The sequence below is a fragment of the uncultured Brachybacterium sp. genome (assembly GCF_947500705.1).
Classification (GTDB): Bacteria; Actinomycetota; Actinomycetes; order Actinomycetales; family Dermabacteraceae; genus Brachybacterium.
The window spans coordinates 456,848-513,885 of record NZ_CANMSY010000002.1; the positions used below are offsets into that span (position 1 = coordinate 456,848).

Sequence of the window (57,038 nt, forward strand, 5' to 3'; positions counted from 1 at the left end):
GAATGCGGTCGACGTCCCGGTGCGGATCGGGATCATCCCCCAGCAGAGCGACGGCTGGATCGGCCGGCCCGGGCTCAGCGGCTCGCGCTCGGACGGCTCCGGCTGGGCACCCCGTCTGGTCACCGAGAGCGTCACCCTCGACGGTGCCCCGATGGCCGCCGCCCACGCCGAGACAGGAGCGGCCACGGCACGCTTCGCCCTGGCCGACGCGGCGCTCGGCCTCGCCCTCGGCCTCGAGGTCGAGCTGCTCCCCTCCGGACTGCTGCGGATGCGCGCCACCCTGACCAACACCGCGGAGTCCCCCTATGCGCTGGCCGAGCTGACGCTCACCGTCCCGGTCCCGGCCGAGGCCGAGGAGCTGCTGGACTTCGCCGGTCGCTGGGCGAAGGAGCGCACCCCGCAGCGCTCCGCCTTCACCGTCGGCACCCACCTGCGCGAGAACCGCCGCGGTCGCACCGGGGCGGACGCGGCGCACGTCCTGCACGCCGGTCGCCCCGGGCTCGGCTTCCGCCGCGGTGAGGTGTGGGGTGTGCACACCGCCTTCTCCGGCAACCATCGCCATCTCGCCGAGCAGATCAACACCGGCCGACGAGTCCTCGGAGGCGGCGAGCTGCTGCTGCCGGGCGAGCTGCAGCTCGCCTCCGGGGAGGAGTATGCGGGCCCCTGGCTCTATGCCACCTACGGTGAGGGGCTCGATGCCGTGGCCTCCCGCTTCCACCGCCATCTGCGTTCCCGCTCCCGGCACGTGGACACCCGCCGCCCGGTCACCCTCAACGTCTGGGAGGCGGTCTACTTCGATCATGACCTGACCCGGCTCACAGACCTCGCGGACCGCGCCGCAGCGCTCGGGGTGGAGCGCTTCGTGCTGGATGATGGCTGGTTCGGCTCCCGCCGTGACGACACCTCCGGGCTCGGCGACTGGGTGGTCTCCGACGAGGTGTGGCCGGAGGGCCTCGGCCCGCTGATCGACCATGTGCGAGGGCTGGGGATGGAGTTCGGCCTCTGGTTCGAGCCCGAGATGGTCAACGAGGACTCCGAGGTCGCCCGCGCCCATCCCGAGTGGATCATGGCCACCTCCCCCGAGCGGATGCCTCTGGAGTCACGGCACCAGCAGGTGCTGAACCTGTCGATCCCGTCCGCCCAGGCCCATGTCCGAGACCAGATGATGGCGATCCTGGACCGGTACGAGATCGGCTACCTCAAGTGGGACCACAATCGTGACCTGCTGGAGGCCGCGACCCGTGAGACCGGCCGGGCCGCCGTGCATGAGCAGACCCTGGCCACCTACGCCCTGATGGACGAGCTCAAGGCGGCCCACCCGGGTCTGGAGATCGAATCCTGCTCCTCGGGCGGAGCCCGCGTGGACCTCGAGGTGCTCGAGCACACCGACCGGGTGTGGGTCTCGGACTGCATCGATCCGCTGGACCGCCAGCAGATGAACCGTTGGACCTCCCAGCTGATCCCGCTCGAGCTGATGGGCAGCCACATCGCCTCCGGCCGCTCCCACACCACCGGACGCCTCCACACCCTCGCCTTCCGAGGGCTGTCCGCCCTGTTCGGGCACCTCGGCATCGAATGGGACCTGGCGCAGGCCACCGCGGCGGAGCTGGACGAGCTGCGGGAGTGGATCACGCTCTACAAGGAGCACCGTGAGCTGCTGTTCACCGGTGACCTGGTGCGCGCGGATCGCGGCAGCAGCCCGCTGTGGATGTACGGAGTGGTGGCCCCGGACCAGGCGGAGGCGCTGTTCGCCCTCACCGCCGTCGGGCGGTCCTCCGAGTCCCAGCACGAGCGGCTGCGCTTTTCCGGGCTCGATGCCCGCGCCCGCTACCGGATCCGTCCCCTGCTGACCGGCGAGCGCCCCACCGGCCTGGCCCTGCCGCCCTGGTGGCAGCGCGCCGAGGAAGAGGACGGGCTGCTCCTGCCCGGCGCGGTGCTGAGCACTTCGGGCCTCGCCGCTCCTCTGATCGATCCCGAGCAGGGCGTGCTGTTCTCCCTCACCCGTGAGCCCGTCACGTCGGACGCCGCCGCGGCAGACCGCTGACCACTCCCCCGTCGCGGCCCGGATCCTCCGGGCCTCCACCACCCCCAACAGGAAGAAGGAAGCCATGTCCACCGTGACGACGTCGACACGGTCGGCTCCCCCCGCACGCCGCCGGAAGGACGACACGAAGCTGGCGCTGATGTTCATCGCGCCCGCTTCCGTCGGCCTGCTGGTGTTCCTCGTGTGGCCGCTGCTGACCGGCATCTACTACTCCTTCACGGAGTACACCACCCTCACCCCGCCCGAGTGGGTGGGGCTGGCCAACTACCGTCAGCTGCTGACCGATCCGATCTTCTGGACCTCATTGAGGGTGACCGTGCTGTACGTCGCCATCAACATCGCGGTGCAGACCGCCGTGGCGCTGGTGATCGCGGTGCTCATGCAGCGCCTCACCCAGTCCACGATCCTGCGCTCGCTGGTCCTCGCCCCGTTCCTCGTCTCCAATGTCGTCGCCGCGATCGTGTTCCTGTGGATCCTGGACACCCAGCTCGGCATCTTCAACATCTTCCTGCAGTGGATCGGCTTCGACCCGGTCTCGTTCTGGGCCAGCGAGACCTGGGTGATCCCGACGGTCGCCCTGGTCAACGTGTGGCGGCACATGGGCTACACGGCGCTGCTGCTGTTCGCGGGCCTGCAGTCCATCCCGGCGAACCTCTATGAGGCCGCCCGCACCGACGGCGCCGGCGAGATCGCCATGTTCCGGCGGATCACCATCCCGCTGCTGCGGCCCATCCTCGCGCTGGTGCTGATCATGACGATCATCGGCTCGTTCCAGGTCTTCGACACCGTCTCGGTGACGACCCAGGGCGGTCCGGCCGATGCCTCCCGCGTGCTGCAGATGTACATCTACCAGAACGCCTTCGCCGAGTACGAGTTCGGCTACGCCTCGGCGCTGTCCGTCGCGCTGCTGTTGATCCTCATGATCGTCACCTTCACGCAGTACTGGATGAGCAATGCCGGCAAGTCGGACCTGGACTGAGGGGACTGAGACGATGACCACGACATCACGCACCGTCACCGACGGCGCCGGGCGCCGCACCGGCACCCCGGATCGACCCGCGCCCCGGCGCCCTCGGACACAGGTCCCCTGGGGGAAGATCGCGGCCTGGACCGCGATGGTGATCTTCCTGCTGATCACCCTGTTCCCCTTCTACTGGATGCTGCGCACCGCACTGTCCAGCAACAACGCTCTGGCCACCGATCCGTCCAGCCTGCTCCCGGTGGGTCTGAACGTCGGCGGCTTCGAGCGCGTCTTCGGCCTCCAGGACGTGGAGACGGCGATCTCCCAGGGCGGCAGCGGCGCCTCGATCAATTTCTGGCGCTACCTGCTGAACACCGTGATCGTCGCGACCGTGATCACCATCGTGCAGACCTTCTCCTGCGCGATGGCCGCCTATGCGTTCTCCCGGCTGCGCTGGCGCGGCCGCGAGACGGTGTTCCTGGTGTTCCTGGGCTCGCTGATGATCCCGCAGATCTTCACCCTGCTGCCGAACTTCATCCTGATCAAGAACCTGGGCCTGGTGGACACCCTGCTCGGCATCATGCTGCCCACGCTGTTCATCTCGAGCTTCGCGATCTTCTTCCTGCGCCAGTTCTTCAACAACGTCCCCCGCGAGATCGAGGAGGCCGCCCTGATCGACGGCGCGAGCAAGGTGCGGGTGTTCTTCACCCTCATCCTGCCGATGTCCAGCGCACCGTTGGCCACCCTCGCTCTGCTGACCTACATGACCGCGTGGAACGAGTACTTCTGGTCGCTGATGGTCTCCTACACCGACCAATCGCGGGTGCTCACGGTGGCGCTGGGTGTCTTCCGCGCCCAGGCACCCGGCACCGGCCCGGACTGGTCGGGGCTGATGGCGGCGACCCTGGTCGCAGCCGCGCCCATGCTGATCCTCTTCGCGCTGTTCGCGAAGAAGATCGTCAACTCCATCGGTTTCACCGGAATCAAGTGAGGTGCCCCAGATGAACTCCCGAAATCACCATGCCCGCACCGTGACGCGCACGGCCGTCGGCAGCACCCTGACCCGTCGTCGTCTGCTGCAGGGCTCGGCGGCTCTCGCCGCCGGCACCGTCGGCGTCGGCGCCCTGTCCGCCTGCGGCGGGGTCTCCGGACCGGCCGGCTCGACCGAGATCGACTACTGGCTCTGGGATGCGAACCAGCTCCCCGCCTACTCCGCGGCGATCGATCGGTTCATGGAGCAGAATCCCGATGTCTTCGTGCGGGTCACCCAGCTGGGCTGGGACGACTACTGGACGAAGCTGACGGCGAGCTTCGTGGCCGAGGCCGGCCCGGACGCCTTCGCGGACCATCTCGCTCGCTATCCGGAGTTCGTGAAGCTCGGGGTGATCGCGCCGCTGGACGGCCTGGCTCCGCTCGACGCGATCTCGGCCGGGCACTTCCAGGACGGCCTGCAGGAGCTGTGGACCGGTCAGGACGGCGCCCGATACGGCATCCCCAAGGACTACGACACCATCGCGGTGATGTACGACAAGGCGATGCTCACCGAGGAGGGTCTGACCCCCGAGGACCTCGAAGGGCTGGACTGGAACCCCGAGGACGGCGGCACCTTCGAGAAGATGCTCGCACGCCTCAGCGTCGATGCGAACGGCGTCCACGGCGACGAAGAGGGTTTCGATCCGACGAATGTGGCACGCTACGGCATGGCCGCCGACGCCGGGATCGACTACACGGGACAGACCAGCTGGTCGCCCTTCGCGCTCTCGACCGGATGGACCTTCACCGATGCGGAGACCTGGGGCACGCATTTCAACTATGACGACGAGCGCTTCGCCGCCACCATGGACTGGTACTTCGGCTTGGTCGACAAGGGCTTCTTCCCCCCGTTCGGCGTGTTCGGGGACTCCTCTCCCACCCAGACCCAGGTGCAATCCGGCAAGGCAGCGCTGGCGCTGACGGGGTCGTGGATGATCACGACGTTCAACAACATGGAGGGCATGGAGCTGGGGATCGCCCCGCTGCCGTCCGGGCCGGTGGGAACGCCGATATCGATGTTCAACGGCCTCGGTGACTCGATCTCCGAGCAGTCGCAGCACAAGGAGGAGGCGGCCCGTCTGATCGCCTTCCTCGTCTCCGACGAGGCGCAGCAGATCATCGGCGAGCGCGCCCCGTTCTTCCCGTCCACCGACGTGGGCACCGCCGCGGCCATTGCCAGCTATGCCGAATCGGGCCTGGACGTCACCCCGTTCACGAACCGGGTGGAGAACGGGGAGACCGGCCTGTACCCGCTGGTGGAGAACTCCGCCTCGATCGCGTCGATCATGCAGACCGCCATCGACCAGTGCTGGATGCGACAGATCGACGGCGCGGACTTCGCCTCGTTCAACGAGCGGGTCAACGCCCTGTTCGAATGACCCCGGGCGGCCGACGAAGCGACGTCGGGGTCGCGCCTCAGGGCTCGACCCCGACGAACGCCTGCACGGCGATGACGGCGACCCCTCGCGCCCATTCATCGAAGTCCCCGCTGAGGGTGCGGATCGCGAGCTCCTGCTGGGAGCCGGCGAGGCCCTGGCGCAGGGTCTCCTCGAAGGTGGGTGCGCCCGCCCGCAGCAGGTCCACGTTCTCCCCGCCGAGCACGATCGCTTCGGGATCCACCACCGCGACCAGGCCGACGGCTGCGACGGCCAGCGCGCGCGACATCTCCGTCGCGATCGAGAGCGCGCCGTCGTGTCCCCGCGCGAGCAGGGTGCGCAGGTCCTCGACACCCTCTCCCTCGGCGAGCACGCCCTGCTCGCGGGCGCGACGGAGCACGGCCTGCGTGCTGGCCACCTCACGGATCGCGACCGGGTCACCGTGCGGGCCGACGCCGATGGGCAGCCGTCCGGTCAGCCCCGCCATGTAGTGTCGGCCGCGCACGATCCGACCATCGACCACCGTCGCGATCCCCACCCCGGCACCGACGGTGAGCACGGCGAAGGAATCGTAGGACCGGCCCATCCCGAACCAGTGCAGGCCGCTGACCATGGCGATCAGGTCGTTCTCGACGACCACGGGAAGCTGGACCCGGGCCTCGAGGGCAGCGGCGAGCTCGACCGGCTCCCGCCAGCCCAGCAGGTGCGCGGAGACCACGGTGCGGCGCTCGGCGACCAGTCCTCCCAGGCCCACCCCGATCCCGACCACGTGGGGGTGCGCGGCGATCATCGCCTCCACGGCGAGGAGGATCGTCTCCTGGATCGACTGCGGTGCGGGATCCTCCAAGGGCAGCGTCAGCTCCTCGAGGACGTTCGCGCGCACCGTGGTGACCACGGCATGGACCTCGTCGGCGGTGACCTTGACCCCGATGAAGCGGGGGCCGCGGTTCTCCTCGATGTCGAGCGGCTCGTGAGGCCGGCCCTTGGCCTGCTGCACGATGTCGAGCGGATGCAGCAGATCCCGCTCGAGCAGATCTCGGCTCACGCGGGTGACGGTGGGTGCCGAGAGGCCGAGCCTCTGGGACAGCTCGCTGCGGGAACGGGGGCCGAACCGCAGCAGGTCCCGGTACACCGCGCGCGTGCTCTCGCCGCCGAGCTCCGCCACCGTGGCGGTGTCAGCACCGGCGCCTGTGGTTCCGTCCCCCTGCATGCTGCTGAGCTTATCGGGGTGGGCCGACGGTCCCGCGCATCACCGTGGTGCCCGGCAGGGTCACCGTGCGTGCCGGGCCGCCGGAGATGGCCTCGCTCAGCACCTCGACCGAGGCGCGGCCGAGCTCGGTGAAGGGGGCGGCGACGGTGGTCAGCCCCGGGGTCATGGTCCGGGCGAGCAGCACGTCATCGCAGCCGACGATGCTGCGGTCGGCCGGGACCCGCTCCCCCCGCTCGCTGAGGCCGGCGATCACGCCGGCGGCCATCAGGTCGTCGAAGGCGAAGACGGCGGTGGCATCGGCGTCGATGATCTGCTGCGCCGCGGCGCGGCCGTCCTCGAACTGCGCCTCGAAGGGGCCCAGCTCCACCAGCTCGACCCCGGCGCTCTCGGCCCATGACCGCACGGCACGGGCACGGCTGGTCGCAGCCCAGGACGCGCTGGGACCGCGCAGCAGCGCGAACCGGGAATGGCCGTGCCCACGCAGCTGCTGGGCCAGATCCTGGAGGGCGGCGGTGTTGTCGCACACCACCGCAGGAAGAGAGCGCACCGCACGGTTGACGATCACGGCCGGGACCCCCTGGAGCACGTCGTGCAGCTGCTTCGAGGGGAGGCGGGCGGAGGCGATGATCAGCCCGTCGACCTGCGGACGGATCCGGGCGACGAGCTCCTGCTCCGCGCTCGCGCTGAGCTCGGAGTCGATCAGCAGCAGCTCCGCGTCCTTCTCCCGCGCGGCATCCTGGACCGCGCGGATCAGCGGTGGGAAGAAGGGATTCTCGACGTCGGGGACCAGCATGCCGATCACACCGGTGCGCCCGGTCGCCAGCCCCCGCGCCGCACGGTTGGGGGTGTATCCGAGCTCGCGCGCGGTGTCGAGGATCTGCTCGCGCACGGACTGCTTGACCATCTCCGGGCGGGAGAAGGCACGCGAGACCGTCGAGGGCGAGACCCCCAGATTCTCCGCGATCGAGTAGATCGTCGCTCTGCGCATCGGCCACCTCCTGAGTGCCGGTCGCCGCTGTGCTGGTCACCACTCTGCGTGCTCCGGAGCCTCATTGTGCCGCACCGGATCCGGGGCAGGAGCTCCGGGCCCAGCGCCGCATCGCGGACGCTGACCCGCACCTCGCGCACCTGCACATCGCTCGAGCGGGCGTCCGCGGGGTCGACGGTCATCGATGCCCTTCGAACCGCGGTGACTTCGAACAGCGGTGACGGGTGCAGCTCAGCGTGCGCGCACCGGACCGGTGGACTGGCGCACCACCAGCTCGACGCCGAGATGGCGCTCGATCATGGCGGTGCCGTCCGCGTCGGCCGCTCCCCGCGTCCCACCGCGGCCCAGCGCGAGGTCCAGGGCGATCTTGCCCATCTCCCGCAGCGGCAGTCGCACGGTGGTCAGCGAGGGGGAGAGCTCGCGCGCCACGGCGATGTCGTTGAAGCCGGCGACGGAGACGTCCTCCGGCACGCTGCGTCCCTGGTCCCGCAGATAGGCGAGGGCTCCCATCGCCATCTGGTCGGCCGTGCCGAGCAGGGCGGTGAGCTCGGGATGCTCGCGCAGCAGCTCGCCGGCGGCGCGGTAGCCCTCGTCCCGATTCGACGGGCCGTGGTGGACGATCAGCCGGGCTCCGGCGTCGTCGAGGGCTTCTTTCATGCCCTCGTAGCGCTCCTAGCTGGAGATCAGGGCCTCGGGCCCCGAGATCAGCGCGATGTCGCGGTGGCCGAGCTCGGTGAGGTGGCGGCCGATGAGCCGGCCCCCCTCGCGGTTGTCCACCAGCACCCGGTCCATCTCGACCACCGGGGTGCCGATGCCCACGACGTGCCCGCCCGCAGCGCGGAAGGACGTCACCCGGGTCGCGATCCCCTGCCGGTACACCTCATCGGTCAGGCCCGAGCCGGCGACGATCACGGAATGCGCCCGATGCGACTGCAGCATCCGGAAGTAGCCCAGCTCGCGCTCCGGGTCACGCTCGGTATGGCAGATGGTGACCAGCACGTTCTCAGCGGTGGCCCGTTCATGGATGCCGTTGACGATCTCGGAGAAGTAGGGGTCGCCGACATCTCCCACCAGCACGCCGATGGTGCCGGTGTTGCCGCGCAGCAGTCCCTGCGCCTGGGCGTTGGGGACGTAGTCGAGTTCGAGGGCGACGGCCTTCACCCGCTCGCGGAGCTCCTCGACGACGGGATAGGTGCTCCCGGAGAGCACGCGGGACGCCGTCGGGACGGAGACTCCGGCACGCTGTGCCACATCTTTGAGGGTCACTGCCATGCTCGGAGGATACTCGCAGCAAACCCTCTCTCGACGGCCTCCCGGGCACTGCGAGATCCCGGGCACTGCGGGGAACCGGTGGAGCACCCGACGTGCATCTGACATGCTTTCGGTGACACTTCCTCCGGATGCCCTCCGTGTCCGGACCACGCCACCCAGGGGGACCTATGACCGAGACCAGCACGACCGACGAGCAGGTCACGATCTACACGGCCTACGAGATCGACTTCATGCTCGGGCTGCGCGACACCGAGAACGGACGTATCACCCGGGAGCAGATCGGGCTGCGCTCGGCGCCCGAGGCCGCCCAGGAGTTCGTCACCGCGGCCGTGACCTCGGGACTCCGTGCCCGGGGCAAGGTCGAACGCTCGGAGGACGGCCAGTGGCTGCTCGGGGAGGAGGGCCAGGTGGTCGCCACCGCGCTGACCGCCGCCGATCGCTGGCTGGGGATCGCGCTGGCAGAGGGCGAGGCGATGCGCATGGCCTTCATCATCAAGGCCAACGAGGCCATCCTCATGCTCACCCAGGACGAGCTGGACTCCTTCGTGGTCACCGCCCTTCCGAGCAGCGACCAGGTGCCCGCCTCGGTCTCCGACATCGTGCTGGCCTTCCTCGGGGAGGGCAACGAGCGCACCGTCTCCCTGCGCCGCACCGATCTCTCCGCCCCCCAGGATCCGATCCCGCTGATGTTCCATGTGGAGGCGGACAGCAGCTGGAAGATCGGGCATCTCCCACTGGATGACGAGGGCATCCTCCAGGTCTCCGATGTGGACGCAGGTGGCGTGGCCGAGGCGACGCAGGCCCTGTGGGAGGACGGCGTCAGCCAGGTTCCCGGCCCCGTCGCGTCCTGAACTCACCGGCTGAGCTCACAGCCTGAGCTCACAGCCCGTACTCATAGCCCGAGCACGACCTCCGGCGGCGTCGGCCCCCGGTCTCAGACCGCGGGGTCGGCGCCGTCGGCACGTCGCGCCCGGGCTGCCTGCAGCCGCTCCCGCAGCCCGCGGTAGGCGCGCCGGATCCGCACGATGGCGTAGATGCCGAGGCCGAGGAGCAGGAGGGCGAGCACGCCGGCGAGCGCCGGCAGCAGGATCGTGAGCAGTCCCATCACCACCGCTGCGACGTCCTCGCCGGTGGAGACCAGGGCGTTGGAGACCGGCTCGGGCGAGACGTTCACGGCAGCGCGCGCGGTCGCCTTGGCGGCGTGGGACCCGAAGGCGGTGGCGGCACCGAGCACCGCCATCACCACGGCGCTGGTGGTGTCCGTCTCGCCTCCGAGCAGGAATCCGATCGCTCCACCGGCGATCGGGCGGATCACGACGTGCAGCTGGTCCCAGAAGGAGTCGAGGAAGGCGATCTTGTCCGCCGCGAGATCCACCAGCAGCAGGATCGCAGTGATCACGAGCAGATCGGTGCGCTGCAGCACCTCGGGGACCTGTTCGAGGCCCAGCAGCCTGCCCGACAGGCCCAGCAGGAAGACCATGAAATAGGGCCGGACCCCGCTGACCCAGCCCGATCCCAGGGTCATCATCAGTGCTTCCATGGCTCTCCTCCGTGGTGCTCCCGCAAGGGTGATCTCGCTGGGTCGTGCCTCAGAACGGACCTCGGGCGGCCTTCTCGTGCTTCCTCAGCTCGAGGCGCAGGGTGCGGATGTCCTGCCCTGACGGCTGGGACCAGGTCCAGATATGTCGATCGAAGGCAGGCATCAGCACCCGGGAGCCGTCGCGCAGCCGCAGCGCAGCGGTGAGCCAGTGCACCGGATGGACCACCCGGGACTCCACTGCGATGATCTCGCGCCAGGGCACCGCCCGGGACCCGGCAGCGCCCACCACGCGCAGCCCCTGGTCGGTGATCTCCACCCGTGAGCGGGCGGTGCCCAGCGCCACCAGGGCGAATCGCAGCCCCAGCACCAGCAGGATCAGCCCGATCCCGCCGAGCGCGAACATCACGATCAGCAGGCCGATGCCCGGCGCGTGACCGTCCTCCCGCCCGAGGGCGAGCAGCAGGATCGCGACCGCGGCGATCACCGTGCCCCCCAGCAGCACCGCGGCGGCCACTGCGCGCAGCAGGGTGTCCCGGGTGGCAGCCACCGGGAACAGGGCCCGCACCGTGCCAGCCGTGCCCGGGCGGCTGCTCGCACGACGGCTGCCCCGGCGCAGGTCCGAGACCATGCGCTCGACCGTCGCGTTGCTGCGGGAGTAGTCGGGCAGGGCGGTGCGCGGACCGGTCTCGGGTCCGATCTGCCGGGGGATGGTCATGCGCTCACAGTAATGCGGCGAGTCCGGCAGTGCGGGTCATCGCCGCCTGCGCGTAAGGTGCGGAGCATGTCCTCGAACGGTCCTTCCGCACCTCGCTTCCGCCGACCTGCCCCGCTGTACACCTCGGTCGCCGAGACCATTCCCGGCGAGCCGGATCCCGCGGCATCGGCGGATCTGGCCCACGACTCCGCCCGCGCGCTGTTGGACGGGGTCTTCCACAGCTCCGATCCCGAGGTCGTCGAGCGCGTCGTGGCGCTGGCCGCCCAGGACGGCCTGACCGATCTCAGCGCCCTGTGGTCGGGAGCTCCTGCCTCGACCCTGCCGGGGGCGCTGTGGCGGCTCTACGTGCTGCACACCTGGGTGCAGCAGGTCGGCGACGAGGTGGTGCTCCGCTACCGTGCGGGCTCTCGCACGGTGCCCGGGCTGCGGTATCTCTCCGGCTTCGCCGAGCCGCCGGACGTCCAGCAGGTCCAGCGCACCATGGACGACATCCTGCGCGGTGCGTTCACCGGGGATCTCGGCCTCGCCCTGCGCCGAGCCGGAGCAGTCGCCACGATCATCGCCCACGGCACCGCCCACCTGGCGGATGAGGATCGCGGCGATGCGAGGACCCGGCAGGCCGAGCGGCTCCTGCGCACCGGCGAGGAGCTCTCCGCGGCAGGGCGCTATGCGGAGGCCGGCCAGCTGGACTGAGCCCGGCCCGCTGGACTGACGTCCGCCTGCAGCGCTCAGCCGAGCGCATGACTGAGGCGATCGCCATATCGCGGCCGCCTCCCATTTGCCTCATGCCCGGGGCTGTGCCCTACGATGGACAGGCGCCGGGCCGCGGTTGCCCCGGGCTCCAACATTTGCCGCTTCGAGCGGCCTTCGCGCCGACAGGCGCATCCCGGTCCGGCGCCTCATCATCATGAAAACGGTCCGCGCAGCCCTCCGGGGCCGCAGCGACGTCGTGCGCCCCAGGCGCGAGGAGGCGACCCGAGGTGGTGCAGTTCTTCTCCCGGTTCTTCCCACAGCGCACCGAGCGTCCGCTGTATGACCTCTTCGGGGAGCTCGCCGAGCTGCTGGTGCAGGCCTCCGACACCCATTCGAAGCTGCTCGGCCACGGGTACCGTGAGCGCACCCGGATCGCGCCGCGGCTGCATGAGCAGGCCACCGTCGCCGAGGAGCTGTGCCGACGCATCGCCGAGCGGCTCGTCCAGTCGCTGATCACCCCGTACGAGGCCGAGCTGCTGTACGACCTCGCGCTCACCATGGCCGACGCTGTGGACGCGATGGAGCACACCGCGGAACTCCTGATCACCTCCCGCGTGGGACAGCTGCCCACGCCCCTGCTGGATGCGGCCAAGGGCATCGAGCGAGCGGCCGAGTACACGGTCGCCGCCAGCTGGAAGCTGTCCCGCATCCGGGAGCTAGGCGACTACTACGGCCAGGTCCGCAAGCTCACCCGGCAGGGGGAACGGCTGGTGCGCAGGGCGCTCGGCGAGCTGTACTCGCGAGGCGGCTCCGTGCAGGAGCTGCTGCCCCTGCACGACGTCTCCGAGTCGATTCGGCACACGATCGCTCTGCAGGAGCGCATCGCACGGCTCGCCGATCTGCTGCGGGTCAAGGACGCCTGAGTGACCACGGTCCTGCTCGTGCTGGTCGTCGTCCTGGCGATCGCGATGGCGTACATGAACGGCTTCCACGACGCCTCCAACGCCGTCACGACGACGATCACGACCCGCACGCTGCCGGAGTCGACCGCGCTGACCATGGCCGCGATCCTCAACGTGCTGGGCGCCCTGCTGGGAATGATGCTGATCGTCGTCTCGACGCCCTGGGCGCTGCGGCTGCTGGGGATGACACCGTTGACGCAGACGACCTCCGGGCAGCCGGATGTGCTCGCGCTGGCCCTGATCTCGATCATGCTCACCACCATCGGCTGGGACCTGCTCACCTGGTGGCTGGGGATGCCCTCGTCGACCTGGCACGCCTTCTTCGGCTCCACGCTGGGGGTCTCGCTCGCGATCGGAGCTCCAGCGGCCTGGGAGCGGCTCGGGGTGCTGCTGGTCGTCTCCCTCGTCGGTCCAGTGCTGTCCGCGGCGATCGCCTACCTGCTGATGCAGCTCGTGATGGGCCTGGGCCGGCATGAACGACTGCGGCGGGGCCATCTGCGCTTCGCCCAGACCGTCTCCGCCGGCGCGGTCGCCACGGGGCACGGGCTCAACGACTCCCGCTTGCCGCTCGCGGTGATCGTGATCGCCTTCGCCGCCACCGGCGGCTCCCCGTCGTTCGCGACGGCCCTCATGGTCGCGGTCGCCCTCGCGATCGGGCTCGGCACGCTGGTGGGCGGTCATCGCATCATCCGCGTGCTCGGCCGCCACCTGACCGACCTGACCGTCGCGCAGGGCCTCGCCGCGGAGACCTCCGCCGCGGCCACCATGTCGCTGAGCCTGTTCGGCGTCGGATCTCCCATCTCGACCTCTCATGCGCTGGCGTCGAGCGTGGTCGGGGCGGGGGTCGCCCAGGGACTGCGGAACGTGCGCTGGCAGGTCGCCGGCAGGATTCTGCTGATCTGGCTGGCCACTCCGCTGGCCTGCGCTGTGGTGGGCGCGGCGCTGGTGGGGACGATGCTGGCGATGACGTCGCGCTGAACGCCCCGTCTGCTGTCCGGGGACTCGGTGTCCTCGGAGGATCGGCCACTATCCTGTGTCGTTCCGTGCCGTACCCAGAAGGAGCCCCGATGTCCGACGGTGAGTCCACGACGCCCGCACCGCGCCAGCGCCCCAGCTACGGACTGCCCGGGCCGACCTCCGCCGCTCCCGGAGCGGAAGCGGCGCCGCAGTTCGGCACGCAGAACGACGGCAGCTCGGTGCACGGCTCCCCGAACTATGGCGAGCAGACCTACGGCGAGCAGGCCTACGACACCCAGAGCTACGGCACCCCGAGCTACGGCACCTTCGGCACCGACCCCTATGCGCCGCAGACCGGCCCGCTGCCGGCCTCCGTCCGTTCGGCACCCGGCGCCTCCGGCCGATCCGGCGGATCCCCTCACAGACGACGCGGGCTGTGGCCGCTGATCATCGGCCTGGTGCTGCTGCTCGTGATCGGTCCCGCCGCGACGATCGGGGGGATCGTGTGGTCGGTCGGCTCGCTCGTCGGCGACGCCGCCGAGGGTCCGGTCCCGATGCAGGGGCCGACCGCTGACATCGAGGTCCCCGCCAACGAGATGCTGATCGTGTACGTGCCCCTGGCGGATGCGGCCGCCGCAGAATGCACCGCCGAGGGCTCGACGCCCGGAGCGGTGACCACGGTGCCCAGCTCGACCGAGACCACCTTCGGCGACGGATCGCAGTACGTCCAGGTGCTCGGTGTCGCCGCCCTCGAGGACACCACGGTGACGGTCTCCTGCACCGGGACCGACGCCCCCGCCCACCTCGGCCCGTACAGCATGCTCTCGATGGCGGCCCCGCTGCTGATCGGCCCGATCATCGGCGTGATCGCGGGCCTGATCGGGCTGGTGCTCACGATCATCGGGATCGTGCTGCTGGTGAAGTCGCGGCGGTCCTGACCCCTCGGGACTGCGAGCCGTCTCAGCCCGCAGTCATACTCGGTACCTGGAGCGTCGTCCTGACCTAGAGTGTCGTGACGACCCCGAACTCGAGGATGGAGTGGTGATCATGCACCCCCGTGCAGGCCAGAAGGCACTTGAGGAGGATCTCGTCGACGTCGATGCGCTCCTCGACGCGTATTACGACCTCCACCCGGATCCTGCGGACCCCGATCAGGCCGTCGCCTTCGGCACCTCCGGGCACCGGGGGTCCTCGCTCGATGTGGCGTTCAACGAGGACCACATCGCCGCGACCACGCAGGCCATCGTCGAATACCGCGCCGCGGAGGGCATCCGCGGGCCGCTGTTCGTCGGCCGCGACACGCACGCCCTCTCCCGTCCCGCCTTCGACACCGCGCTCGAGGTGCTGATCGGCAACGACGTCGCCGCCCAGGTCGACTCGCTGGACGGCTACACCCCCACCCCGGCCGTCTCCCACGCGATCCTGACGCACAACCGCGGGCGGGCCGCGGACGACCCGGGCCGGGCGGACGGCATCGTGGTCACCCCGAGCCACAATCCCCCGCGCGACGGCGGCTTCAAGTACAACCCTCCCCACGGCGGTCCCGCCGACTCGGACGCGACGTCGTGGATCGCCGACCGGGCGAACCAGCTGCTGAAGGAGGGACTGCGAGGAGTGCGTCGGCATGGCCGGCAGAAGGCCCTCCAGGACGCCGGACGCTACGACTACCTCCACACCTATGTGGCGGACCTGCCGAACGTGGTCGACATCGAGGCGATCCGCCGAGCCGGTGTGCGGATCGGTGCCGACCCGCTGGGCGGCGCCTCGGTGGACTACTGGGCCGAGATCGGGGAGATGCACGACCTCGACCTCACCGTGGTCAATCCGGAGGTGGATCCGCGCTGGTCCTTCATGACGTTGGACCGCGACGGGAAGATCCGCATGGACTGCTCGAGCCCGTGGGCGATGGCGTCGCTGCTCGACAAGCGCGACGAGTACGACATCGCCACCGGCAACGACCCGGACTCCGACCGCCACGGCATCGTCACCCCCGACGGCGGGCTGATGAACCCCAACCACTACCTCGCCACCGCGATCCGGTACCTCTTCGCGCATCGCCCGGACTGGCCGACCACCGCGAAGGTCGGCAAGACGGTCGTCTCCTCGAGCCTGATCGATCGGGTGGTGGCCTCGCTGGGCCGTGAGCTGTACGAGGTGCCGGTGGGCTTCAAGTGGTTCGTGCCGGGCCTGGTGGACTCCTCTGTCGGCTTCGGCGGCGAGGAGAGTGCCGGGGCCTCCTTCCTGCGGCGCGACGGCTCGGTGTGGACCACCGACAAGGACGGGATCATCCTGGCGCTGCTCGCCTCCGAGATCCTGGCCGTCACCGGCCGCTCCCCCAGCACGCTGCATGCCGAGCTGGTCGACGAGTTCGGCTCGAGCGCCTACGCCCGCATGGATGCCCCGGCCAGCCGCGAGCAGAAGGCGAAGCTCAAGGCGCTCAGCCCTGAGCAGGTCAGTGCGACCGAGCTCGCGGGCGAGCCGATCATCTCGGCGATCACCGAGGCGCCCGCCGGCGGCTCGATCGGCGGGCTGAAGGTCTCCACGGAGTCGGCGTGGTTCGCCGCCCGCCCCTCCGGCACCGAGGACATCTACAAGATCTACGCCGAGTCCTTCCAGGGCGAGGAGCACCTGAGCCAGGTGCAGGATGCCGCGAAGGCACTGGTCGACGAGGTCCTCGCGGACTGAGCTGACAGCAGCCGACGGAGCGCCGGGGCCCCTGCGAGGGGTCCCGGCGCTCCGCCCTCTTCTCCACGCAGGTGCCTTCATGCGCGCCTCTGCGGGCCTCTGCCCTCCGCTCCCGCTCCGGGCACCCGCGGTGCGATGCGATGCCGCGAACGCCCGCCCCGCGCTGTGCCGCCGTCGTGCTTTCGGAAGTTTTCCCCGGTGTTCGCCGCAGGCGATCTCGGCATCCCTCCGGGGCATCGCGGCGTCCGAGAATCTTGGGTTGACCAGCATTCATGCAGGTAGATAGCAAAGCTTTGGTCAACTCAGAGTCAACATCGCGTGGATCACGCCGGCGTGGCGCCGTGCACAGCACCCTTGCGCGCACCCCGGTGGCCATGAACGATGGGGTCGAAAGTAAAGGTTCGGTAGGGTAATGTGCTCCGTCGGACCCACCGGAGATGACGCCGACCGCAGCCGCCGAGCTTGCGACCATGGAGGAGGGGACCACGCCTATGCGACTGCGCTCACGCCTGTGCGCCTGCTCCGCCGCCCTCGCCATGACTCTCCCGGCCGCGGCCGCTCCCGCCGTTGCCGAGGTGCTGGACCTCGGGACCACCCAGTCCTCCCCTGCCGAGCCCGACAGCACCCCGCTGGAGGATCCAGCGCAGATGCCCGACGGGGACGCTGCCGCAGGGCAGCTTCCGGGCGAAGAGCCCACCGTCGGGGACGACGCTCCCGACGACGAGGCGCAGGACGATGAAGATCCGCAGCACGGCGATGATCCTCAGCACGGCGACGATTCTCAGCACGAGACCCCCTCTCTCGACGATAAGTGCCCCGGCGAGGAGCAGTCCCCGCCCGTGGAGGCCACGGAACCAGCCCCGGAAACCGAGACGGACACCGGGACGGACACCGAGATCGGCGACAACACGCCGAGCAGCACACCTCCTGCCATCGCCACCCCCGGTGGCCTTCACGGCGGAGACAGCAGCACGGGTGGGTCGGACCAGGAATCCCCCACCCCTACTCTCCCTGAATCTTCTCTGAGTCCTGAACCGGACGAGACCCTGACGGACGACCCCACCGAGTCCGAGACACCGGAACCGACGGAGACGCCGAAGCCCACCGCAACGGTCGAACCCACCGAGTCGACCACGCCCACCGAGCCGACGGAGGGCACGACGCCGCCGGCGGAGCAGACCCCCGTGGAGACGCCGGACACGGAGGAGGCCCCGGAGGACGTCCCCGCCGAGGACACCGAGACCGAGACCGGCCCTGATGCCGAGCCGACGACGACGCCTGCGGATCCCGAGTCCGCGCCCGTCGAGCCCGCCACTCAGCCCGATGCCGCTCAGCCCGATCCCGCTCAGCCCGCCCCCGAGGTTCCGTCGGCACCGCCGACCAGCAGCCGTGCCGTGGAGAGCGAGAGCAGCGAGTCCCCAGAGATCAGCGACGTCGGGACGGAGACGCCGAGCTCTCCCCCGCCGATGTCACCGCAGTCCGCGGCCGGCCACGACGAGGGCGGCCCGGTGGTCAGGCTGTTCAACGCGATCTCGAACGATCCCAGCTCGGGCTTCGGCCAGATGCGCCAGGTGCTGATCGCTGCACTGGGCATCGGCTTCCTCACCACCGCCGGCTTCGTCGGCGCGACCTGGCACAGCCGCCGCAGCACCGGGAAGCACGACACTGACGCCTGAGGTGCCAGCCCGGCCGGCGAGCTCAGCTCGTCCTTCTCAGCGCTCCTCGAGCAGCTCTCGGGCACGCGCGATGATGCCCGGCACGCTCTTGCGCATCTCACGGATCGTGCGGTCGAACGCCCCCTGCCCCTCGTACCAGGGATCCTCGACGGCGATCTGGGTGGGCGGCGCCGCCGGGTCCGCGTCCGGCTCGAAGCGTCGCCACATCCTGACCTCCGGGACGGCGGAGTCCTTCGGGGCCTGCTCGACCATCCGCCGCAGCAGCTGGGCGTGATCCGCCGTCATCGGCAGCACCAGGTCCCACCCCAGCAGCTCGGTCAGGTGGATGGTGCGGGCGCTGTGCTCGAACGGGCGCGAGTAGCCGGCTCGCTCGAGCGCAAGCTCGGTGCGCTCATCCATCGGCATCCCCTCCGCCTCCCAGCTGGTGCCGGCAGACCCCACCTCCACCTTCCCGACCAGGCCGTTCTCCAGGATCGCGGCACGCAGCATCACCGCAGCCGCCGGGGATCGACAGATGTTGCCGGTGCAGACGGTGAGCAGACGTATGGGCGACATGCACCCATTGTGCCAAGGTCGCGGCGCCGTGCGCGCAGAACCGTCGGGGAACGTACACTGTGGGCGGGAGTGCATGCGGTGCCCGTGGCAGCGCGAGAGCATGATCGCCAGGGCATGATGGCCCGTGACCACGCAACGACGGCTCAGGAGGACACCCATGGCCGACATTATCCGCGCCCACGACGACGACTGGTCGCTCGTGCGCGAGATCCGTCTTCGGTCCCTCAGCACGGACCCCGCCGCCTTCGGGCAGAGCTGGGACAAGGAATCCACGTATGAGGACTCGGTCTGGGAGCAGCGCGTGCGCGATGCGGCCTGGTTCCTGGCCGTCGAGGATGGTCAGCCGGTCGCCGTGGTGGCGGTACGGCGCGAAGAGGACTCCCCCGCCAACGAGCGCGAGCTCCAGGCCATGTGGGTCACCCCGAACTCCCGCCATTCCGGAATCGCCGGGAAGCTCGCCGAGGCGGTCTTCGACTGGTCCCGCGAGGACGGCGCCGACACGATCACCCTGTACGTCGGCCCCTTGAACAAGGGCGCCCGCGCCCTGTACGAGGCGCTCGGGTTCGTCGACACGGGCGACCGCTGGGAGATCGTCGAGGGCGATACCGATGGGGCCTGGCTGAAGATGGCCCGCGGCCTCTGACACCCGGTGAGCATCACCGCACGACTCACCTCGGCCCGCGCTGGGCTCCGTTCGCTGACCGCACGCGGCGGTGAGGACCGCCCGCACTGGGCGTCACGGATCGAGGACGTCAAGAACACCGCGGTCGGCCACGCCCTGCGCCGGCTGAGCTGGGATCTGCGATTGCAGCCCTTCCACGGCTACGGCTCCACCGAGAGGGTGCGGGTGCTGGCGAAGGTGCAGTACGCCTCTCCCGGCACCCCCGCGGACTTCCACGATCAGCCCGTCCACGACCTGCGCACGATGGCGGTGCGCGGCTGGCGGAACTTCGCCGGCCAGGTCGCACCGCACCGCACCGTGCAGGTCCTCCTGGGCGATCAGCAGTTCACCACGCGTGCGGACCGCACCGGCATCGTGGACGCCATGCTCGAGGTCTCGCTGCCGCCGGGCCACCATCAGGCCGTGCTCTGGACCGTGCCCGGCAACGAGGTCACCGCGGATGTCGTCGTCTTCTCACCGGAGACCGAGGTCGGCATGGTCAGCGACATCGATGACACCGTGATGGTGACCTGGCTGCCACGCCCGCTGCTGGCCTTCTGGAACGCCTTCGTCGTCCACCAGTCCTCCCGCCAGGTGGTCCCGGGGATGCCGATGCTCTACCAGCGGCTGGTGCGCGAACACCCGGCGATGCCGGTCTTCTATCTGTCCACCGGCGCGTGGAACGTCTTCCCCGTGCTCAAGCGCTTCCTCTACCGCAACGGCTATCCCGACGGGCCGCTGCTGCTGACCGACTGGGGCCCCACCAACACGGGCTTCTTCCGCTCCGGTCCCGAGCACAAGCACCGTGCCCTCGAGCATCTCGCCGCCGAGCTGCCCCACCTGCGGTGGATCCTGGTGGGAGACGACGGCCAGCACGATCCCACGATCTACGCCGAGTTCGCCGCTCGTCACCCCGAGCTGGTTGAAGCGATCGCGATCCGCCAGCTCACCGAGCCCGAGCAGCTGCTCGCCCACGGCTCGCGCCGCCCGCTCCAGGAATCGACGCAGGCCGACGCCTCCCCGCTCACCCTCGCTGCGCCCGACGGTCACGAGCTGCTCACCGAGTTCCAGCAGGCAGGGAAGATCTCCTCATGATGATGTCGTCCCTCGAGGCCGGGCAGCACACGGGCCTCCAGCTGCGCGCCGCCCACGACGATGATGCCGACGCCCTGGCCATGCTGGTGCAGGCCGCCTATCGAGGAGAGGGCGGCTGGACCACCGAAGCGCATCTGGTGGCCGGGCAGCGCACCGATGCGGAGGAGGTCCGCGAGATGCTCGCAGATCCCTCGGTGACGCTGCTGGTCGCCGAGCTCGACGGACCCGACGGCGAGGTGGTGGGCTGCTGCTACACCCGCCGCGAGCCCACCGACGCCGACGGGGTCGACCGGGCCGAGCTGGGCCTGTTCGCCGTGCATCCCTCGGTCCAGTCCCGTGGCCTCGGCGCCCGCCTGCTCGAGGCCCAGGCCGAGCATCAGCGCAGGGCCGGGGTGGAGGTGCTGATGATCCAGGTGCTGCAGTCCCGGCCGGAGCTGCATTCCTGGTACGAACGCCACGGGTTCGTCCGCACCGGGCCCAGCGTCCCCTTCGCGGGTGAGGTCGACCAGTTGAAGGTCGCGGGACTCGGGATGGATGTGATGGAGCGCCGACTGTCGGCGCCATGAACGGAGAAGTCCCTGTCCAGAGGCGGTTTATCCGACTAGGCTCGGAGCATGAGCACCGACGTCCATCGCCCCTCCCCCGCTCGCTACGACCGCACCCCGTACCGTCGTGTCGGCCGATCCGGCGTGCTGCTGCCACCGATCTCGCTGGGCTTCTGGCAGAACTTCGGCGAGAACCGCGACCCGTTCACCCTGCGCACGATCGTCCGTCGTGCCTTCGACCTCGGCGTGAACCACTTCGACCTGGCCAACAACTACGGCCCGCCCCCGGGCAGCGCCGAGACCCAGGTGGGCCGCATCCTCGCACAGGACTTCCGCGACCACCGCGATGAGCTGGTGATCTCCACCAAGGCCGGCTACCGGATGTGGGACGGGCCGTTCGGCGACGGTGGGTCTCGCAAGTACCTGCTGAACTCGCTGGATCAGTCCCTGGACCGCCTGGGGCTGGAGTACGTGGACATCTTCTACCACCACCGTGAGGATCCCGAGACCCCGCTCGAGGAGACGATGGGAGCGCTCGCCCATGCGGTGCGCAGCGGCAAGGCGCTCTACGTCGGCATCTCGAACTACTCCCCCGAGAGGACCCGGCAGGCCGCACGGATCCTCGCTGGTCTCGGCACTCCGCTGCTGATCCATCAGCCCTCGTACTCGATGTTCAACCGGCACATCGAGAATGGCCTGCTCGACGTCGTCAGCGAGCTCGGGGTGGGCCTGGCGGCCTTCTCCCCGCTCCAGCAGGGCCTGCTCACCAACCGGTATCTCTCCGGTGTGCCGCAGAGCTCCCGTGCCGCCGGCTCCTCGTCCTCGCTCTCCGAGCAGCAGGTCCAGGACGAGGACTACCAGGCCCGGGTGCGCGGGCTGTCCCAGATCGCCCATGATCGCGGTCAGAGCCTGGCACAGCTCGCGCTGGCCTGGGCACTGCGGCACCGGCAGGTGAGCACCGCCCTGGTCGGCGCCTCCTCGGTGACGCAGCTCGAGCAGAACATCGCCACCCTCGAGAACCTCGAGATCACCGACGAGGAACTCCTCCGCATCGACGAGTTCGCCGTCGACGGCACCGCGCGGCGCTGACGGGGGTCGCCCCCGGCGGAGAGCCCGCCCGACATGACGAGAACGACCTTCGGACCTCCTTCCGCAGTGGAAGGTGGTCCGAAGGTCGTTCTCGGTGCGGAGCGGCGCCCGCCGCGCGCGAGGCCCAGCCGCGAGCGCCAGCCGCCCGCGCGACGCGATCAGCCGGTGTTCTTCAGCCCGGCGGCGACACCGTTGATGGTGGTCAGCAGTGCACGCTGGAGCTCCGGGGAGAGCTCCTCACCACGCTCGGTGGCGGCACGGGCCCGCTGCAGCATCGCAACCTGCATGTAGGAGATCGGATCCAGGTAGCGGTCGCGCACCGCGAGGGTGCGCTTGAGCACCGGCTGATTGTCCAGCAGGCCCAGCACCCCGGTGAGCCGCTCGATCTCGGCGACCGAGAGCTCGTACTCCGCCTTGATGCGGTCGAACAGCGGCCACAGCCGCTCCGGCACCAGCGAGTGCACGTAGTGCGCGGCGATCGCCATGTCCGTCTTCGCGAGAGTCATCTCGACGTTGCTGATCACGGTGCGGAAGAAGTGCCAGTTGCGGTACATCTCGTGCAGATCGGGCTCGAGCCCCGCCTCGCGTGCGGCCTTCAGGCCGGAGCCGGCCCCGAACCAGCCGGGCACGATCTGCCGCGACTGGGTCCAGCCGAACACCCACGGGATAGCCCGCAGGCCGTCCAGGCCCTTCTCGGAGGTGGCGCGCTTCGAGGGCCGCGAGCCGATGTTCAGGTCTCCGAGCTGCTCGACCGGGGTCGAGGTCACGAAGTACTCCGGCAGGTCCGGGTCGTCCGCCAGCGTGCGATAGCGCGCATAGGAGGCATCGGAGACCTGCTGCATGACCTCGCCGAAGCGGTCCAGCTGCTCGGGCGTCGAGCGCGGGGTGGTGTGCAGCGCCGAGCCCTCGAGCACCGCGGCCAGCGACAGGTCCAGGTTCTCCCGGGCCAGCGTGGGCAGCGTGTACTTGTCGGAGATGACCTCACCCTGTTCGGTGAACTTGATCTCGCCCTCGAGCACGCCGTACGGCTGGGCCAGGATCGCGTCGTACGTCGGGCCGCCGCCGCGGCCGACGGAACCGCCGCGGCCATGGAACAGGCGCAGGGTCACCCCGTGGCGGGCGGCGGCATCGCGCAGCAGCCGCTGCGCCTGGTGGATCTCCCACTGGCTGGTGATGACGCCGGAGTCCTTGTTGCCATCGGAGTAGCCGAGCATGACCTCCTGGAGGTCGCCGCGCAGGCGCACGATCTCCCGGTAGGACGGATCGCTGAGCATCTCGTCGAGGATCTCCCCGGCGTGACGCAGCTCGGCGACCTCCTCGAGCAGCGGCGCGAAGCTGATGTCCGATCGGTTCTGGTCGCCGCCGGGCAGGGTGACCAGGCCGGCTTCGCGAGCCAGCAGGGCGACGGCGAGGATGTCGTCAGCTCCGTGCGTCATCGAGACGATGTAGGTCTCGATCGAGGACTGGCCGTACTGCCGGTGGGCGTCCCGGATCTCGCCGAACACCTTGTAGGTGGTGCGGGTGGCGTCATCGAGGATCGTCTCGTCCTCGGCGAGCGCCGTGCCGACCAGCGGGCGCCGGCTCGCGAGCTCCGCGGCCAGCACCTTGGTGCGCTCCTCGCGGCTGAGCTCCATGTAGGGCCGGTCCAGCTCTCCGACGCGGTCGAAGAGACGGGCCAGCACGTCGTGGTGCTTCTCGGAGTGCTCGCGCACGTCGAGGACCGCGAGGTTGAGGCCGGATCCGGCGAGGACCTGCTGGGCGACGGCGATCGCACCGTCGGCCGCGCGGCGGCCGCCGTGGCGGGCCAGAGCGCCGCGCAGGACGCTGAAGTCGTCCTGCAGCTCCTCGGAGTCGTAGTAGTCCTTGCCGTGCACATGCGGTGCGCCAGTGCGGATCCGCTCGCCGGTGGCCTTGAGCTTGGCGCGCATGGTGCCGAGCTTGAGGCGGTAGGGCTCCTGCTCGAACATCCGCTGCTGCACCTCGTCGACCTCGGACGGGAAGGCGAGGTCCGCGTCGATGCTCGCGCGCAGCTCCTCGTCCTGACCGGTCATCTCGCTGGAGATCGACAGATCGCCGATGAGCTCGGAGACGACATCGATCGCGAGTTCGACCGCGGTCTCGGCCTGCATCTGGAGCACCTCGCGGGTGACCTCCGCGGTGACATAGGGGTTGCCGTCGCGGTCGCCGCCGATCCAAGAGCCGAAGCGCAGCGGCACCTGGCGCTCGCGCAGGTCTGCACCATGGGCACGCAGCTCCTCGCGCAGGTCGTCGAGGAAGCCCGGCATGGTCTGGCGGTACAGCTGGGTCAGGTAGTAGAGCACGTTGCGCGACTCGTCCTGGGGGGTGGGACGCTGGCGGCGCAGCTCGTCCGTCTGCCACAGGGACTCGATGAGCTCGGAGAGCAGGTGATCCTGCCGGCGCCGCTCGGAGCTGCCGTCCTCGGTGTCGTTCTCGAGGATGTCCGAGATCTTGCGGAGCTTGGTCAGCACCGCCCGGCGTGATGCCTCCGTGGGGTGAGCGGTGAAGATCAGGCGCACGTCGAGCGAGTCGACCGCCTGCTGCAGACCCTCGGCGCCGACGGACTCGTGGACGGCCGCGACGGTGCGCGGGACCCAGGACTCGGAGGCCGGACGTTCCTGCAGGGAGCGCACGCGGTAGACCTGCTCGGCCGCATTGGCCAGCAGGAAGTACTGGGCGAACGCCCGGGTCAGAGCAGTGGCCTGCTCGATGGGGAGCTCGGCGAGACGGTTCTGGACGTCCTGGGCGCTGGCCTCGGAGTCCGAGGACTTCGCATCCTTGGTGAGCTTGCGGACCTGCTCGACGAGGTCGAGCATCTCCTGACCGTGCTGGTCGGCCAGCGTGCGGCCGAGCAGGGTCGACAGTCGTCGGACGGTCGCTCGCAGTGGGGCGTCGATATGGGGATCGTCGCCGACGACGGGGAACTCGCTCGTCAAGGTCGGGACGGCGATGGCGTCGGTATCTGGCACAGGGCCTCCTGGGGTCGGCACGCCGAGCAGCGGCCGCCGACACAAGCAGGGCGACCGCGTCGGCGCGGAACGAACGGGCACAGACTACAGCGAGGAGCCGTCGGCGCACCCGCAGGGGACAGTCCGCGGACCGCAGCAGGTCAGCCTGCGGTCCGCGACGGGTCTTTCAGAGCACGGCGCGCAGGAAGTCCTGGGTGCGCTGGTTCTCGGGTTCGCTGAAGATCTTGTCCGGCAGGCCTTCCTCGATCACGGACCCCTTGTCGAACATCATCACGCGGTCGGAGACCTCCCGCGCGAACTGCATCTCGTGGGTGACGATCAGCATCGAGATGTCGGTCTCGGCGGCGATGTCCTTGAGCACCGCGAGCACCTCTCCGACCAGCTCGGGGTCCAGCGCCGAGGTGACCTCGTCCAGCAGCAGGATCTCCGGATCCATGGCCAGGGCCCGGGCGATCGCGATGCGCTGCTGCTGGCCCCCGGAGAGCTCCGAGGGGCGGGCGTCCTTCTTCCACCCCATCCCCACCTTGTCCAGCAGCGTCTCCGCCTTGGCCTCGGCCTCGGCCTTCTTGAGCCCCATCACGTTGACCGGGGCCTCGATGATGTTCTCCATCACGGTCATATTGGGGAACAGGTTGAAGTGCTGGAAGACCATGCCGATGTCGGTGGTGGTGCGGCGGCGGCGCTTGTCCGGGATGCGCACGCGCTTGCCGCCCTGCTCCTCGTACTGCAGGGGGTTCCCGGCGATGTCGATATATCCACCGGTGAGCTCTTCGAGCGTCATCACCAGACGCAGGATGGTGGTCTTGCCCGAGCCGGAGGGTCCGATCAGGGTGACGCGCTCGCCCTTGGTGACCGTGAAGTTCAGATCGTCGAGCACGGTGTTGTCACCGAACTTCTTGACCACGTCGCGGAACTCGATGTGGGGCACGCCGGGCACGCCGGGGTGCGCAGTGTTCTCAGGCAAGTTTCTTCTCCAGTCGTCGGATCAGGAGGGAGGTGGGATAGCTGGCCGCCAGGAAGATGAGGCCGGCCAGGGTGATCGCCTCGGTGTACCGGAAGTAGGTCGAGCCGTAGTTCTGCGCGACGTTCAGGAGCTCCGGGACGTAGATCACGAACAGGAACGGGGTCTCCTTGAACATGGAGATCGCGTAGTTGCCCAGGGCCGGCACGGTGTTGCGGATCGCCTGGGGGACGACCACCGCTCGCCAGGTGCGCATCCGCGGCAGGGAGAGGGCCGTGGCCGCCTCCCACTGGCCCTTGGGCACCGAGTCGATGCCGGCGCGGTACACCTCGGCCATATAGGTCGTGTAGTGGATGCCCAGCACCCAGATGCCGATGGAGAGCGAGGAGTCGACGTACGGCGAGAGCACGAGGTTCGCGAAGACCAGCTGGACCACCAGCGGCGTCATGCGGATGAACTCGACCACCCAGGTGAAGGGGGTGCTGATGATCCTCGGCGCACTGCGCCGGATGATCGCCACCACCAGTCCGAGGACGAGGGCGATGAGGGTGCCGAGCACGGTGGCGACCAGCGTGATCTTGAAGCCCTCGAACAGCAGGTCGGGAAGGACTGCGAAGGCGTGGTCCCAGCTCCACCAGGAATTCTGCGGGGTCATGCCAGACCACCTCCCATCGGCGTGCCGGAGGCCGCGACGGAGCGATCACGGACGACGCGCGCCGTGCGCCCTCCTGAGGGGGTGGTGCCGGGTGCCTGGAAGAGCGAGCGCCATGCCGTGCGCAATGCCGGGCCGCGACCGATCTGGTGCTTGGCGCGGATCTCCAGTCCGTTCATCAGGATCACGATCAGCCAGGCGATCAGGTAGTAGGCCAGCAGCGCGAAGGAGTACGCGAACCAGGTGCCGGTGCGGTCACGCAGCTGCTCGACCTGGAAGAAGATGTCGTACAGCAGCACCGTGCTGACGATGGCGCTGCCCTTGAGCAGCTGGATCCACAGGTTGGACAGGGACGGGATCATCAAGGCCCAGGCCTGCGGGATCACCACCCGGAACATGCCACGGGCCGGGCTCAGGCTGAGTGCGCTGATCGCCTCGAACTGCCCCTTGGGCACCGAGCCGATCGATCCGCGCACGACCTCCGCGGCATAGGCCCCGTAGTTCAGGCCGAGGGCGAGGACGCCCACCAGCAGCGGCTCGAGCCGGAAACCGAGCGGATACGGCAGCTGCGGGAGCACGAAGGCGAGCCAGAACAGCTGGACCACCAGCGAGGTGCCGCGGAAGAACTCCACGAACACGCGGGCCACGCCGCGCACGATCATGACCTTCGAGAGCTGTGCGAGGCCGAAAACGAACGCGATCACCAGCGCGAGCAGCGCACCCAGGACCGTGGTCAGCAGCGTGACCTGAAGTCCATCGAGGATCAACGGCATCCGGTCCAGCACCAGCTGGAGGTTCGGGCCGAGATCCTGGAGGAAGCCGATCACTCCGTCCATCAGGACATCACCTCTTCGACGACGAGCGACCCGGCGCGGCCCGCTGAGGGGTGCGCCGGGACGGCGTCATGGATGGAACCCGGGATCACTGCAGGGACGACAGATCACCGCTGCAGAGGATCTCGCTCGTCATCTCCGCGGGCGGCAGCTCCTCCTCGCTGAAGCCGAACTCGCCGACGATCGAGAGGTAGCGCTCGGGGTCCCCGATGATCGCGGCGAGCTTCTCGTTGTAGGCGTCCAGCAGCGAGGTGTCCTCCTGGCGGAAGACGGTGCCACCCGCACCGACCTGCTTCACGCCGTCGATCTCCTGGACGAAGCTCTCGGTCACCTCGACGTCGTCGACGGTGTTGTCGGCGAGCCAGTTCAAGGAGATCGCGGTGAGAGCGAAGGCCGCGGCATTGCCGGCCTTGAGCGCATCCACGCCGTCCTGCGGGCCGCCGACCTCGATGCTGTCCAGGCCGAGCGCGGCGACGTAGTCGGACTCGACCGCGCCGGACATGGTGGCGACGGTCAGACCCGAGTCCACGAAGGAGTTCATGTCCACCAGGCCCTCCGGGTTGCCCGTGGGCACCATCAGCGCGGTCGTGTACTGGAACTCGGGCTCGCTGAAGGCGGCCTGCGCGCAGCGATCCGGGAGGATCGACATGCCGGCGCTGACGGCGTCGAACTGCCGGGAGTTCAGACCCGGGATCAGCGAGCCCCAATCGGTGAGCTTGCCCTCGACGTTGTCGATGCCGAGCTCGCCGAAGATCTCGCGGTGCAGGGCGAGGGTCGCGCCCATCAGCTCGCCGCCCTCCTCGAACGAGTAGGGGGCTTCGCCGGCGAAGCCGACGGTGATCGTCCCGGCTTCCTGCAGCTGGCTGAGCAGGTCGCCCCCGCCGCCACCGCCGTCGCTCCCGCCGCTGCCACCGGTGTCCTCGCCGCCCCCGGTGCTGGTGCGGCTGCAGGCGGCCAGCCCGCCCAGTGCGGCGGCCGACAGGACCAGTCCGCTTCCGCGGATGAAGTTTCGGCGGTTCTGCATGAGGTGCTCCCTTGACGTGATGTCTCGTGCTCTGCGGTGAGGGACGACACCGTTTGGTGTCCGACAATCCGCAGATCAGCAATTCGGATCACGCCTACGCTAGCGGGCATCATGGGGTGAGCCTCGACCCGAGCACGCTTTCGTGATGGTGTCGTGACCCGGGCCGCTGGCCGTCTGCTGGTCGAGATGTGACGGCGATGACTCGACACGGGCGTGCCTGCACGGGCTCGAGGACGGATGATGGGGTGACGCCCCGCGCGGAACGCGCTCGAGCACAGGAGGATGCGATGACACCTCGCCAGGAGACGGTCCGGCTGCCGATGATGCAGCCCATCCGCCGACCTTCCATCATCGATCAGGCGGAGCTCGAGCTCCGCAATGCGATCTATTTCGGTGATCTGCGGCCCGGCGACACCATCCCCGAGGTGCAGGTGTCCAAGCAGATGGGAATCTCGCGCTCTTCGCTGCGGGAGGCCTGCCAGCGCCTGGTGCGGGACGGCCTGCTCACCCAGATCCCGGGACGCGGCCTCTTCGTGACCACGATGGATGCCGAGACCATGTCGGACTTCATCGACTACCGGCTGGGGATCGAGATGCAGGCCGTCTCGATCGTGGCCGATCGCGTCAGCGCGCTGCGGGCCGACGGCGCGGACAGCGCCGCACAGGCGCTGCTGGCCCCGCTGCGGGACGCCCTCGAACGGACCCGTCGCGCGCTCGAGGCGGAAGAGGTCATCGAGGCCGGCAATGCGGACCTCGAACTGCATCAGCAGATCGCCGAGCTCGCACGGAACCGGTTCCTGGTCTCCGCCATGAGCACTATCGTGATCCTCACCCGGATGGGGAGCTTCTCGGATCCTCGCGGCTTCGGCGTGCGGGCGGACATCACCGCCGTCCACGAAGCGCTGCTGGAGGCGCTCTCGGCGGGCGATGCCTCACGCGCCCGCGCCGTGCTCCGCGAGACCCTGCAGGAGCTGGCGACCCGCCTGCGCAGCGGGGCGAGCCAGCACGATGTGGTGCGCGATCCCGATCTGCTGGAGTCCGACGGCCCCGAATGGACCACGCTCGGCGAGGACAGCCCGACCTCCTGAGCCGACCGTCCCGCCCTCCGGGACGCGAGAAGGCCCCTCCCCCGCGGTCCTCCGCAGGGTCGGGGCCTTCTTCATGCCGTCCGGCCGATCAGGATCGGCCATCGGCGGAGACGAGAGGATTTGAACCTCCGAGGCGATTGTTGTCGCCTACTCCCTTAGCAGGGGAGCGCATTCGGCCGCTCTGCCACGTCTCCTGGTGCCGGCTCTCGCGCAGCACGCCGCCACAGCATACGGGAGGCCGGGGAGTGCACCAAAGCGAGAGTGGGCAGATCACGCCATAGGTGTGAGCAACGCGATCAGAGGCCGAGCTTCTCCTGCAGCAGTGCGATGTGCTTCGGGGTGCCCACGCGGTACTTCACGAAGGTCAGGATGCCTTCGGCGTCGATCGCGAAGGTGGAGCGGATGGTGCCCTGGACCAGCTTCCCGTACATGTTCTTCTCACCCCACGCCCCGTAGGCCTCCATCACCTGGTGGGTCTCGTCGGAGGCGAGCGTGTAAGGGAGCTCCTGCTCGGCGATGAAGCGATCCAGCTCTGCCACCGGATCCGGGGACACCCCGATCACTCGGTAGCCCGCGTCGAGGAACAGCTGGTGGTTGTCCCGCAGGTCGCAGGCCTGCGTGGTGCACAGGGAGGTGTTCGCCGCGGGGTAGAACCAGAGCAGCGCCGGGGCACCGCGCAGCGCGGCGAGATCGACCCGGCCGCCGCCGGCGGCGGGCAGGTCGAAGGCGGGGGCGGCATCGCCCACGGCGAGCTTCACGGGTGCGGACGGCGCGGATGCGGAGGGCGCGGATGCGGACGGCATGGGTCTCCTGACGAGGGTGAGGGTGCCGCTCAGCCTAGCGGCGCAGCCTGCGACGTCCCAGGTAGACCTGGCGGAAGCGGCGCTCGGCATGCCGGTCGCCGAGCAGCAGCAGCTGCCCGGGGGCGGAGGGGATCGACTCGGTGTCATAGCCCACGGTGCCGTCCTCGTCCAGGACCGCGACGATGTGGCAGCCGGTCCTGCGGCGCACCTCGTCATCGCGCACCGAGCGGCGCACGAGGGAGGCGGGCCGCGGCACCAGGAACAGCTCGTTGCCCTCGGCGACCAGCACCCGATGGCTGAGACCCGCATGGTTCCACAGGTCGGTCGCGCCGGTCGTCGCGTAGGAGAGCACGCTGTCGGCCCCGGCGCGGTAGAGCGTGGCGACGTTGCGCTCGTAGGTGGCCCGGGAGACGACCTGCAGCTCGGGGCGCAGGCGACGGCAGAACAGCGTGAGGTAGACGTTCAGGTCGTCGTCCCGGGGGGTGACCAGCACGGCCGAGGCATGCTCGAGGCCTGCCCGTCGCAGCATCCGCTGATCGGCGGCATCCCCTTCGACCACGGCGTAGCTCGCCGTTCCCTCGAGCACCGAGTACGAGTTCTCCACCCGCCCCGGCATCATCTCGACGATCGTGTTGGGGATCCCCTCGTCGCTCAGCGCCCGGGAGGCGGATCGCCCCACCCGGCCTCCGCCGAGGATCACCACGGGCTCCTCGGAGACCTCCGCGCTCTGGAACTGCTCGTCGTACTGGGCGAGGTCGGCTGCCTGCCCCGCGAGCACCAGCACCGTGCCATCGGTGATCCGGAGGTCCGGGGTCATCGCGCGCAGCCTGCCCTTGCGCATGATCGCGAGGATCCGCACCCGCGAGCGCAGCAGGGGCAGCGCCTCCCCCAGCGTGAGACCCACCAGCGGGGTGCCGCGGGCCGCCGCCTCAGCGATGAGGGTGGAGCCGAAGGAGCCGATGGCATGGAACCGTCCGGTCGAGCCCAGCACCCGCGAGGCCATCTCGCGGCCCAGCACCGCACCGAGCTCGAGCACGTGGTCGGCGCCCGCGAGGCCGAGCACGTCGACGGAGACCGGCTTCGACGCGGTCACCGCGATCGGCACCCGGGCTGCGGCCTGGCGCACGGTGAAGGCGACGTTCGTGTTCGCGGTGTCCGAGAGCGTGGAGACCACCAGGCGCGCTCGCGACGCCCCGGCGTTGCGATAGGTCATCGCGGAGTCCAGGGGGCCGACGATCACCTGTCGTCCCTGGTCGTGCAGCTCTCCGGCAAGCGCGGCGTCCTCGAGGACCACCACGGCGGCGACCTGGGAGCGCTCGGCTCGGGCGGCGAAGGCCTGGGTGACCGCGTCGGATCCCACCAGCAGCACGTGATCTCGCAGGGTCGGCGGCACCTTCCGCGGGGTCCGCGCAGCGCGGCGCCGGTCCAGCCAGGGGGTGACGACGTACTGGATCACGAAGAAGGGCAGCAGCACCAGCATGTAGACGACCCCGCTGAGCAGCACCCCCAACGAGAACAGCCGGCCCTGGTCGGTGGTGAAGGTGATGTCGCCATAGCCCAAGGTGGACATGGTGGTGATGGTCCAGTACACGGCGGTGGCCCAGGAGTGGTCCACCGCCTCGTGCGCCATCAGGATCTTGAACAGCACCGAGTAGAGGACCACCATCACCGCGCCGATCCCGAGGATCAGCACGCCCGCCTTCGAGCGTCGGCCCCTGAACGGGTGTCTCTCGGCGCGTCCGCGCTCCAGCTGCGACATCCCCATCGCCGTCCTCTCCACGACCGGTGGCACCCTGCAGGTCCACGGATCCGGGGTGCACGGATCCGAGGTGCACGATAGGCCCCGCACGATCCGCCGTCTCCCTCGCGCGCGCCCATGAGCACAGCATCACGCGCCCGCGGGCGCCGCATGAGCAGGATCCCTCACTCTCGTCGGTCCCGAGCGGCAAGCGGCGGCACGGCTTTTCCCGCTTTTCCGGCTTTTCCCGGCGATTGCTACGTTCCCGCAGTGGTGGCCTCGCCGGAGAGTGGAAATGTACCGCACCGTGCGATGTGGCCGGCCCGATGCCGCCCCCGCGAGGGAGGCGGCGTGAGGGGGGGGGCGCCGCCCTCACGCCGTCGGGGCGGGTCCGTTCTCCCAGGCGTGGGCGATCAGCTCGCGGAGTACCTCGAGGTCGAGGGAGTCCAGCGAGCGCACCCAGACGCAGCCCACGCCCCGGCGGTGCTTCCCGACCCGATCCAGCAGCTCCTCGGACCGCGGGAAGCCCTGGATGCCGTAGAGCGCGAGCTCGGCCTTGCGAGGGCTGAAGCCGAGCTGGAAGGTGTCGCCCTCGCGTCCGCTGGCATAGCGGTAGTGGACCTCGCCGAAGCCGATCATGCTGGGTCCCCACATGGTGGCCTGCTCCCCCGTGGCCGCGCCGAACAGCTCGAGCAGCACGGCACCCTCTCGGCTGCGGCGCGCATCGAGCCCGGCGACGTACTGCGCCGGGTCGACCTCCGTGGCGTGGGTGACGATGTCCGGTGCGGTCTTGCCCGTCGCGCCCTTGGACACGACGTCCTGCCGCTGCTCGGGCGCGGGCGGATTGCGCAGCGAGGCGCCATGGCGCTCGAGCTCCGCCTGCAGCCGGCGCCCGGCCGCCGGGCCCACTCCGTGCAGCTGCGTGAGCTGCTGCCAGTCGAGGCCTGCGAGCTGGCCGACGGTGTACAGGTCGGAGCCCGCCAGGGCGCGGGCGGCGGGCCGGCCGATGCCCGGGACGTCACCGATCGACGTGGAGAGATCGCTCATGGAGGGAGCGTAGAGCACGAGCTCACCCACCCGGCATCACCCGAGGCCGCTGAGCCCGCTGAGGCCCGCACCCTCGGCCCGTGCGATCGAGCCGCGCGGGACGAACTGCGTCGCCAGCCCGAGATGCACCGGGCCCCCCTCCTCATGGGCGCCCTGGTGGAGCATCTCGATCGCCCGCGCACCCATGTCGTAGCGCGGCACCCGGATGGTGGCCAGGCCCGGCGTGACCATGGCGGCGAAGGGGATGTCGTCCCAGCCCACCACGCTGATCTGTCCCGGCACGTCCACGCCGTAGCTGCGCAGGCGCTCCATCAGCGCCAGGGCCATCAGGTCGTTGTAGACCAGCACCGCGGTGGCGTCGGTCTGCAGCAGCGCCTCGGCGGCGGCGCGGCCTCCGTCGGCGGTGGGAGGGAAGGGGCCGATCTCGACCCAGTCCAGCTCGGCCGCGGCGCAGATGCGACTGATCACGGACCGTCGCGCCTGGTCGGAGCGGCTCACGGCGGGCCCGCCCACATAGCCGAGGCGCCGGTGACCGAGCCGCCGCAGGTGCTGCACCGCCGCGGGGATGCCCGGCTCGGGATCGGCGTGGACGCCGGGCAGCTCGGGCGAGACCCGGTTCACCAGGCTGAGCCGGGTCAGGGTCGCGGCCTCGCGCAGGGAGTCCTCCTCCATCCGGCTCGAGCACAGCATGATCCCGTCGACCTGCGGAGCGAGGGTGCGCACCAGCGGCAGCTCACCGTCCGGGGACTCCCCCGCGTCGGTGATCAGCAGCTGGGCACCGAGCTGATGCGCACGCGCCTGGGCGCCTTTGAGCACTGCGGGGAAGAAGGGATTCTCGAGGTCGGGGACGATCACCCCGTACACCCCGGCACGGCCGGTGATCAGCGCACGCGCAGTGCGGTTGGGGCTGTACCCGAGCTCGGCCGCGGCCGCCCGGATCCGGGCCAGTGAGTCCGAGCCGACCATCTCGGGGTGCTGGAAGGCCCGGGACGCGGTCGCGATCGAGACTCCCGCCTGCTGGGCCACGTCCTTGAGCGTCACCGCCATGCTCGCCTCCTCCGCAGACTGCAAAGTTTGCAGCCACAGGGAGAGAGTAGCCGAATCCTGACCTTCCCTGCAGGCCAAATGTGTGCAATCGTTTACGCTGTACGGTGATGGTGCCGTCGGGACAGCGGACGTCCCTCACCCAGCCGAAACGGAGAACCTCATGACCCTGCGCAACGACTCCCTCGAGGCGAGCATCCGCTATGACGGCTCCGCCCGCTCGCTCCAGCTCATCGCCTCCGCGGCGAGTGCACTGACCTCCTTCGAGGGAGAGGCGGCGGCCGCCGGTGACGGCCATGTGCTGACCGGCCCCCTGTCCACTGCGAACGCCACGGCGCTGCAGGCCGCCTTCCCGGCCCTTCGCCCGCAGACGATCAGCGCCCACCGCACCTCCGTCGGCACCGGCGACCGCACCGGGCTGGCCACCCCCGGCCAGGCGCGCGCCTTCGGCGCCCTGGGCCGCGGCGTCATGCCCGTCCTCGCCCAGCAGTCGATCCGCGAGATGGACCGCCTGGGCCGCAGCGCCCGGTCGGTGATGGACGATGCGATCTTCGGCCTGGTCGAGGCCGGTTGGGACAGCGGCTTCGGCGCCGACTGCGACCACATCAAGACCACCGAGGGCATCGACCGCGGCCTCGAGGCGGGCTTCGTGATGTTCACCCTGGACCCGGGCGACATGGTCGCCGACGTCACCGCAGGGGTCACCGAGGCCGATGCCGCGGCGCTCCCCTGGGAGCAGCTCGAGGACAGCCTCGAGGGCGTGCTGCAGCGCTATGTGGGCATGACCCTGGACGTCGGACACTCGCAGGTCGAGGTCACCGAGCAGGACGTCCTGGTCGCCGCGGTGAAGTACGGCCGCGCCGTGGTGGAGTCGATGCGCCTGTACCGCCACGCCACCGAGAACGCGAAGCATGAGATCGAGATCGAGTTCGCGGTCGATGAGACGAAGTGGCTGACCACCTTCTTCGAGCACTTCTACATGGCCACGGAGCTCACGCGCCTGGGCGCCTCCTGGTTCAGCTTCGCCCCGCGCTATGTGGACGGCTTCGAGAAGGGCCTGGACTTCCTGGGCGACGCCGAGGAGCTGCGCCTGAACCTCGAGGCGCACCACGCGATCTCCCAGCAGTTCGGCGGCTACAAGATCTCGCTGCACTCGGGCTCGGACAAGTTCTCGATCTACCCGCTGTGCGTCGAGGCCACCCAGGGCCTGGTGCACCTGAAGACCTCCGGCACCAGCTACCTGTGCGGTGTCGAGATCGTCGCCGCCCATGACCCGGAGCTGTTCCAGGCCATCTGGGACATCTCCCGCGCCTCCTACGTGGAGGCTCGCGCGAGCTACCAGGTCTCCGCCCAGGAGGACCGCACCCCCACCTCGCTCGAGGGCGTGGACCTGCTGGAGCTGATCCGCTCCAACGACGCCCGGCAGATCCTCCACGTGGGCTACGGCGACTCGCTGAACGGGAAAGACGCTTCCGGCGCCTCGATCCACGACCGCTTCCTCGCGGTGGTCGCGGCGAACCAGGCCCAGCACACCGACGTCCTCGCCGCCCACATCGGCAAGCACGTCTCGCCCTTCGCGGCGCCGCCGGCCCGCTGATCCCCCAGCCTCTTCGGACGGCCGGTCCGCGCTCCTGCGCGGGCCGGCCGTCCTGCACCTGCGCGGCGAGACGCGGTGTCAGCTGGGGACCTTCCGCTCGATCCGGTGCGGCAGCAGCACCAGCAGCACCCCCATCAGTGCGAGCAGCAGCACGCCGGCCCCCACGGCGATGCCACGGCTGAGCACCACATCGATCACGAACACCGCCACCGCGCTCAGCAGCACCCCGAGCAGCAGGATGGCGGTGCGCAGCAGGGTGTTGGCGGCCTTGATCATCTCGTCCTTGACCCGCTGCCGGAACAGCCGCCGGTGCATCCCGACCGGTGTCAGCAGCAGGGCGACGATCAGCAGGGCGAGCAGCAGCAGGCCCAGGTACCAGCCGACCTGGACCTGGTCGAGCTCCTCGAAGCGATCCTGGAAGGGCAGCACCACCAGGAAGGCGGCGAGGATCTGGGACCCGGTCTGCAGCACCCGGATCTCCTGGAGCAGCTCGTTCCAGTTGCGGTCCAGACGTTCCGCCGCTGACTCCTCGCGCTGGTAGCGGTCCGCGGAGCCCTCCTCCGCGGCGGGTGGATCTTCGTCGACGCCCATCGGCCCAGTGTAGGACCGCCCGGCGGCACGATCTGTGCGGAGGTCGTGGAACGATGGGGGCAGGACGACATGAGGAGCTGCGGATGCTTGGGGCACTGATCGGGACCGCCTTCTGGTGGGCGGTGTACCTGCTGGTGTTCCGGCGCGATCGCCGACGGGTGCGCAACGGGGTGCTGCTGCTGATCGCGCTGTACTCGAGCGTCTCGACCCTGTCCCGACTGGTCTCCACCACCCTGCCGCTGGGCGAGCTGCTGGTGGTCGCCGGTGGCGCCCTGGCGCTGCTGGGGGTGCTGGTCCTGGGCGTCTTCCTGGTCCTCAACGGCCTGACGATGGTGCGCAAGGAAGGGCGCTCCCTGGGGAACCTGCTCTCCGGGGTGGCGGGACTCGCCCTGCTGGGCGCCCCGGTGGCCGCCGGAGCGCTCGTGCTCACCCTGACCCCACTCGGCCTCGGTGCCGGCGCGCTGGTGGCGCTGCTCGCCCTGCACCTCGGGCTGGCGTTCCTCGTCTTCCTGTGCGCCTCGGTCCCCTATCAGCTGTTCCCGCGCCAGCTGGCCACCAGCGGCATCATCATCCACGGCTCCGGGCTGATCAACGGCCAGGTCCCGAAGCTGCTGCGCAACCGGCTGGACCGTGCGGTCACGGAGCGGGAGCGACAGCTCGCCCTCGGCGGGGACCCGCTGCTGGTGCCCTCGGGCGGCCAGGGCGAGGACGAACCCCGCTCGGAGGGTGAGGCGATGGCCGAGTACCTGCTCGAGGAGGCCTCGATCCCGGCAGAACGGGTCCGTGCCGAGACCTCCTCCCGCACCACGGAGGAGAACCTGCGCTTCTCGCACCGGATCCTCGACGAGGCAGGCCACCAGGGGCCGTACGTGGTCGCCACCAGCCGCTACCACGCCTTCCGCGCCGCACTGCTGGCACGAGGCCTCGGCTTCGACGACGAGGCGATCGGCGGGCCGACGGCGTACTACTACGTCCCCAGCGCCACCCTGCGCGAATTCCTGGCGATCCTGTCCTATCGCAAGGTGTGGCTCGCGGTGACGTTCCTGCCCTCGCTGGCCCTCGTGGCGCTGCTGATCCGGGTGGCGGTGCTGGGCGGCTGAGGCACCGCACCACCACCGTCAGCGGGGGTCAGCGGCGCTCGTCGAGGGAGCGCACCGCCCGCCACGCGGCAGGGATCAGCAGCGCGGCGATCGCGGCCTTGACCAGACCACCGGCGATGAACGGCCACACCCCGGCGGCGAGGATCCCGCCCAGGCCCAGCTCCGCGCCCATCACGGCGTTGAGGATCATGGCGAGGTAGGGCACGCCCAGCAGGAAGGGCACCACGCTCGCGGCGACGAAGCCGGCCATGGCCAGCAGCGGCTTGCGGTCCCAGGCACGCTCGGCGAACCAGCCGGCCACGAAGGCGGCGGGGATGAAGCCCAGCAGGAAGCCGAAGCTGGGCGAGAGGACCGAGGCCGGCCCGCCCATGAACTCGGCGAACACCGGGGCACCGGCGAGCCCCACCAGCAGGTAGGTCAGCAGGGCCGCCGCGCCGCGACGGGAGCCCAGCGCCGCGCCGACCAGGATCACACCGAGGGTCTGACCGGTGATCGGGACCAGCGGCAGCGGGATCGTGAGCTGCGCGAGCAGGGCGACGAGGCCGGCGCCGGCGAGCACCAGGCCCGCGTCCTGCACTCGGGTGCGGTGCGGGGCCAGGGCGTCGGCCAGGACGGGACGGTGGGCCGGGACGGCGATCGCGGACATGAGGCTCCTCGGGATGGGCGGATGCAGCAGGGGCCAGCCTACGCACTCACAGCCGGGCGATCACCCCGAGGTCGGTCCTCACCCACCACGCACCGCTCCCCCGCCGCTCGGCAGGCCGCGCAAAGCGGTACTCGAAGTACCGCACGCGGATCCCCGTCGGCGCCCTGCCTTCGAACGGATCGGTGCGCAGCAGGCGCCGTACGCCGGAGTCGCCGCTGCGCAGCTTCTCGAGCAGCGCCACGAACCAGGCCTGCGGCCCCGGACGCAGTGCCAGGAACCACATCTGCCAGTCCAACCGCAGATGATAGGGCGCGAACTGCCCAGAGCGGCGGCTCACGTCCCCGGGCTTGCCCTTGAACTCGTACGGGAGCCATTCCTCCTCCGCAGCGGTCTCCGGGTCCGGGGCGCGCGTGCCCTCGATGACCACCTCGAAGCGTCTCTCCGTCATCGATCCGAAAGCCCCATAGGCGTTGACCAGGTGGAAGCGGTTGAAGCTCGCATTCATCAGCTGCCGGGAGGAGAAGAGGTTCCGCAGCGGCTTCCAGGAGAGCACGAGCAGGGCCGCGAACACGGCGAGGATCAGCAGCTGCCACCACAGCGGGGAGGCGTCGAGCGCGACGGGATCCCCGAGCGCCGGCCATCTCTCCCAACCCCAGCCCGGCCAGGGCCCGCCGGTCGCCCAGCGCAGGAAGGAGTCGCTGATCGCCGCGCAGGCGACCAGGATCGTCAGCCAGTTCAGCCACGCGTAGTTGCCGGTCAGCACGAGGAAGAGCTGGGTGAGGATCACCGCCACCGCCGCGATCGAGGCGAACGGCTGCGGCAGCAGGATGAGCCAGATCACCCCGAGCTGCACAGCATGGCTGCCGAGCACCTCGAGCTGGTGCCATCGATGCGGCGCGAGATGGGCCAGCCGGCTCAGCGGACCGGGCATCGGCTGGGTCTGGTGGTGATGATCCATCGCGGTGAGGTCGCGCCAGGAATCGTCGCCGCGCAGCTTGATCATCCCGGCCCCGAACTCGAGGCGCAGCAGCATCCAGCGCAGGAAGAACAGGATCAGCAGCGAAGGCGCGACCGCGTGGGAGCCGAGGAAGCCCACCAGGAAGCCGCACTCCAGCAGCATCGATTCCCAGCCGAAGCCGTAGAACACCTGGCCCACGGAATGGATCGACAGGTACAGCAGCCACATCGCGCCGAACACCGCGATCATCGACCAGGCGGGCCCCTGCTGCGGCAGACCCACCACCACGGTGGCACCGAGCACGATGCCCACCAGGCACATCGCCCGCAGCAGGCGATCGCTGTACGGGGTGCGGTGCCAACGGAACAGCGTCGGTCCGGCGCGGTCGCCCACCCGGTCGAGGAACTCAGGGGCCGGCAGCAGGCCCCGCTCCCCCAGCAGCACCGGGAACTGGTGGTAGCTCGAGAGGAAGGCGAGCATGAACACCGCCGCGACCCCGCGCTGGATCACCTCGCGGGCGATCAGATGGTCGTGCCCGTCCAGCAGGGCGAGCCAGCTGATCCATTCCATGGCGTCCACCTCCGGGCTCGGGGTCTCCAACTCCGATCATCCGCCGTCGGGCCCGAACTGTCACGGGCGCGCCCATGTCCCGGCGCCGACTCCCGCGCTCACAGCACGGCCGGTGCGAGGGTCGCCACCACCCACCAGCTGCACGCGCCGAGCACGAGAGCGAAGCTCAGGAGCCATCCCCAGGCCGGCACCGGGGTCAGCTGGGCGAGCTGAGCCGGATCCTCCGAGCGGCCGCCGCCGGTCATCACCGCACCCAGGTGCCGCCAGGCCCCCAGCAGCAGGAACACCCCGGCGGCCAGGGTCAGCAGGGCGGCGAGCGCGGGACTTCCCCACCACCACAGCGCGCCCACGCCGGCGGCGGTGCCGAGCACCGCGGCCAGGGTGTGCAGGGAGCGGGTGAAGACCAGGGACAGCACCAGCACCACCAGCGCGGCGAACAGTGCGGTGCGCGCCCAGCCGTGCAGGGAGATCTGGACCAGCACCGCGCCGACGATCGCAGGCGCGGGATATCCGGCCCAGGTGGAGGCCACCCGACCCAGGCCCCGGCGCGGGCCCACGGTGACCGCGTGCCCCGACATGTCGGCGCTGACCACGAAGCCGGTGAAGCGCCGACCCAGCATGATCCCGATGATCGCGTGACCGAGCTCGTGCACGATCGTCACCGCGAGCCGCGCCGGCCGCCACAGCGGCGGCAGCACCACGGCTGCCAGCGCGACGGCGAGCGCGAGCAGGATCCACCAGCCGGGGGCGGGAGCAGCCTGGGGCATGAGGCGGTCCGTGATCTCGTGACCCAGCTGCTCGACGTCCATCAGGACATGGTGACAGCTCCGCCCCGGAGCGCGCTGGGAGCATGCCAGACTGGCCGGAACCGTCGACGACGACACGAAGGACCAGGTGGCACCGCATGCCGGAGATCGACCCCGCCCTTGCCCGCTGGATCACCGCCCCGGGTGAGGATCCGCAGAATCCGCTGCTGCGGCTGTCCTTCGAGCTGACCTCCCCTCCGGTCGCGGCCCGGCTGCTGGTGACGGGGCTGGGCACCTTCCGCGCCTCGCTCAACGGCACCCCGGTCAGCGATGGCCGCCTCGATCCGGGGCTGACGGATCCCCGTCGGCGGGTGCAGGTGTGCGAGGTGGAGGTCGCGGCGCTGCTCACCCGCGGCGAGAACGTGCTCGCGATCGAGCTGGGTCGCGGGTTCCACGCGATCACCACTCCGAACGAGTGGCGCTGGCAGCTGGCACCGTGGCGGGGGCCGGTGAGGGCCTGGGCGCGGCTGCGGATCGATCTGGCCGACGGCACCACCCGGGCGCTGAGCACCGGCGAGGGGTGGCGCACCCGGCCGGGGCCGGTGGTCTTCGACTCGATGTACGAGGGAGAGACCTTCCTCCCCACCGAGGATCCGGCCGCCTGGCGGCTGCCGGGCTATGACGACGCCGACTGGGCCCCGGCGCTCGTGGACCGTCCCGGCAGCGGGTCCCGCCGGGCACAGAGGCCTCCGGAACCGCGCCTGGTGCACCAGGTGCAGGAACCGGTGGTGGAACGCGAGGAGCTCCTCCCGAGTGTGGTCTCCTCCTCCCCGCAGCGGATCGTGCTGGACATGGGCCGGGTGATCGCCGGCTGGTGCCGCTTCTCGCTCTCCGCCGAGGTGGGGTCGGGGGCGCCGCCGCTCGAGTTCGTGGCCCGGCATGGGGAGAAGCTGCGAGCCGACGGCACGGTGGACGATGCGAACCCGCACATCCACACCGATCGCTTCCAGCAGGACCGCGTGCTGCTGCAGCCTGCCTTCGCCCGCTCCTTCGCCCCGCGGCACAGCTACAAGGGGTTCCGCTATGTGCAGCTCGAACTGCTCTCCGGTGATCTGGCCGGACTCGAGGTCACCGGGATCCTCGCCCATGCCGACCTCCGCGTGGTCAGCAGGCTGAGCTCCTCGGAGCCGTATCTCGAGCGGTTCGATGCGGCGATGCGCGCCTCGCTGCTGAACAACATGCATCATGTCCCCACGGACACCCCGATCCAGGAGAAGAACGGCTGGACCGGCGATGCTCTGACGGCGCTCGCGGCGATGACCACGAGCTTCGACATGCGCCGGATGCTGCGCAAATGGCTCGCGGACCAGGTCGACGGGCAGCGGGCGGACGGCTCGCTCTCGGTGATCTCGCCGAGTCCGGGCTGGGGCTACGACGAGCTCTCCCCCGCCCCGGAGTGGACCTGCCTGCTGCCCGCCCTGCTGGACGAGATGGTCACCGAGTACGGCGAGGTGGAGCTGGTCGCGCTGCACGGCCCGTCGGCGGCCGGGTATCTCGCCCATGAGCTCTCCCGGCGTGACCAGGAGGGGTTGATCTGCGGGGTGCTCGGCGACTACCTCAGCCCGGGCAGCCCCGGCCCGGCCCCCGAGGACAAGCGCCTGTCCGGCTCACTGTTCGTGGCCCGGGCCCTGCGCGCCCTCGCCCACGCGGTGGACCTGGCCACGCTCGACGGGGCCGGAGCGAGCAGTGATCCCTGGACCGCGAGCGGCGAGAGCATCGAGGGGGTCCCGGATCCGGACACGCTGCGCTCCGACGCCGCTGCGCTGGAGGAGGCGGTGAACACGGTCTTCCTCGACACCGCAGAGGGGCGATACCGCGATCCGGGCGGCACCGCCGCGCCCGCGTACAGACAGACCAGCAACCTGCTGCCCCTGGCCTTCGGGATCGTCCCCGCCGAGCACGTCGAGGCGGTGGTGGCGAATCTGGTGGCGGATATCGCGGCGCGCGGGGATCACCACGACTGCGGGCACATCGGGGTGCGCTTCCTGCTGCCGGTGCTCTCGGCGCATGGCCACGGAGCCCTCGCCTGGCGGGTGCTGAATGCGCCGACCGCGCCGGGATGGAAGGCGTGGCTGGAGGCGGGGAACTCGACCTTCATGGAGATGTGGGAGAACCCGCGCTCCTGCTCCCACTACTTCATGGGCACCCCGGCGACCTGGCTCCATGAAGGGGTGGTGGGGCTGCGGCGAGGGCCCGACGGATGGCGGGAGTTCGTGGTCCAGCCCGATCCGGAGCTGCCGGTGGACCAGATCTCCTTCTCGCGCGAGACGGATCTCGGCGAGATCGTGGTCGAGGTGGACCGTGCGGAGCGCGTGCTCACGCTGGTGGTGCCGGAGGGTGCTCGTGCCCGGGTGCTCGTGCCCGGCTCCGAGCAGATCTGCGAGGCCGGGCGCCACACGGTGACCTGGTGACAGCACGACGCCCGCCGTGCCCGGCCGAAGCCGGACCCGACGGGCGTCGAGGTCATGCGGCCGATACGTGGATCGGCCGGAGCGCTCAGAGGGCGCGGATGTTCACTGCCTGCAGGCCCTTGGGGCCCTGCTCGGTCTCGAACTCCACGCGCTGGTTCTCCTCGAGGTCGCGACGGCCGGTGCCGGCGATGGCGCTGAAGTGAGCGAACACATCGGCGGAGCCGTCCTCGGGGGCGATGAAGCCGTAGCCCTTGTCGGAGTTGAACCAGGTGACGATGCCAGTAGCCATGGCGATATTCCTTCGTAGTCGTGAACCACTTTCGTGGCCCGGGTATCCGTGACGACGGCGCCGCCGCGGATGGGTGGTGCCCCTGGCGTCACGGCGACCGATGCGGTCACCGCTGCCATGAAGTGGGGCGGGTGCGGCCACGAGGGCCGCCTGAGCCGCGGCCAGCGACACGAAGTCGCCGATGCGGCCGAACTGGGGCCCGTAGGCCGTGTGGACCGGCGCGTCAGCAGGGGTGCTGACGACATGGCCGGCGAACTCTCCGGCGAGCGTGGCGACGTGGACGTCGTCCTCAGCTCGGAGCCAGGAGAGGGTGGGGTGCGCTGCAACGGCTGCGGTGGCGGCCGTCGGCGCGATCGTGAGGGGTGACGCAGAAGCGTCGTCGTACAAAGGCAGTGCGGAGGAGGTAATGAAGTCCCAATTTCGTCGGAAGTGCTGCGCGACCGTCGTCGGTCGCCTCCGAGGGAGGCATCCTGCGCCGTGCGTATCGTTCACTGATCCTGCCATAGAGCGGGGCCGTGTGGACGACTTCGAGAAGACTACGGCATGAATCCTTGTCCTCGAAGCCCGATGTGACTCACCCTACGTCACGGCGACGCCGCGGGCCGGGTTCTCCGCTCTCCCAGCGCACCTCCGCCGAGTCCTCGTCCGGACGCCATCCGCGCCAGACCGGATGGCGCAGGCGACCTTCCTCGGTCCGCTCGGCGTACTGCACCTCGCCCACCAGATCCGCGCGCACCCATTCGGCATCACGGCGAACTGCTGCCGGCACGTCGCCCGCCGCAGGGGTCTTCCGGGCCCGGGAGCGGAGGCTGCCGGCGATCTGCTCGAGGTCCCGTTCCGTGAAGCCGCTGCCCACCCGCCCCGCATAGCGCAGGACCCCCTCGGCGTCGGGCACGGCGAGCAGCAGGGAGCCGAGGGTCCCGGAGCGCTCCCCCTTGCCGCGCCGCCATCCGATGACCACCACCTCCTGGTGACGAGCGTTCTTGAGCTTGATCCAGGTGCGTGAGCGCTTCCCGACCTGGTAGATGCCGCTCTCCTTCTTCGCCATCACGCCTTCGAGCTTCAACTGCTGAGAGAGCTGGATCGCATGCTCGACGTCGCCGTGGTCGGCGTGGGGCAGCTGGACGTGCTCGGTCGCGCTGACGGCGTCGAACAGCGCGTCGCGGCGTTCCCGGTAGGGCGCTCGCACCAAGGAGTCACCGCCGCGCAGCAGCAGATCGAACAGCATGATGTGGACCTCGACCTCTTTCCGGGCGCGCTCGACGTCGCGCTCGCGGGTGAGCCCGAGCCGTTGCTGGAGCCGAGCGAAGGAGGGGCGGTCGCTGCCATCCAGCGCCACGATCTCCCCATCCAGCACGGTCTCGCCCGCCGCCCTCAGCTCCGCGTCCACGGCGTCGTGCAGCTCCGCGAGCTCGGGGAAGGTCGCGGTGAGATCCTTGCCGCCGCGGCTGGTCAGCCGTACGGCACCTTCGGTGACGGTCGCGATGACGCGCACCCCGTCCCATTTCATCTCGAAGGCCCACTCGTCCTCGTGGCGGATGTCGCCCCGGGTGCCGAGGGTCGCGAGCATCGGGGCGAGCGGCTCTCCCATGCCGGCAGTGCTCGCGGCGGCAGTGCTCGTGCCGGCAGTGCTCGACGCGGCCGGCTCCTCGTCCCCGCTGCGCCGGGGAGGCTTCTTCCGCCGACGCGGGGTCGGTACGTCCTGTGATGCAGGCTGATCGCCGTCGCCATCCCCCTCGGGCTGGTCCTTCATGAGGTGCAGCAGCCAGTTCGCCGCCGCCTTCTCCTTCGCCGCGGCGGACTTCCCGGATCTGCCCATTCCGCCGGTGTGGATGAAGGCGAAGCGTCGCGGAACCCCTCCGAGGCCGCCGTCCGGGCGGCCGTGGCAGACCACGATCACCTCCTTGCCCACGCGCCATTTCTCGATCTCGATCGTGCCGGAGTCCCACAGGAAGACCTCCCCGCCTCCGTACTCCTTCGCGGGGATGGTGCCCTCGAAGGTGCCGTACTCGAGCGGGTGGTCCTCGGTCTGCACGGCGAGCCGGTTCGTGTCCGTCTCGAGCGGCGGGCCTTTCGGCACCGCCCAGGAGACCAGCACTCCGGAATGCTGGAGACGGAAGTCCCAGTGCAGCCGGGAAGCGTGATGCTCCTGGATCACGAACATCGGCTCCTCGGAGTGCAGAGCGTCGAGCGCCTCCTGCGCAGCGTCGGTGTCGGCCTCCGTAGCGCTCCTGGGCGCGGGGACGGGTTCGGGGGTCCTCTCCGGGTCCCGCTTCGAGCGATACACCTCGAGCCGGTCCCGGGCGCGCTCGACTGCGGGGGCAGCGGGTGCTGATTCTGCGGCAGCGAGGCCGAGCGGGGCGATCGGGTCGGTGCCCTCCTCGAGTCGCTCGAGCACGTCGGCCATCTCGAGCTGGTCGAGGTCGGGGTCCTCGATCTCCTCCCAGGTGCGCGGGGCGGCGACGGTGGGTCGCAGCCGTCCTCGCAGCGAGTAGGGACAGATGGTGGTCTTCTGTCCGTTGTTCTGCGACCAGTCCACGAGCACCTTGCCTCGGCGCAGCGACTTCTTCATCTCGCTGACGACCTGGTCGGGGTGGTCCTGCTCGAGAGCCCGGGCCAGCTGATGGGCGACCTGGGCGACCTCGTCGGAGGTGCTGCTGCCGTCCAGCGGGGCGTACAGATGGATCCCCTTGGAGCCGGAGGTCACGGGATAGGAGTCCAGGCCCATATCGGCGAGGATCTCCCGGCACCATCCGGCCACGCGGGCGCAGTCCGCCAGCCCCGCGCCCTCCCCGGGATCGAGGTCCAGGACCATGCGGTCGGGAGCGGCGGGCTCGAGGTGCTCGTCGAAGCGCCACTGCGGGGTGTGGATCTCGAGGGCGGCGAGCTGGGCGAGCCAGACGAGCACTGCGACCTCATCCACCAGCGGGTAGGCAGCGGTCGCCTCGCTGTGCTGGATCTCGGCGCGCGGCACCCAGTCCGGCGCGTGGTCCTCCAGGTCCTTGCGGAAGAACGTCGTGCCGGGCTGATCGGCGGTGCCGACCCCGTCGACCCAACGTTTACGGGTCGCAGGGCGGCGCGCTGCCTGCGGGATCAGCAGCGGAGCGATGCGGTGGAAGTACTCGATCACCTCGCCCTTGGTGGTGCCCGTGGAGGGGTAGAGGACCTTGTCGAGGTTCGACAGCTTCAGCCTGCGTCCGTCCACCTCGACATGCTGTTCGCGGGTAGCCATGGCCCCACTGTGCCCCTGATCACCGCATCCGTCACGAGTTGCGCGCTTCGGGTTCCCAGCGCAGCAGATCCCCGGGCTGGCAGTCGAGCACCTCGCAGAGCGCGGCAAGGGTGGAGAAGCGCACGGCCTTCGCGCGCCCGTTCTTGAGTACGGCGAGGTTCGCAGGCGTGATCCCGACGCGGTCGGCGAGCACGCCGACAGGCATCTTGCGGCGGGCGAGCATGATGTCGACATCGACGACGATCGGCATTCAGATCACCTCGTCGAGCTCGGACTGCAGACCCTCGGCCCGCGCGAGGGTCTCGGTGGCCTGCACCAGCAGCTGCCGCTGCACGTAGATCACCAGCGCCACGCCCGCGAGCACGAGGGAGGCCCCGCAGATCATCCCGATCAGTCCGGGGGCCAGCTCGTCGCCCGGAGTGAGGCGGTTGACGATCGACGCGAACACCGCCAGGGCGAACAGCAGAACCGCCTCCCCCGCCACGGCGCCGATGATCCGGTCGACGTAGCGGAAGGCGGTCGGCGAGAACACCCGGCCGCGCCGGACCAGTGCGAGCAGTCGCAGGATGCTGACGCCGACGACCTGCAGACCGAGCACCCCGAGCACGATCAGGGCGGCAAGGGTGAGGATCGCCGCGAGCGGAGCCCCGGAATCGTTCATCTCCCAGCTCACCAGGGGCACGAAGCCGAGCTGGACGACCAGGGAGCCGACCAGGGAGATCCAGATGATGACGCGCAGGATCTGGATGGGTACAGCACCCATGACACCCTCCTCTATCGAGCTACAAGCGGAATCTATCGTTACTCGATATCATAGCGCACTCCGGCCGACCGTTCGTTCCTGGTCACCGCCCACGCCTCGTGATGTCATGGGGACATGCGTACGATATGGAGCGGTGAGATCACCTTCGGGCTCGTCAACGTGCCGGTGAAGCTCTACGGCGCCACCCGTTCGCACGACATCTCCTTCCACCAGGTCCACGACGAGGACCACGGCCGGATCCGGTACCAGCGCACCTGCGAGGTGTGCGGGCGGGAGATCGACTTCGAGCACATCGACAAGGCCTACGACGACGGGGACAAGACGGTGGTGCTCACCGACGAGGAGCTGGATGCCCTCCCCGCCGAGGACAACGACGAGATCGACGTGGTGCAGTTCGTGCCCTCGGATCAGGTGGACCCGATCCTGCTCGGCACCTCCTACTTCCTGGAGCCGGTGGGACGTTCCTCGAAGGCGTACGTGCTGCTGCGGCGCACGCTGGAGGAGACGGAGCGGACCGCGGTCGTGACCTTCACCCTGCGCACCAAGACCCGCCTCGGAGTGCTGCGGATCCATGGAGACCTGCTGGCCCTGCAGACCCTGCGCTGGCCCAAGGATCTCAAGGAGGTCGACTTCGGCCCCAAGGCGTCGAAGATCAGCAGCAAGGAGCTGGCGATGTCGGCCTCCCTGGTCGAGCAGTTCAGCGACGACTTCGACCCGGAGCAGTTCACCGACGAGTACCAGGCGCAGCTGCGCGAACTGGTCGACGCCAAGCTCGAGCAGGGAGACTCCGTCGACACCGACGAGACCTTCGGCAAGGACCGATCGACGGACGACGCGGAGGGGGCTGGCGGGGGCGGGAAGGTCATCAGTCTGATGGACGCCCTGGAGCGCAGCGTGCAGAAGCGCCGCGGGTCGGATCCATCGTCGGCGCAGCAGAAGGGCACGAAAGACAAGAAGGACGAGCAGGACGAGCAGGACAAGAAGGCGGCAAGCTCTTCGCGGAAGACGACGGGCTCGGCGAAGACGTCGAGCTCCGGCAAGAAGTCCAGCTCCGGCAAGAAGTCCGGCACCGCCAAGAAGTCCAGCACCGCCAAGAAGTCCGGAACCTCGAAGACCAAGGCTCCGAAGCCCAAGAAGTCCGCGAAGAAATCGGCGTAGGCCTCCCCCGACGGGATCCCTGGGCGGTGACCAGCGGGAGGAATGCCCCGATGTTCGCCGTGCCCAGCAGCAGGGCGCGCCGCCCCCAGCCGCCCCGATGGAGATGATCGGTCGCCTCTCTCGCGTCCGCGCGCGACACGGAGACGGACCGGCCCGCGCGGGCCTAAGGTTCATGCAGGGGCACCTGCGAGGATCACCCTGCACCACGCGCAACGTCGCGCACCGTTCGAGGAAAGAGGCACGATGACCGACCCGACCCTCTCCCCCCGCTTCCACTGGTTCCTGCCGCCGCGCGGGGAGGCGATGGCCCCGAAGGCGGTGGCCGCGGAGAACGCGCCGCCGACGGATCCTGCCCTGCTGCTGGACTTCCAGACCGAGGTGGCGCTGGCGGCGGAGGAGGCCGGCTTCACCGGGGTCCTGACCCCCGTCGGCATCGGCTGCCCCGACCCGTGGGTGGTGTGCTCGGCGGTCGCCGCCCGCACCACGAGCCTGTCGTTCATCGTCGCGCTACGTCCCAGCCTGCAGTCCGCGACGCTCACCGCCCAGCAGGCCGATACCTTCCGCCGCCTCCACGGAGGCCGGGTGATGCTCAACATCGTCACCGGCGGCAACCCTGCCGAGCAGGCCGGCTACGGGGTGCACGTCCCCCACGACGAGCGCTACGACATCACCGACGAGGCGCTGCAGGCGATCCGCCCGCTGCTGGCCGGCGAGCAGGTCGACCTCGAGGGCTCGCACCTGCGCCTGGTGGGCGCGAAGCTCTCCGAGCCCACCACGCAACAGGTGCCGATCTTCTTCGGCGGCGCCTCGGCGAAGGCCGTCGAGGTCGCCGCCGCGCAGGCGGACACCTATCTGCTGTGGGGCGAGCCGCTCGCGGACATCGCCGAGCGGATCGGCACCGTCCGCACCGCCGCGACCGCCGCCGGCCGCGAGCTCGACTACGGGCTGCGCATCCACGTCATCTCCCGCGACACCTCCGAGGAGGCCTGGCAGGCGGCCGCCGACATCCAGGCGACCTTCGACGCCGAGTCCGTCGCCGAGGTGCAGAAGCACAAGGCCGCGATGGATTCCGTGGGCCAGGCCCGGATGGGCGCCCTGCACGGCACCGAGCTGCCGACCGACGTCGACTCGCTCGTGATCGGGCCGAACCTGTGGTCCGGCATCGGGCTGATGCGCGAGGGCGTCGGCACCGCGCTGGTCGGCTCGCACGACGAGGTCGCCGATCGGCTCGCGGAATACGCCGCTCTCGGCATCGGCGAGTTCATCCTCTCCAGCTACCCGCACCGCGAGGAAGCGCTGCGGGTGGGACGCGAGGTCCTGCCCCGCGTCCGTGAGCGTCTCGAAGGCCGGGACCGGTCCCCCGCCGTCAGCGCCTGACCCCCACCCTCCCTCACCGTTCGGAGCCCGCCATGAACTCCCCCCGTTCCCTCCGTTCCACCCTCCCGGTCCGTTCCCCTCGCGCCACCGCCGTCGGCCGGCGCAGCCTGCTCACCGCCGTCGGCGTGGGTGGGGCGGGTGCCGTGCTCGCCGCCTGCGGCGGTCCCGGCAGCGGCGGGTCCGACGAGCCCGCCGCCGCTCCCGAGCCCGGCGGGGAGGCGAGCGGAACCGTGAACTTCTACCACTGGCGCAGCGAGGACAAGACGGTGCTCGAGGAGCTCGCCTCCGCGTTCACCGAGCAGTCCGGGGTCACGATCGAGCAGACCATCGACCCCTCGGAGCAGTACCAGTCGACCGCCGCGCAGAAGGCCCGCGGCGGGGACATCGGCGATGCGCTGACCGCTTTCCGCGGCACGCAGCTGGACCAGTTCGCGGACCTGGGGATCTTCACGGATCTCGGCGACGCGAGCTACGTCGGGAACTACGAGGAGAACCTCATCAGCCCCGGGCGGCACGAGGGGGCCCAGCTGGGCCTGCCCTACCAGCTGATCTTCAACATGCCGCTGCTGAACACGGAGCTCGCCGAGCAGGCCGGCGTCTCCGAGGTCCCCGGGGACTGGGACGCCTACCTGGATCTGATGGACAAGCTCAAGGGCCTCGGCGTCACCCCCATCGCCTGGCCGGGCAACGATCCCGCCAACGCCTTCCAGATCATCAACTCGATGGCGATGAACGCAGGTCCGGACGATCAGATGTTCGCGAAGATCGAGACCGGCGAGAACAAGGCCACCGACGACTGGTGGATCGACGCGCTGGCCAAGTTCCAGGAGCTGTCGAGCTATTTCCAGGACAACTTCTCCGGCTCCGGGGTGGACGGGGTGCTCTCTCTGTTCAGCCAGGGCGAGGCCGCGATGCTGCCCACCGGCAGCTACCAGATCGGGCAGGTCCGCGAGGCCGGCGGCGAGTTCCCGCTCGAGTTCGCGCCGATGATGACCAATGCCGCCGGGGAGGAGCCGGCTTTCGAGGGCATCTTCAACTCGACCTTCATCCTGGGCATCAACTCCGCGGCGCAGAACCCGGAGGGGGCGGCGGCCTGGATCGAGCACCTCTCCGATCCGGTCAACGCCGCGGCCTACGGCGACGGCACCTCCCAGCACGTCACCGTCAAGGGCGTCGAGTACCAGAACGAGGATCTGAAGGCACTCGCTCCCTGGGCCTCCAAGCGCACCCTGCTCGCCCCCCGCTTCCAGTTCCTCAACCTCGACATCCGCTCGGCGATCGAGAACTCCCTGATCGCGGTCGCCACCGGCTCCACCCCGGAGCAGGCCGCGGAGGAGGCGCAGAAGCTGGTGGAGGAGCAGCTCTGAGTCGGCGACGTGCTGCCGAGGAACGAGGCGGCAGGAGCCGGCTCGAGACAGCTCTGAGTCCGCAGGAGGTGGCCCAGGGCGTCACCGCATCCCGCGCGGCCGCTCCACCCCGCCGCCGTCGGCGCCGGCGCCTCGACCCGGTCCTGCTCGCCTTCCTGGTACCCGCGGCCGTGCTCTACCTGTGGTTCGTGCTCTGGCCGACCCTGCAGGCCTTCCAGTACTCGCTCACGGACTGGGACGGGCTCTCGGCGAGCTTCGGCTGGGTGGGACCGGACAACTACGAGAAGCTTGCGACCGGCGACTCCGTCTTCCGCAAGGCCTTCGGCAACTCGCTGAAGTTCATGCTGACGGTGGTGATCGGGCAGACGGTCCTCTCGCTCGCGCTCGCCGTGGCGCTGCTGCGCAGCACCCGCATCTCGATCTTCCTGCGCGCCCTGTTCTTCTTCCCCACGGTGCTGAGCTCGGTCTCGGTCGCCTTCATCTGGAGCTTCGTCTACGACCCGACGTTCGGCCTCGCGAACCGGCTACTGGCCGTCGTGGGGCTGGGCTCCTGGCAGCAGCCTTGGCTGGGCGATCAGGACATGGCGATCTACTACCTGGCGATCGTGCAGATCTGGTTCCATGCCGGACAGCTGATGGTCGTGTACATCGCCGGCCTGCAGCAGATCCCCCAGGACCTCTACGACGCGGCCGCCCTGGACGGTGCGGGGCGCTGGCAGAAGTTCCGCTTCGTCACCTTCCCGCTGCTGCAGCCCTCCACGGTGATCGTCGTCGCCTACACGACGATCCAGTCGTTCAAAGCCTTCGACCTGATCATCGCGAGCACCGGCGGCGGGCCGAACCACGCCACCGAGATCCTGGCGACGCTGATCTACACCACCGCCTTCCGGAACTTCGAGATGGGCTATGCCGCTGCGCAGTCCGTGATCTTCATGGTCCTCATCGCGGCCATCACGATCCTGCAGCGCAAGGCCGTCTCCCTCGCCTCGGGAGGGAGCGACCGATGAGCACCTCGACCGAGACCACGGCAGCATCCCCCACCGCTCCGCGCCGTGCGCGGCGCCGTCGGCCGGACTGGTCCGAACTGCCTCGCGGGGCGCTGCTGGCCGTGTACGCGCTGCTGATCGCGGTGCCGCTGGTGGTGGTGCTGCTGACCGCCTTCAAGACGTCGTCGCAGATGTACGAGAACCCCTTCGCACTGCCGGCCACCCCGTCGCTGGCGAACTTCGCCGAGCTGTGGGCCGGCGGACGCATCGGCACCAGCTTCCTGAACTCCGTGATCGTCACCGCGGTGTCGGTGACGGTGACGCTGCTGGTCTCGAGCTGGGCGGCGTTCTCGATCTCCCGGATCGGGGGCCGGCTGGGCACCTTCCTCTACCTCTTCTTCTCGCTGGGCCTGGCGGTCCCCGCGCAGGTGGCGATGATCCCGCAGTACGTGATCTTCGATCAGCTGGGGCTGACGAACTCGCTGCTGGGCCTGATCCTCATCAACATCGCGGTGACCTGCTCGGTGGCGATCTTCATCCTCACCGGCTTCTTCCGCACCCTGCCCCAGGAGCTCTTCGAGGCGGCCCAGATCGACGGGGCGGGCACCTGGCAGCTGTACTGGAGGATCGCCCTGCCGCTGTCCACCCCGTCCCTCGCAGCGGTCGCGATCTTCCTGTTCGTCATGCACTGGAACGACCTGCTGTACCCGCTGCTGTTCATCACCGACCCGGACCTGGCCACGCTCCCCAAGGCGCTGCTGGACTTCAAGGGCGAGTACACGACGAACTATCCCGTGCTCTTCGCCGGGGTGATCATCGCGTCGATCCCGATGATCGTGGCCTATGTCTTCCTGCAGCGCTGGTTCGTCGCGGGCATCACCGCGGGCGCGGTGAGAGGCTGAGGGGCATGGATCGCAGAACCCTCGTCATCACCGGAGCCTCCGACGGGATCGGTGCCGCCGCGGCCCGCCAGCTCACCGGCCAGGGGCTCCGCCTGCTCCTGGTGGGCCGCTCGCCGGAGAAGACCGCGGCGGTCGCGCAGGAGACCGGCGCCGAGCACTTCGTCGCCGACTTCGCCCGCCTCGAGGACGTGCGCCGCCTCGCCGCGGAGCTCTCCGCGGCGACCGCCGAGCACGGCATCGACGTGCTCGCCAACAACGCGGGCGGGATCTTCGGCGATCGCACCCCCACCGCCGACGGCTTCGAGAAGACCTTCCAGGTCAACCACCTCGCCCCCTTCCTGCTCACCCACCTCCTGCTGCCACGTCTCCTGCCCGGAGGAGCCTCGGTCGTGAACACCTCGAGCGTGGCGCACCGGCTGTTCGGGCACCTCGACCTCGAGGACCTCGACAACGCACGGCGCTACCGCCCGCGCAAGGCCTACGGGGATGCGAAGCTCGCGAACGTGCTGTTCACCCGCAGCCTGCACGCGAAGTTCCACGACCAGGGACTCTCCTCCGCGGCCTTCCATCCCGGACTGGTGCGTTCCAGCTTCTCCGCCGGGTCTGCGAGCTCGATGCGCTGGTTCTACCACTCGCCGCTCGCGCGCCTCGCCCCGATGATCAGCCCCGAGCAGGGCGGTGCGACCCTGGCCTGGTTCCTCACCGGAGTCCCGGGTTCGACCTGGACCTCCGGGCGCTACTACGACCAGGACCGGCCCACCGCACGCGTGAATCCGCAGGCCGACGACCTCGCTCTCGCCGAGGGCCTGTGGCAGCGCAGCGCCGAGCTGGTGGGACTGCCCGGCACCTGCTGACGGCCCAGCGCGCGGACGGTAGGGAGCCACCGGGCCGGACGGTGCAGGATGGACACGCCTCATCTCACCCCGATCTGCACCAGGAGCCCCCATGACCGCCGTTGTCGTCACCGCCGTGTTCTACCCCAAGCCCGGCAAGAAGCAGGAGCTGGCCGAGGCCATGCATCGCGGCATCGCCGCCGTGCACGGCGAGAACGGCTGCGAGCTCTACGCGATCCATGATGCCGAGGACGGCACCATCACGATGATCGAGAAGTGGTCCTCCGTCGAGGCGCTCGACATCCACGGCGACAGCGACGAGGTCAAGATCCTGCGCGCCGACGTCGCGGATCTGGTCGAGAAGCCGGGCCTGGTCACCCGCATGACCCCGATTCCCGCCGGCACGGAGGCGCAGGGACAGCTCTGAGCCGTTCCTCTCCGAACGACCCCGCCGGAGCCGATCTCCGCCCACAGCTGAGGCTCCGGCGGGGCCGTCGCAGGCGGCGTCCCGTCATCCCATGACCACGCTGGAGCCGCTGCTGCGAGAGCTCATCGGCGGTGCTCTGCGCCGTCGCCGACGGGAGCACGGACGCACCCTCACCGATGTCGCGGGCCAGGCCGGGTTGAGGAGGCAGCACCGGTTTTCACCGCCCGCCCTCGCGGCATCATGCTGTCGGCCGCCTGACCAGGATCTCGTGCCGGCCCTCGGCGCCATGGGAGACTGGCCCGTCCGCAGCCACCGAATATCCGGAGACCGATGCCCGAGCTGACGAGAAGCGTTCCGCGCCGAGACAGCACGCCGTGGGGCTCGATCCTGCGCAACATGCTGCTCGTGCTGGTCCTGCTGGGGATGGCCTGGCTCGCACTGAACGTGCGCCTGCCCTCCCTGGACACCCTGCAGGCCCGCATCGCGGAGTTCGGGTGGTGGGGTCCGTTCGCGTTCATCGCGCTGTACGCGGTGGTGGCCGTGACCCCGATCCCGGTGACGATCATGGCGGTCGCCGCGGGGGCGATCTTCGGGCTTCCCGTGGGCACCGTGGTCTCGATCATCGGCGTGGTGATCGGCTGCTACGGCGGGTACGGGATCGCCCGGGGCCTGGGCCGGGACACCGTAATGCGGCTGCTCGGCTCCCATGCGGAGGTGATCGAGGAGCGGCTCGAGGACGGCGGCTTCTACGCCGTGTGCACCCTGCGCCTGATGCCCGGCATCCCGTACTGGCCGGTGAACTACGGCAGCGGGGCGCTGGGGATCACCAGTCGTGACTTCCTGGTCGCGACCGCGCTCTCAGCGCTGCCCGGTCAGATCTCCCTGATCGCGATCGGGGCCTTCCTCGGCGATCCGTCCCTCGTCAACGGGCTCGCCGTCGTGATCTCCTGGGTCGTCGTGATCGCGCTGACGATCCTGTCCTATCGGCGCTGGCGCGCGACGCGCAGCGCCGAGGGCCTCGCACCGGAGTGAGCTCGGGGCCGCGGGCGGGTGCGTCCGTCCTGTCCTCGGCCTGATCTGCCCACTACACTTCGGTCAGGCCGCCGGGCCCTCTGCGGATCTTCTCCAAATCCTCGGGATCGCTCTCCGGCCACGGCGCGCCGCCCGGCCCGCCCGTCGCCCACCGGGGCCGCTCCCCGCGGTCCCCGGGTGTCTCCGAGGACGGATCATGACTACAACGACCGAGGCCAGACCCGGATTCAGTCCGCGTGTGGCGCTCCAGAAGGTCGGCACTTCCCTGTCGAACATGGTGATGCCCAATATCCCTGCGTTGATCGCCTGGGGTCTGCTGACCGCCTTCTTCATCCCTGACGGCTGGACCCCGAACGAGCCTCTGGCCAGCGTCGTCGGCCCGATGATCCACTACCTGCTGCCGCTGCTGATCGCGAACACCGGTGGCCGGATGATCTACGAGGCGCGCGGCGCGGTCGTCGGCGTGATCGCCACGATGGGCGTGATCGGCGGCTCCGACTGGCTGATCGCCCAGGAGAACGTCCAGCTGCTCGAGCAGTGGGTGGCCGACGGCAATGCCGCCGCGGACTACGTCGAGCTCGGCCAGGTGCACATGTTCATCGGCGCGATGATCATGGCGCCGCTCGCGGCCTGGGTGATGAAGAAGCTCGACCGGCTGTGGGCCGATCACATCCCGGCCGGCTTCGAGATGCTCGTGAACATGTTCTCCGCCGGCATCTTCGGCTTCGCCGCCCTGGTCGCCGGATTCTTCGGTCTCGCCCCGCTGGTGAACGGTCTGATGACACTGCTGTCCAACGGCGTCGCCGCCCTGGTCAACGCCGGGCTGCTCCCGCTGGTGTCCCTGCTCATCGAGCCGGCGAAGGTCTTCTTCCTCAACAACGCCATCAATCATGGCGTGCTCACCCCGCTCGGGATCGCCCAGGCGGGCGTGGACGGCAAGTCCGTGCTGTTCCTGCTCGAGGCCAACCCCGGCCCCGGCGTCGGCATCCTGCTCGCCTTCACGTTCTTCGGCCGCGGCGCGGCTCGTGCCACGGCACCCGGCGCCGCGATCATCCAGTTCTTCGGCGGCATCCACGAGATCTACTTCCCCTACGTGCTCATGAAGCCGCTGCTGATCCTCGCCGCGATCGGCGGCGGCATGGCGGGCGTGTTCGTCAACGTCCTGTTCGGCACGGGTCTCATCGCTCCCGCCTCCCCCGGCTCGATCTTCGCGATCTTCGGCGTCGCCGCCCGCGATTCCTACCTCGGCATCGCCCTCGCGGTGCTCTCCGCCGCAGCGGTCAGCTTCGTGCTCTCGGCGCTGATCCTGAAGATCGGCAAGCAGGATGACGGCGACCTCACCGCCGCCACCGCCAAGATGGAGCAGATGAAGGGCAAGAAGTCCTCGGTGGCGGGGGCCCTCACCGGCGCCGGCGCGGGGGCTGCCGCAGCGGCCGACGACTCCGGGCACACCGGACCGATCCAGAAGATCGTCTTCGCCTGCGACGCGGGCATGGGCTCCTCGGCCATGGGTGCCACCGTGCTGCGCAAGAAGGTGCGCGCGGCCGGCTTCACCGACGTCGAGGTCACCAACAAGGCGATCTCGAACCTGAACGATGAGTGGGACGTGGTGGTGACCCAGAAGGAGCTCACCGACCGCGCCCGCCAGCGCACCGGCTCCGCCGTGCACGTGAGCGTGGACCAGTTCATGAACTCCCCGCGCTACGACGAGGTCGTGGAGCTGGTCGGGAAGCGCAACAACCCGGAGGCGGATGCGGAGC

50 protein-coding genes, 1 tRNA gene and 1 pseudogene (2 of these 52 running past the window's edge) are annotated in these 57,038 nt (G+C 69.9%); 28 read left to right on the top strand and 24 right to left on the bottom strand.

All coding sequences use genetic code 11. The features are described 5' to 3' along the window. The 4 genes from Q0937_RS05210 to Q0937_RS05225 form a co-directional block, all read left to right on the top strand. On the top strand, positions 1–2,044 hold the 3' portion of the coding sequence (locus Q0937_RS05210; protein WP_299300424.1) for an alpha-galactosidase. 215 nt of this gene lie to the left of the window's left edge; only the last 2,044 of its 2,259 coding nucleotides appear in the window; its start codon lies beyond the left edge, outside the window; the stop codon is at positions 2,042–2,044. 64 nt (positions 2,045–2,108) lie between these two features. Next, positions 2,109–3,023, top strand: a complete 915-nt coding sequence (locus Q0937_RS05215; RefSeq protein WP_299300426.1) for a carbohydrate ABC transporter permease — start codon at positions 2,109–2,111, stop codon at positions 3,021–3,023. A 13-nt stretch (positions 3,024–3,036) separates the two neighbouring features. Next, positions 3,037–3,996, top strand: coding sequence for a carbohydrate ABC transporter permease (locus tag Q0937_RS05220; RefSeq protein ID WP_299300428.1), 960 nt, complete (start codon positions 3,037–3,039; stop codon positions 3,994–3,996). Positions 3,997–4,006: 10 nt separating this feature from the next. Next, on the top strand, positions 4,007–5,416 hold the full coding sequence (locus tag Q0937_RS05225) for an ABC transporter substrate-binding protein (RefSeq protein ID WP_299300430.1): 1,410 nt from the start codon (positions 4,007–4,009) through the stop codon (positions 5,414–5,416). 37 nt (positions 5,417–5,453) lie between these two features. On the opposite strand, the gene Q0937_RS05230 is transcribed toward Q0937_RS05225, so the two are convergent. From Q0937_RS05230 to Q0937_RS05240, 3 genes and pseudogenes are all read right to left on the bottom strand, one after another. Then, positions 5,454–6,623, bottom strand: coding sequence for an ROK family transcriptional regulator (locus tag Q0937_RS05230; RefSeq protein ID WP_299300432.1), 1,170 nt, complete (start codon positions 6,621–6,623; stop codon positions 5,454–5,456). A 10-nt stretch (positions 6,624–6,633) separates the two neighbouring features. Next, on the bottom strand, positions 6,634–7,611 hold the full coding sequence (locus Q0937_RS05235) for a LacI family DNA-binding transcriptional regulator (RefSeq protein ID WP_299300434.1): 978 nt from the start codon (positions 7,609–7,611) through the stop codon (positions 6,634–6,636). Positions 7,612–7,842: 231 nt separating this feature from the next. Then, a pseudogene (locus tag Q0937_RS05240) lies at positions 7,843–8,988 on the bottom strand (LacI family DNA-binding transcriptional regulator). A gap of 62 nt (positions 8,989–9,050) precedes the next feature. Here Q0937_RS05240 and Q0937_RS05245 point away from each other — a divergent pair. Next, positions 9,051–9,734: a hypothetical protein gene (locus tag Q0937_RS05245; protein ID WP_299300436.1), complete on the top strand. Its 684-nt coding sequence runs from the start codon at positions 9,051–9,053 to the stop codon at positions 9,732–9,734. A gap of 83 nt (positions 9,735–9,817) precedes the next feature. On the opposite strand, the gene Q0937_RS05250 is transcribed toward Q0937_RS05245, so the two are convergent. Continuing rightward, positions 9,818–10,423, bottom strand: a complete 606-nt coding sequence (locus Q0937_RS05250) for a DUF4126 domain-containing protein (RefSeq protein WP_299300438.1) — start codon at positions 10,421–10,423, stop codon at positions 9,818–9,820. Between the two features lie 49 nt (positions 10,424–10,472). Continuing rightward, entirely contained in the window at positions 10,473–11,138 is a 666-nt protein-coding gene (locus tag Q0937_RS05255) for a PH domain-containing protein (protein WP_299300440.1), read from the bottom strand. A gap of 66 nt (positions 11,139–11,204) precedes the next feature. Here Q0937_RS05255 and Q0937_RS05260 point away from each other — a divergent pair, with 66 nt between their 5' ends. The 6 genes from Q0937_RS05260 to Q0937_RS05285 all read left to right on the top strand — a co-directional run bounded on the left by Q0937_RS05260 (position 11,205) and on the right by Q0937_RS05285 (position 18,111). Then, positions 11,205–11,831, top strand: a complete 627-nt coding sequence (locus Q0937_RS05260; RefSeq protein WP_299300442.1) for a hypothetical protein — start codon at positions 11,205–11,207, stop codon at positions 11,829–11,831. Between the two features lie 287 nt (positions 11,832–12,118). Beyond that, positions 12,119–12,754, top strand: coding sequence for a DUF47 family protein (locus Q0937_RS05265; protein ID WP_299300444.1), 636 nt, complete (start codon positions 12,119–12,121; stop codon positions 12,752–12,754). Further along, the gene (locus Q0937_RS05270) at positions 12,755–13,771 is read left to right on the top strand and encodes an inorganic phosphate transporter (RefSeq protein ID WP_299300446.1); all 1,017 of its coding nucleotides are present in this window, start codon (positions 12,755–12,757) and stop codon (positions 13,769–13,771) included. 89 nt (positions 13,772–13,860) lie between these two features. Beyond that, a complete protein-coding gene (locus tag Q0937_RS05275; protein WP_299300448.1) occupies positions 13,861–14,688 on the top strand; it encodes a hypothetical protein in 828 nt (275 codons plus the stop codon). Positions 14,689–14,797: 109 nt separating this feature from the next. Further along, positions 14,798–16,435: a phosphoglucomutase (alpha-D-glucose-1,6-bisphosphate-dependent) gene (gene pgm / locus Q0937_RS05280; protein ID WP_299300977.1), complete on the top strand. Its 1,638-nt coding sequence runs from the start codon at positions 14,798–14,800 to the stop codon at positions 16,433–16,435. 437 nt (positions 16,436–16,872) lie between these two features. Continuing rightward, the gene (locus Q0937_RS05285) at positions 16,873–18,111 is read left to right on the top strand and encodes a hypothetical protein (RefSeq protein WP_299300450.1); all 1,239 of its coding nucleotides are present in this window, start codon (positions 16,873–16,875) and stop codon (positions 18,109–18,111) included. Positions 18,112–18,147: 36 nt separating this feature from the next. On the opposite strand, the gene Q0937_RS05290 is transcribed toward Q0937_RS05285, so the two are convergent. Continuing rightward, positions 18,148–18,666, bottom strand: a complete 519-nt coding sequence (locus tag Q0937_RS05290) for a protein tyrosine phosphatase (protein ID WP_299300452.1) — start codon at positions 18,664–18,666, stop codon at positions 18,148–18,150. A gap of 157 nt (positions 18,667–18,823) precedes the next feature. Here Q0937_RS05290 and Q0937_RS05295 point away from each other — a divergent pair, with 157 nt between their 5' ends. From Q0937_RS05295 to Q0937_RS05310, 4 genes are read left to right on the top strand one after another with little or no spacing between them, the layout of a single operon-like run. Further along, positions 18,824–19,309, top strand: coding sequence for a GNAT family N-acetyltransferase (locus Q0937_RS05295; RefSeq protein ID WP_299300454.1), 486 nt, complete (start codon positions 18,824–18,826; stop codon positions 19,307–19,309). 6 nt (positions 19,310–19,315) lie between these two features. Further along, a complete protein-coding gene (locus tag Q0937_RS05300) occupies positions 19,316–20,422 on the top strand; it encodes an App1 family protein (protein ID WP_299300456.1) in 1,107 nt (368 codons plus the stop codon). Beyond that, complete coding sequence (locus Q0937_RS05305; protein ID WP_299300458.1) at positions 20,419–20,988, top strand: GNAT family N-acetyltransferase; 570 nt, start codon at positions 20,419–20,421, stop codon at positions 20,986–20,988. The genes Q0937_RS05300 and Q0937_RS05305 overlap by 4 nt, the downstream gene beginning before the upstream one ends. A 48-nt stretch (positions 20,989–21,036) precedes the next feature. Next, positions 21,037–22,056: an aldo/keto reductase gene (locus Q0937_RS05310; RefSeq protein ID WP_299300460.1), complete on the top strand. Its 1,020-nt coding sequence runs from the start codon at positions 21,037–21,039 to the stop codon at positions 22,054–22,056. Positions 22,057–22,214: 158 nt separating this feature from the next. On the opposite strand, the gene ppc is transcribed toward Q0937_RS05310, so the two are convergent. The 5 genes from ppc to Q0937_RS05335 form a co-directional block, all read right to left on the bottom strand. Beyond that, positions 22,215–25,043 (bottom strand): phosphoenolpyruvate carboxylase, encoded by a 2,829-nt coding sequence (gene ppc, locus Q0937_RS05315; protein WP_299300462.1) that lies wholly within the window; start codon positions 25,041–25,043, stop codon positions 22,215–22,217. Positions 25,044–25,209: 166 nt separating this feature from the next. Continuing rightward, positions 25,210–26,007 carry an ectoine/hydroxyectoine ABC transporter ATP-binding protein EhuA gene (gene ehuA / locus Q0937_RS05320; RefSeq protein WP_299300464.1) on the bottom strand — a complete coding sequence of 266 codons (798 nt, stop codon included), beginning with the start codon at positions 26,005–26,007 and terminating at the stop codon, positions 25,210–25,212. Further along, positions 26,000–26,659 carry an ectoine/hydroxyectoine ABC transporter permease subunit EhuD gene (gene ehuD / locus Q0937_RS05325; RefSeq protein ID WP_299300466.1) on the bottom strand — a complete coding sequence of 220 codons (660 nt, stop codon included), beginning with the start codon at positions 26,657–26,659 and terminating at the stop codon, positions 26,000–26,002. Before ehuD ends, ehuA begins: the two co-directional genes overlap by 8 nt. Then, on the bottom strand, positions 26,656–27,492 hold the full coding sequence (gene ehuC / locus Q0937_RS05330; RefSeq protein WP_299300468.1) for an ectoine/hydroxyectoine ABC transporter permease subunit EhuC: 837 nt from the start codon (positions 27,490–27,492) through the stop codon (positions 26,656–26,658). Before ehuC ends, ehuD begins: the two co-directional genes overlap by 4 nt. Positions 27,493–27,577: 85 nt before the next feature. After that, the gene (locus tag Q0937_RS05335) at positions 27,578–28,513 is read right to left on the bottom strand and encodes a transporter substrate-binding domain-containing protein (protein ID WP_299300470.1); all 936 of its coding nucleotides are present in this window, start codon (positions 28,511–28,513) and stop codon (positions 27,578–27,580) included. Between the two features lie 287 nt (positions 28,514–28,800). Here Q0937_RS05335 and Q0937_RS05340 point away from each other — a divergent pair, with 287 nt between their 5' ends. Next, a complete protein-coding gene (locus tag Q0937_RS05340; RefSeq protein WP_299300472.1) occupies positions 28,801–29,601 on the top strand; it encodes a GntR family transcriptional regulator in 801 nt (266 codons plus the stop codon). 105 nt (positions 29,602–29,706) lie between these two features. On the opposite strand, the gene Q0937_RS05345 is transcribed toward Q0937_RS05340, so the two are convergent. The 5 genes from Q0937_RS05345 to Q0937_RS05365 all read right to left on the bottom strand — a co-directional run bounded on the left by Q0937_RS05345 (position 29,707) and on the right by Q0937_RS05365 (position 34,236). After that, positions 29,707–29,795, bottom strand: a tRNA-Ser gene (locus tag Q0937_RS05345). Positions 29,796–29,897: 102 nt separating this feature from the next. Then, complete coding sequence (locus Q0937_RS05350; RefSeq protein ID WP_299300474.1) at positions 29,898–30,404, bottom strand: peroxiredoxin; 507 nt, start codon at positions 30,402–30,404, stop codon at positions 29,898–29,900. Positions 30,405–30,438: 34 nt separating this feature from the next. Beyond that, positions 30,439–32,163: a TrkA family potassium uptake protein gene (locus tag Q0937_RS05355; protein WP_299300476.1), complete on the bottom strand. Its 1,725-nt coding sequence runs from the start codon at positions 32,161–32,163 to the stop codon at positions 30,439–30,441. A gap of 351 nt (positions 32,164–32,514) precedes the next feature. Continuing rightward, positions 32,515–33,189 (bottom strand): DUF1801 domain-containing protein, encoded by a 675-nt coding sequence (locus tag Q0937_RS05360; protein ID WP_299300478.1) that lies wholly within the window; start codon positions 33,187–33,189, stop codon positions 32,515–32,517. Between the two features lie 36 nt (positions 33,190–33,225). Further along, positions 33,226–34,236, bottom strand: a complete 1,011-nt coding sequence (locus Q0937_RS05365; RefSeq protein ID WP_299300480.1) for a LacI family DNA-binding transcriptional regulator — start codon at positions 34,234–34,236, stop codon at positions 33,226–33,228. A 160-nt stretch (positions 34,237–34,396) separates the two neighbouring features. Here Q0937_RS05365 and Q0937_RS05370 point away from each other — a divergent pair, with 160 nt between their 5' ends. After that, the gene (locus Q0937_RS05370) at positions 34,397–35,830 is read left to right on the top strand and encodes a tagaturonate epimerase family protein (protein WP_299300482.1); all 1,434 of its coding nucleotides are present in this window, start codon (positions 34,397–34,399) and stop codon (positions 35,828–35,830) included. A 78-nt stretch (positions 35,831–35,908) separates the two neighbouring features. Here the strand turns inward: Q0937_RS05370 and Q0937_RS05375 are convergent, their stop codons facing one another. Then, a complete protein-coding gene (locus Q0937_RS05375; protein ID WP_299300485.1) occupies positions 35,909–36,421 on the bottom strand; it encodes a DUF6328 family protein in 513 nt (170 codons plus the stop codon). A gap of 83 nt (positions 36,422–36,504) precedes the next feature. Between Q0937_RS05375 and Q0937_RS05380 the strand changes: the two genes are divergently transcribed. Continuing rightward, a complete protein-coding gene (locus tag Q0937_RS05380; protein ID WP_299300488.1) occupies positions 36,505–37,521 on the top strand; it encodes a YdcF family protein in 1,017 nt (338 codons plus the stop codon). Between the two features lie 28 nt (positions 37,522–37,549). On the opposite strand, the gene Q0937_RS05385 is transcribed toward Q0937_RS05380, so the two are convergent. From Q0937_RS05385 to Q0937_RS05395, 3 genes are all read right to left on the bottom strand, one after another. Continuing rightward, positions 37,550–38,167: a biotin transporter BioY gene (locus tag Q0937_RS05385; RefSeq protein ID WP_299300491.1), complete on the bottom strand. Its 618-nt coding sequence runs from the start codon at positions 38,165–38,167 to the stop codon at positions 37,550–37,552. A gap of 46 nt (positions 38,168–38,213) precedes the next feature. After that, entirely contained in the window at positions 38,214–39,695 is a 1,482-nt protein-coding gene (locus tag Q0937_RS05390; RefSeq protein WP_299300494.1) for a lipase maturation factor family protein, read from the bottom strand. 98 nt (positions 39,696–39,793) lie between these two features. Further along, positions 39,794–40,504: a M50 family metallopeptidase gene (locus Q0937_RS05395; RefSeq protein WP_299300496.1), complete on the bottom strand. Its 711-nt coding sequence runs from the start codon at positions 40,502–40,504 to the stop codon at positions 39,794–39,796. 95 nt (positions 40,505–40,599) lie between these two features. Between Q0937_RS05395 and Q0937_RS05400 the strand changes: the two genes are divergently transcribed. After that, entirely contained in the window at positions 40,600–42,912 is a 2,313-nt protein-coding gene (locus Q0937_RS05400) for a family 78 glycoside hydrolase catalytic domain (RefSeq protein ID WP_299300499.1), read from the top strand. A gap of 85 nt (positions 42,913–42,997) precedes the next feature. On the opposite strand, the gene Q0937_RS05405 is transcribed toward Q0937_RS05400, so the two are convergent. The 4 genes from Q0937_RS05405 to Q0937_RS05420 all read right to left on the bottom strand — a co-directional run bounded on the left by Q0937_RS05405 (position 42,998) and on the right by Q0937_RS05420 (position 47,196). Continuing rightward, positions 42,998–43,201, bottom strand: coding sequence for a cold-shock protein (locus Q0937_RS05405; protein ID WP_299300980.1), 204 nt, complete (start codon positions 43,199–43,201; stop codon positions 42,998–43,000). Between the two features lie 574 nt (positions 43,202–43,775). Next, positions 43,776–46,433, bottom strand: a complete 2,658-nt coding sequence (locus Q0937_RS05410; RefSeq protein WP_299300502.1) for an ATP-dependent DNA ligase — start codon at positions 46,431–46,433, stop codon at positions 43,776–43,778. Between the two features lie 31 nt (positions 46,434–46,464). After that, positions 46,465–46,683 (bottom strand): helix-turn-helix transcriptional regulator, encoded by a 219-nt coding sequence (locus Q0937_RS05415; RefSeq protein ID WP_299300505.1) that lies wholly within the window; start codon positions 46,681–46,683, stop codon positions 46,465–46,467. Further along, positions 46,684–47,196 (bottom strand): DUF2975 domain-containing protein, encoded by a 513-nt coding sequence (locus Q0937_RS05420; protein ID WP_299300508.1) that lies wholly within the window; start codon positions 47,194–47,196, stop codon positions 46,684–46,686. A gap of 114 nt (positions 47,197–47,310) precedes the next feature. Here Q0937_RS05420 and Q0937_RS05425 point away from each other — a divergent pair, with 114 nt between their 5' ends. The 9 genes from Q0937_RS05425 to Q0937_RS05465 form a co-directional block, all read left to right on the top strand. Further along, complete coding sequence (locus tag Q0937_RS05425; RefSeq protein ID WP_299300511.1) at positions 47,311–48,354, top strand: Ku protein; 1,044 nt, start codon at positions 47,311–47,313, stop codon at positions 48,352–48,354. Between the two features lie 243 nt (positions 48,355–48,597). Then, entirely contained in the window at positions 48,598–49,731 is a 1,134-nt protein-coding gene (locus tag Q0937_RS05430; protein WP_299300514.1) for an LLM class flavin-dependent oxidoreductase, read from the top strand. A 32-nt stretch (positions 49,732–49,763) separates the two neighbouring features. Then, the gene (locus Q0937_RS05435; protein WP_299300517.1) at positions 49,764–51,098 is read left to right on the top strand and encodes an ABC transporter substrate-binding protein; all 1,335 of its coding nucleotides are present in this window, start codon (positions 49,764–49,766) and stop codon (positions 51,096–51,098) included. A gap of 68 nt (positions 51,099–51,166) precedes the next feature. Next, positions 51,167–52,105: a carbohydrate ABC transporter permease gene (locus tag Q0937_RS05440; protein ID WP_299300520.1), complete on the top strand. Its 939-nt coding sequence runs from the start codon at positions 51,167–51,169 to the stop codon at positions 52,103–52,105. Beyond that, the gene (locus tag Q0937_RS05445) at positions 52,102–52,986 is read left to right on the top strand and encodes a carbohydrate ABC transporter permease (protein WP_299300523.1); all 885 of its coding nucleotides are present in this window, start codon (positions 52,102–52,104) and stop codon (positions 52,984–52,986) included. The genes Q0937_RS05440 and Q0937_RS05445 overlap by 4 nt, the downstream gene beginning before the upstream one ends. 5 nt (positions 52,987–52,991) lie before the next feature. Beyond that, the gene (locus Q0937_RS05450; protein ID WP_299300526.1) at positions 52,992–53,840 is read left to right on the top strand and encodes an SDR family NAD(P)-dependent oxidoreductase; all 849 of its coding nucleotides are present in this window, start codon (positions 52,992–52,994) and stop codon (positions 53,838–53,840) included. A 91-nt stretch (positions 53,841–53,931) separates the two neighbouring features. Continuing rightward, positions 53,932–54,246: a putative quinol monooxygenase gene (locus Q0937_RS05455; RefSeq protein ID WP_299300529.1), complete on the top strand. Its 315-nt coding sequence runs from the start codon at positions 53,932–53,934 to the stop codon at positions 54,244–54,246. A 330-nt stretch (positions 54,247–54,576) separates the two neighbouring features. Then, positions 54,577–55,278, top strand: coding sequence for a TVP38/TMEM64 family protein (locus Q0937_RS05460; protein ID WP_299300531.1), 702 nt, complete (start codon positions 54,577–54,579; stop codon positions 55,276–55,278). A 196-nt stretch (positions 55,279–55,474) separates the two neighbouring features. Next, positions 55,475–57,038 carry the 5' portion of a PTS sugar transporter subunit IIA gene (locus Q0937_RS05465; protein WP_299300534.1) on the top strand. The gene runs 548 nt beyond the window's last position, so 1,564 of the gene's 2,112 nt are visible here — the first part of the coding sequence; it begins with the start codon at positions 55,475–55,477; its stop codon lies off the right edge, out of view.

Bases quoted from the DNA above. Each gene is read 5' to 3' on its own strand.
- Q0937_RS05360 (WP_299300478.1), bottom strand. From the start codon at position 33,189: ATGAGCGATCTCTCCACGTCGATCGGTGACGTCCCGGGCATCGGCCGG.
- ehuC (WP_299300468.1), bottom strand. From the start codon at position 27,492: ATGGACGGAGTGATCGGCTTCCTCCAGGATCTCGGCCCGAACCTCCAG.
- Q0937_RS05260 (WP_299300442.1), top strand. From the start codon at position 11,205: ATGTCCTCGAACGGTCCTTCCGCACCTCGCTTCCGCCGACCTGCCCCG.
- Q0937_RS05290 (WP_299300452.1), bottom strand. From the start codon at position 18,666: ATGTCGCCCATACGTCTGCTCACCGTCTGCACCGGCAACATCTGTCGA.
- Q0937_RS05370 (WP_299300482.1), top strand. From the start codon at position 34,397: ATGACCCTGCGCAACGACTCCCTCGAGGCGAGCATCCGCTATGACGGC.
- Q0937_RS05220 (WP_299300428.1), top strand. From the start codon at position 3,037: ATGACCACGACATCACGCACCGTCACCGACGGCGCCGGGCGCCGCACC.
- Q0937_RS05365 (WP_299300480.1), bottom strand. From the start codon at position 34,236: ATGGCGGTGACGCTCAAGGACGTGGCCCAGCAGGCGGGAGTCTCGATC.
- Q0937_RS05305 (WP_299300458.1), top strand. From the start codon at position 20,419: ATGATGATGTCGTCCCTCGAGGCCGGGCAGCACACGGGCCTCCAGCTG.
- ehuD (WP_299300466.1), bottom strand. From the start codon at position 26,659: ATGACCCCGCAGAATTCCTGGTGGAGCTGGGACCACGCCTTCGCAGTC.
- Q0937_RS05310 (WP_299300460.1), top strand. From the start codon at position 21,037: ATGAGCACCGACGTCCATCGCCCCTCCCCCGCTCGCTACGACCGCACC.
- Q0937_RS05450 (WP_299300526.1), top strand. From the start codon at position 52,992: ATGGATCGCAGAACCCTCGTCATCACCGGAGCCTCCGACGGGATCGGT.
- Q0937_RS05395 (WP_299300496.1), bottom strand. From the start codon at position 40,504: ATGGACGTCGAGCAGCTGGGTCACGAGATCACGGACCGCCTCATGCCC.
- Q0937_RS05215 (WP_299300426.1), top strand. From the start codon at position 2,109: ATGTCCACCGTGACGACGTCGACACGGTCGGCTCCCCCCGCACGCCGC.
- Q0937_RS05350 (WP_299300474.1), bottom strand. From the start codon at position 30,404: ATGCCGTCCGCATCCGCGCCCTCCGCATCCGCGCCGTCCGCACCCGTG.
- Q0937_RS05425 (WP_299300511.1), top strand. From the start codon at position 47,311: ATGCGTACGATATGGAGCGGTGAGATCACCTTCGGGCTCGTCAACGTG.
- Q0937_RS05460 (WP_299300531.1), top strand. From the start codon at position 54,577: ATGCCCGAGCTGACGAGAAGCGTTCCGCGCCGAGACAGCACGCCGTGG.
- Q0937_RS05295 (WP_299300454.1), top strand. From the start codon at position 18,824: ATGGCCGACATTATCCGCGCCCACGACGACGACTGGTCGCTCGTGCGC.
- Q0937_RS05225 (WP_299300430.1), top strand. From the start codon at position 4,007: ATGAACTCCCGAAATCACCATGCCCGCACCGTGACGCGCACGGCCGTC.
- Q0937_RS05340 (WP_299300472.1), top strand. From the start codon at position 28,801: ATGACACCTCGCCAGGAGACGGTCCGGCTGCCGATGATGCAGCCCATC.
- Q0937_RS05285 (WP_299300450.1), top strand. From the start codon at position 16,873: ATGACGCCGACCGCAGCCGCCGAGCTTGCGACCATGGAGGAGGGGACC.
- Q0937_RS05275 (WP_299300448.1), top strand. From the start codon at position 13,861: ATGTCCGACGGTGAGTCCACGACGCCCGCACCGCGCCAGCGCCCCAGC.
- Q0937_RS05420 (WP_299300508.1), bottom strand. From the start codon at position 47,196: ATGGGTGCTGTACCCATCCAGATCCTGCGCGTCATCATCTGGATCTCC.
- Q0937_RS05430 (WP_299300514.1), top strand. From the start codon at position 48,598: ATGACCGACCCGACCCTCTCCCCCCGCTTCCACTGGTTCCTGCCGCCG.
- Q0937_RS05355 (WP_299300476.1), bottom strand. From the start codon at position 32,163: ATGTCGCAGCTGGAGCGCGGACGCGCCGAGAGACACCCGTTCAGGGGC.
- Q0937_RS05385 (WP_299300491.1), bottom strand. From the start codon at position 38,167: ATGTCCGCGATCGCCGTCCCGGCCCACCGTCCCGTCCTGGCCGACGCC.
- Q0937_RS05415 (WP_299300505.1), bottom strand. From the start codon at position 46,683: ATGCCGATCGTCGTCGATGTCGACATCATGCTCGCCCGCCGCAAGATG.
- Q0937_RS05455 (WP_299300529.1), top strand. From the start codon at position 53,932: ATGACCGCCGTTGTCGTCACCGCCGTGTTCTACCCCAAGCCCGGCAAG.
- Q0937_RS05405 (WP_299300980.1), bottom strand. From the start codon at position 43,201: ATGGCTACTGGCATCGTCACCTGGTTCAACTCCGACAAGGGCTACGGC.
- Q0937_RS05410 (WP_299300502.1), bottom strand. From the start codon at position 46,433: ATGGCTACCCGCGAACAGCATGTCGAGGTGGACGGACGCAGGCTGAAG.
- Q0937_RS05255 (WP_299300440.1), bottom strand. From the start codon at position 11,138: ATGACCATCCCCCGGCAGATCGGACCCGAGACCGGTCCGCGCACCGCC.
- Q0937_RS05250 (WP_299300438.1), bottom strand. From the start codon at position 10,423: ATGGAAGCACTGATGATGACCCTGGGATCGGGCTGGGTCAGCGGGGTC.
- Q0937_RS05390 (WP_299300494.1), bottom strand. From the start codon at position 39,695: ATGGAATGGATCAGCTGGCTCGCCCTGCTGGACGGGCACGACCATCTG.
- Q0937_RS05435 (WP_299300517.1), top strand. From the start codon at position 49,764: ATGAACTCCCCCCGTTCCCTCCGTTCCACCCTCCCGGTCCGTTCCCCT.
- Q0937_RS05400 (WP_299300499.1), top strand. From the start codon at position 40,600: ATGCCGGAGATCGACCCCGCCCTTGCCCGCTGGATCACCGCCCCGGGT.
- Q0937_RS05230 (WP_299300432.1), bottom strand. From the start codon at position 6,623: ATGCAGGGGGACGGAACCACAGGCGCCGGTGCTGACACCGCCACGGTG.
- Q0937_RS05335 (WP_299300470.1), bottom strand. From the start codon at position 28,513: ATGCAGAACCGCCGAAACTTCATCCGCGGAAGCGGACTGGTCCTGTCG.
- Q0937_RS05445 (WP_299300523.1), top strand. From the start codon at position 52,102: ATGAGCACCTCGACCGAGACCACGGCAGCATCCCCCACCGCTCCGCGC.
- Q0937_RS05380 (WP_299300488.1), top strand. From the start codon at position 36,505: ATGCTTGGGGCACTGATCGGGACCGCCTTCTGGTGGGCGGTGTACCTG.
- Q0937_RS05245 (WP_299300436.1), top strand. From the start codon at position 9,051: ATGACCGAGACCAGCACGACCGACGAGCAGGTCACGATCTACACGGCC.
- pgm (WP_299300977.1), top strand. From the start codon at position 14,798: ATGCACCCCCGTGCAGGCCAGAAGGCACTTGAGGAGGATCTCGTCGAC.
- Q0937_RS05375 (WP_299300485.1), bottom strand. From the start codon at position 36,421: ATGGGCGTCGACGAAGATCCACCCGCCGCGGAGGAGGGCTCCGCGGAC.
- Q0937_RS05235 (WP_299300434.1), bottom strand. From the start codon at position 7,611: ATGCGCAGAGCGACGATCTACTCGATCGCGGAGAATCTGGGGGTCTCG.